General features: G+C 48.6%; 51 protein-coding genes and 1 pseudogene (2 of these 52 cut by a window edge). 9 read left to right on the forward strand and 43 right to left on the reverse strand.

Annotated elements, in window-relative coordinates:
• Positions 1-443, reverse strand: partial view of a Gfo/Idh/MocA family protein gene (locus AC50X8_RS09055; protein WP_494879411.1) — the beginning only. It extends 544 nt beyond the left edge of the window; the window shows 443 of its 987 coding nt (coding positions 1-443); it begins with the start codon at positions 441-443; its stop codon lies off the left edge, out of view.
• Positions 444-596: 153 nt separating this feature from the next.
• On the opposite strand from AC50X8_RS09055, the gene AC50X8_RS09060 reads away from it, so the two are divergent.
• A complete protein-coding gene (locus AC50X8_RS09060; RefSeq protein ID WP_056041373.1) occupies positions 597-1,394 on the forward strand; it encodes a Cof-type HAD-IIB family hydrolase in 798 nt (265 codons plus the stop codon).
• Between the two features lie 327 nt (positions 1,395-1,721).
• Here AC50X8_RS09060 and AC50X8_RS09065 read toward each other — a convergent pair whose 3' ends face one another.
• Genes AC50X8_RS09065 through cysT form a run of 4 tightly spaced genes read right to left on the reverse strand, consistent with a single transcriptional unit; the run spans position 1,722 to position 5,512 of the window.
• Positions 1,722-2,789: a sulfate ABC transporter substrate-binding protein gene (locus tag AC50X8_RS09065; RefSeq protein ID WP_494879413.1), complete on the reverse strand. Its 1,068-nt coding sequence runs from the start codon at positions 2,787-2,789 to the stop codon at positions 1,722-1,724.
• A gap of 45 nt (positions 2,790-2,834) precedes the next feature.
• On the reverse strand, positions 2,835-3,899 hold the full coding sequence (locus tag AC50X8_RS09070) for a sulfate/molybdate ABC transporter ATP-binding protein (RefSeq protein WP_494879414.1): 1,065 nt from the start codon (positions 3,897-3,899) through the stop codon (positions 2,835-2,837).
• A 3-nt stretch (positions 3,900-3,902) separates the two neighbouring features.
• Positions 3,903-4,700: a sulfate ABC transporter permease subunit gene (locus AC50X8_RS09075; protein WP_056041368.1), complete on the reverse strand. Its 798-nt coding sequence runs from the start codon at positions 4,698-4,700 to the stop codon at positions 3,903-3,905.
• Positions 4,697-5,512: a sulfate ABC transporter permease subunit CysT gene (gene cysT / locus AC50X8_RS09080; RefSeq protein ID WP_414811819.1), complete on the reverse strand. Its 816-nt coding sequence runs from the start codon at positions 5,510-5,512 to the stop codon at positions 4,697-4,699. Before cysT ends, AC50X8_RS09075 begins: the two co-directional genes overlap by 4 nt.
• Before the next feature lie 662 nt (positions 5,513-6,174).
• Here cysT and AC50X8_RS09085 point away from each other — a divergent pair.
• Positions 6,175-7,536 carry a DJ-1/PfpI family protein gene (locus AC50X8_RS09085; RefSeq protein ID WP_494879416.1) on the forward strand — a complete coding sequence of 454 codons (1,362 nt, stop codon included), beginning with the start codon at positions 6,175-6,177 and terminating at the stop codon, positions 7,534-7,536.
• Between the two features lie 199 nt (positions 7,537-7,735).
• On the opposite strand, the gene AC50X8_RS09090 is transcribed toward AC50X8_RS09085, so the two are convergent.
• Positions 7,736-8,371, reverse strand: a complete 636-nt coding sequence (locus AC50X8_RS09090) for a YigZ family protein (protein WP_056041365.1) — start codon at positions 8,369-8,371, stop codon at positions 7,736-7,738.
• Positions 8,372-8,395: 24 nt separating this feature from the next.
• A complete protein-coding gene (locus AC50X8_RS09095; RefSeq protein WP_056041363.1) occupies positions 8,396-9,745 on the reverse strand; it encodes a glucose-6-phosphate isomerase in 1,350 nt (449 codons plus the stop codon).
• A gap of 225 nt (positions 9,746-9,970) precedes the next feature.
• Between AC50X8_RS09095 and AC50X8_RS09100 the strand changes: the two genes are divergently transcribed.
• Positions 9,971-10,867, forward strand: a complete 897-nt coding sequence (locus tag AC50X8_RS09100) for an NAD(P)-dependent oxidoreductase (RefSeq protein WP_056041361.1) — start codon at positions 9,971-9,973, stop codon at positions 10,865-10,867.
• A 127-nt stretch (positions 10,868-10,994) separates the two neighbouring features.
• Here the strand turns inward: AC50X8_RS09100 and AC50X8_RS09105 are convergent, their stop codons facing one another.
• The 8 genes from AC50X8_RS09105 to tkt form a co-directional block, all read right to left on the reverse strand.
• Positions 10,995-11,552 (reverse strand): DUF420 domain-containing protein, encoded by a 558-nt coding sequence (locus AC50X8_RS09105; protein ID WP_056041359.1) that lies wholly within the window; start codon positions 11,550-11,552, stop codon positions 10,995-10,997.
• 368 nt (positions 11,553-11,920) lie between these two features.
• Entirely contained in the window at positions 11,921-13,549 is a 1,629-nt protein-coding gene (locus AC50X8_RS09110; protein ID WP_494879418.1) for a response regulator, read from the reverse strand.
• Between the two features lie 83 nt (positions 13,550-13,632).
• The gene (locus tag AC50X8_RS09115; RefSeq protein WP_494879420.1) at positions 13,633-15,381 is read right to left on the reverse strand and encodes a sensor histidine kinase; all 1,749 of its coding nucleotides are present in this window, start codon (positions 15,379-15,381) and stop codon (positions 13,633-13,635) included.
• A gap of 98 nt (positions 15,382-15,479) precedes the next feature.
• Positions 15,480-17,183 (reverse strand): extracellular solute-binding protein, encoded by a 1,704-nt coding sequence (locus AC50X8_RS09120; protein ID WP_494879422.1) that lies wholly within the window; start codon positions 17,181-17,183, stop codon positions 15,480-15,482.
• A gap of 24 nt (positions 17,184-17,207) precedes the next feature.
• Entirely contained in the window at positions 17,208-18,089 is an 882-nt protein-coding gene (locus AC50X8_RS09125; RefSeq protein WP_056041352.1) for a carbohydrate ABC transporter permease, read from the reverse strand.
• Between the two features lie 12 nt (positions 18,090-18,101).
• Positions 18,102-19,031, reverse strand: coding sequence for an ABC transporter permease (locus AC50X8_RS09130; protein WP_494879424.1), 930 nt, complete (start codon positions 19,029-19,031; stop codon positions 18,102-18,104).
• Positions 19,032-19,342: 311 nt separating this feature from the next.
• Positions 19,343-19,660, reverse strand: a complete 318-nt coding sequence (ppnP, locus tag AC50X8_RS09135) for a pyrimidine/purine nucleoside phosphorylase (RefSeq protein WP_046233271.1) — start codon at positions 19,658-19,660, stop codon at positions 19,343-19,345.
• A 30-nt stretch (positions 19,661-19,690) separates the two neighbouring features.
• Entirely contained in the window at positions 19,691-21,709 is a 2,019-nt protein-coding gene (gene tkt / locus AC50X8_RS09140; protein WP_056041349.1) for a transketolase, read from the reverse strand.
• Positions 21,710-21,783: 74 nt separating this feature from the next.
• Between tkt and AC50X8_RS09145 the strand changes: the two genes are divergently transcribed.
• Positions 21,784-22,014 (forward strand): hypothetical protein, encoded by a 231-nt coding sequence (locus tag AC50X8_RS09145; protein ID WP_494879426.1) that lies wholly within the window; start codon positions 21,784-21,786, stop codon positions 22,012-22,014.
• A gap of 11 nt (positions 22,015-22,025) precedes the next feature.
• Here the strand turns inward: AC50X8_RS09145 and purU are convergent, their stop codons facing one another.
• Complete coding sequence (purU, locus tag AC50X8_RS09150; RefSeq protein ID WP_056041348.1) at positions 22,026-22,916, reverse strand: formyltetrahydrofolate deformylase; 891 nt, start codon at positions 22,914-22,916, stop codon at positions 22,026-22,028.
• A 65-nt stretch (positions 22,917-22,981) separates the two neighbouring features.
• A complete protein-coding gene (locus AC50X8_RS09155) occupies positions 22,982-24,100 on the reverse strand; it encodes a deoxyribonuclease IV (protein WP_056041346.1) in 1,119 nt (372 codons plus the stop codon).
• A gap of 102 nt (positions 24,101-24,202) precedes the next feature.
• On the opposite strand from AC50X8_RS09155, the gene AC50X8_RS09160 reads away from it, so the two are divergent.
• From AC50X8_RS09160 to AC50X8_RS09170, 3 genes are all read left to right on the forward strand, one after another.
• The gene (locus AC50X8_RS09160; protein ID WP_494863082.1) at positions 24,203-24,640 is read left to right on the forward strand and encodes a DUF2621 family protein; all 438 of its coding nucleotides are present in this window, start codon (positions 24,203-24,205) and stop codon (positions 24,638-24,640) included.
• A 268-nt stretch (positions 24,641-24,908) separates the two neighbouring features.
• On the forward strand, positions 24,909-25,400 hold the full coding sequence (locus tag AC50X8_RS09165; RefSeq protein ID WP_494879428.1) for a LytA/YqiH family protein: 492 nt from the start codon (positions 24,909-24,911) through the stop codon (positions 25,398-25,400).
• Positions 25,401-25,418: 18 nt separating this feature from the next.
• Entirely contained in the window at positions 25,419-26,324 is a 906-nt protein-coding gene (locus AC50X8_RS09170) for a TIGR01777 family oxidoreductase (protein WP_056041340.1), read from the forward strand.
• A gap of 14 nt (positions 26,325-26,338) precedes the next feature.
• Here AC50X8_RS09170 and AC50X8_RS09175 read toward each other — a convergent pair whose 3' ends face one another.
• The 10 genes and pseudogenes from AC50X8_RS09175 to AC50X8_RS09220 form a co-directional block, all read right to left on the reverse strand.
• Positions 26,339-27,988, reverse strand: a complete 1,650-nt coding sequence (locus AC50X8_RS09175) for a DUF6382 and FHA domain-containing protein (RefSeq protein ID WP_494879430.1) — start codon at positions 27,986-27,988, stop codon at positions 26,339-26,341.
• Between the two features lie 75 nt (positions 27,989-28,063).
• On the reverse strand, positions 28,064-28,576 hold the full coding sequence (locus AC50X8_RS09180; RefSeq protein WP_494879432.1) for an A24 family peptidase: 513 nt from the start codon (positions 28,574-28,576) through the stop codon (positions 28,064-28,066).
• A gap of 48 nt (positions 28,577-28,624) precedes the next feature.
• The gene (locus AC50X8_RS09185; RefSeq protein WP_056041336.1) at positions 28,625-29,557 is read right to left on the reverse strand and encodes a TadE/TadG family type IV pilus assembly protein; all 933 of its coding nucleotides are present in this window, start codon (positions 29,555-29,557) and stop codon (positions 28,625-28,627) included.
• A complete protein-coding gene (locus AC50X8_RS09190; RefSeq protein ID WP_494879433.1) occupies positions 29,541-31,817 on the reverse strand; it encodes a TadE/TadG family type IV pilus assembly protein in 2,277 nt (758 codons plus the stop codon). The genes AC50X8_RS09185 and AC50X8_RS09190 overlap by 17 nt, the downstream gene beginning before the upstream one ends.
• Entirely contained in the window at positions 31,814-32,563 is a 750-nt protein-coding gene (locus AC50X8_RS09195; protein WP_056041333.1) for a TadE/TadG family type IV pilus assembly protein, read from the reverse strand. Before AC50X8_RS09195 ends, AC50X8_RS09190 begins: the two co-directional genes overlap by 4 nt.
• Entirely contained in the window at positions 32,535-32,720 is a 186-nt protein-coding gene (locus AC50X8_RS09200; protein ID WP_341279067.1) for a Flp1 family type IVb pilin, read from the reverse strand. Before AC50X8_RS09200 ends, AC50X8_RS09195 begins: the two co-directional genes overlap by 29 nt.
• 41 nt (positions 32,721-32,761) lie before the next feature.
• Positions 32,762-33,628, reverse strand: a complete 867-nt coding sequence (locus tag AC50X8_RS09205) for a type II secretion system F family protein (protein WP_494879436.1) — start codon at positions 33,626-33,628, stop codon at positions 32,762-32,764.
• Between the two features lie 12 nt (positions 33,629-33,640).
• Entirely contained in the window at positions 33,641-34,624 is a 984-nt protein-coding gene (locus tag AC50X8_RS09210; protein WP_494879437.1) for a type II secretion system F family protein, read from the reverse strand.
• Between the two features lie 10 nt (positions 34,625-34,634).
• Positions 34,635-35,857 (reverse strand): annotated as a pseudogene (locus AC50X8_RS09215) (TadA family conjugal transfer-associated ATPase); the annotation flags it as partial.
• Entirely contained in the window at positions 35,844-37,016 is a 1,173-nt protein-coding gene (locus AC50X8_RS09220) for a P-loop NTPase family protein (RefSeq protein WP_494879438.1), read from the reverse strand. The pseudogene AC50X8_RS09215 and the gene AC50X8_RS09220, both read right to left, overlap by 14 nt.
• A 515-nt stretch (positions 37,017-37,531) precedes the next feature.
• On the opposite strand from AC50X8_RS09220, the gene AC50X8_RS09225 reads away from it, so the two are divergent.
• A complete protein-coding gene (locus AC50X8_RS09225; protein WP_494863108.1) occupies positions 37,532-40,012 on the forward strand; it encodes a right-handed parallel beta-helix repeat-containing protein in 2,481 nt (826 codons plus the stop codon).
• Between the two features lie 131 nt (positions 40,013-40,143).
• Here the strand turns inward: AC50X8_RS09225 and AC50X8_RS09230 are convergent, their stop codons facing one another.
• The 6 genes from AC50X8_RS09230 to AC50X8_RS09255 form a co-directional block, all read right to left on the reverse strand.
• Entirely contained in the window at positions 40,144-41,814 is a 1,671-nt protein-coding gene (locus AC50X8_RS09230) for a hypothetical protein (protein ID WP_056041325.1), read from the reverse strand.
• A 293-nt stretch (positions 41,815-42,107) separates the two neighbouring features.
• Entirely contained in the window at positions 42,108-43,946 is a 1,839-nt protein-coding gene (locus tag AC50X8_RS09235; protein WP_056041322.1) for an ABC transporter ATP-binding protein, read from the reverse strand.
• A complete protein-coding gene (locus tag AC50X8_RS09240; protein ID WP_056041320.1) occupies positions 43,943-45,139 on the reverse strand; it encodes a nucleotidyltransferase domain-containing protein in 1,197 nt (398 codons plus the stop codon). The genes AC50X8_RS09235 and AC50X8_RS09240 overlap by 4 nt, the downstream gene beginning before the upstream one ends.
• Positions 45,123-45,608: a lasso peptide biosynthesis B2 protein gene (locus AC50X8_RS09245; protein ID WP_056041318.1), complete on the reverse strand. Its 486-nt coding sequence runs from the start codon at positions 45,606-45,608 to the stop codon at positions 45,123-45,125. Before AC50X8_RS09245 ends, AC50X8_RS09240 begins: the two co-directional genes overlap by 17 nt.
• Positions 45,609-45,635: 27 nt before the next feature.
• A complete protein-coding gene (locus tag AC50X8_RS09250; protein ID WP_063892665.1) occupies positions 45,636-45,977 on the reverse strand; it encodes a lasso peptide biosynthesis PqqD family chaperone in 342 nt (113 codons plus the stop codon).
• Positions 45,970-46,920 (reverse strand): aldolase, encoded by a 951-nt coding sequence (locus AC50X8_RS09255; RefSeq protein ID WP_494879441.1) that lies wholly within the window; start codon positions 46,918-46,920, stop codon positions 45,970-45,972. Before AC50X8_RS09255 ends, AC50X8_RS09250 begins: the two co-directional genes overlap by 8 nt.
• Before the next feature lie 15 nt (positions 46,921-46,935).
• On the opposite strand from AC50X8_RS09255, the gene AC50X8_RS09260 reads away from it, so the two are divergent.
• On the forward strand, positions 46,936-47,097 hold the full coding sequence (locus tag AC50X8_RS09260) for a hypothetical protein (protein ID WP_494879443.1): 162 nt from the start codon (positions 46,936-46,938) through the stop codon (positions 47,095-47,097).
• Positions 47,098-47,143: 46 nt separating this feature from the next.
• Here the strand turns inward: AC50X8_RS09260 and AC50X8_RS09265 are convergent, their stop codons facing one another.
• The 10 genes from AC50X8_RS09265 to AC50X8_RS09310 form a co-directional block, all read right to left on the reverse strand.
• Complete coding sequence (locus tag AC50X8_RS09265) at positions 47,144-47,308, reverse strand: paeninodin family lasso peptide (RefSeq protein ID WP_430161644.1); 165 nt, start codon at positions 47,306-47,308, stop codon at positions 47,144-47,146.
• Between the two features lie 2 nt (positions 47,309-47,310).
• Positions 47,311-49,266, reverse strand: coding sequence for an asparagine synthase-related protein (locus AC50X8_RS09270; protein WP_494879445.1), 1,956 nt, complete (start codon positions 49,264-49,266; stop codon positions 47,311-47,313).
• 114 nt (positions 49,267-49,380) lie between these two features.
• A complete protein-coding gene (locus tag AC50X8_RS09275; protein WP_494879446.1) occupies positions 49,381-50,718 on the reverse strand; it encodes a UDP-glucose dehydrogenase family protein in 1,338 nt (445 codons plus the stop codon).
• 127 nt (positions 50,719-50,845) lie between these two features.
• Positions 50,846-52,036 (reverse strand): hypothetical protein, encoded by a 1,191-nt coding sequence (locus tag AC50X8_RS09280; protein ID WP_494879448.1) that lies wholly within the window; start codon positions 52,034-52,036, stop codon positions 50,846-50,848.
• A 2-nt stretch (positions 52,037-52,038) separates the two neighbouring features.
• Positions 52,039-53,439, reverse strand: coding sequence for a sugar phosphate nucleotidyltransferase (locus tag AC50X8_RS09285; protein WP_056041308.1), 1,401 nt, complete (start codon positions 53,437-53,439; stop codon positions 52,039-52,041).
• An 18-nt stretch (positions 53,440-53,457) separates the two neighbouring features.
• Complete coding sequence (locus AC50X8_RS09290) at positions 53,458-54,702, reverse strand: glycosyltransferase family 4 protein (protein WP_056041305.1); 1,245 nt, start codon at positions 54,700-54,702, stop codon at positions 53,458-53,460.
• Complete coding sequence (locus AC50X8_RS09295) at positions 54,699-55,265, reverse strand: putative colanic acid biosynthesis acetyltransferase (protein ID WP_046233296.1); 567 nt, start codon at positions 55,263-55,265, stop codon at positions 54,699-54,701. The genes AC50X8_RS09290 and AC50X8_RS09295 overlap by 4 nt, the downstream gene beginning before the upstream one ends.
• Positions 55,262-56,431 carry a glycosyltransferase family 4 protein gene (locus AC50X8_RS09300; RefSeq protein WP_494879450.1) on the reverse strand — a complete coding sequence of 390 codons (1,170 nt, stop codon included), beginning with the start codon at positions 56,429-56,431 and terminating at the stop codon, positions 55,262-55,264. Before AC50X8_RS09300 ends, AC50X8_RS09295 begins: the two co-directional genes overlap by 4 nt.
• Before the next feature lie 3 nt (positions 56,432-56,434).
• Positions 56,435-57,571, reverse strand: a complete 1,137-nt coding sequence (locus AC50X8_RS09305; protein WP_056041302.1) for a glycosyltransferase family 4 protein — start codon at positions 57,569-57,571, stop codon at positions 56,435-56,437.
• A gap of 29 nt (positions 57,572-57,600) precedes the next feature.
• Positions 57,601-57,671, reverse strand: the 3' end of a protein-coding gene (locus AC50X8_RS09310) for an O-antigen polymerase (protein ID WP_056041299.1). 1,423 nt of this gene lie beyond the right edge of the window; 71 of the gene's 1,494 nt are visible here — the last part of the coding sequence; its start codon lies off the right edge, out of view; the stop codon is at positions 57,601-57,603.

Raw genomic sequence — 57,671 nt, forward strand, 5'->3', positions numbered from 1 at the left:
ACGCGAAGCTCGCCAATTTCGCCAGACGCGATAATCGCCTTAATCTGCTCATAGCGCGGATGATGGCGATACATGAAAGCTTCCGCCATAACGATGCCTGCCGTCTGGGCTGCCTCCGCCATTTCCCGGGCATCCGCTGCCGTGACCGCAAATGGCTTCTCGCAAAGCACATGCTTGCCAGCTCTAGCCGCTTTAATGGCCCATTCCTTATGTAAATGATTCGGCAGCGGAATGAAGACCGCATCGATATCTGGATCAGCGAGCAGCTCCTCGTAGGAGCCGTACGCTTTTTCAATGCCTAACCGCTCTGCTGCTTCAACAGCCCGTTCCAAGCTGCGGCTTGCAATCGCCACTGCCTCGCCTCGCTCCGCCTGCTGAATGGCTGGAATCATCGTATGTATAGCAATGCTCGCACCGCTTAAAATCCCCCATCTTAGCTTCATCCTTGCCCATCCTCTCCCTGTCCATTCTTTAACAGCCCTTTCTATTATACAAGAAAAGCGGTAGATCGCTTGTACGAATGGCGATTTTTCGCTACAATCAACCTAGCTTATGTACACGATAAAGAGGCTTGGAGAGGGGAACATATTGCCATTATGTATAAATTAATTGCAATTGATGTAGATGATACGCTGTTGAACGATGAACTCATTGTGACTGAAGGAACGAAACGCGCCATGGAGGAAGCTATCGCGAAAGGCGTAACGGTGACGCTGGCTACCGGAAGAATGTACGCTTCCGCCAGACAAATTGCTGAGCAAATCCAGCTCAATGTGCCCATCATTACGTATCAGGGGTCGCTTGTAAAAACGCTGCTGGACGGCAAGGTGCTGTATGAGCGCAGCGTGCCTACCGATGCAGCCAAGGAGCTGTATGCTTTTACTGAAAAACATGGCCTGCATTTGCAGCTTTATGTCGATGACCAGCTGTTTGTGAAGGAAGCAAATGAGAAGGCGCTAATGTATTCGCGCCTATCCAAAATCCCTTATACGGTAGCACCAGATTTCGAGGAGCTGCTGGAGCAGCCGAATACGAAAATGCTGATTATCGATGAGCCGGACTATCTCGATGAAATTGCTGAGCAGCTCAAGGCGCTTATCGGCGACCGCGTGCATATTACGAAATCCAAAGCTCATTATTTAGAGTTTATGCATAAAGAAGGAACAAAAGGACATGCGCTGCGCTTTATGGCTGAGCATCTTGGCTGCACGATGGATCAAACGATTGCAATCGGCGATGCGTGGAATGATCACGAGATGATCGAAGCGGCTGGACTTGGCGTAGCGATGGCTAATGCGATTCCGGCTCTGAAAGAGGTTGCGAATTATGTGACGCTTAGTAATAATGATGAGGGTGTTCGTCACGTATTTGAAAAATTCGTTTTAAACTCGTAAGGGATAGATATAGGTGAAATGGGATTCTTCGCTGCGTGAAAAGGTGGGGGTTACGATCGCCATTGCAGTTGAATTTCTTCGAATTAGCCGTGAACGGCTGAAATTCCACAGCAAAAGCGAGCACTCCGTTTCTCCACCCCCACCTTTTCACTCCGCTTCGACCCGCTCACCTATACAACCTTAAAGCGTTTACCGATTTTTTGGGGGCAATAAAACAAACCGTGAATCTGGCTCATTCAATAGCCAAATCCACGGTTTGTTTGTTGTTACAAGATTTATTACAATGTCTAATTACATTGTTAAGTGCAACTTAGCTTTTGATTGGAATTAAATACCCGCGAGCACTTGGTACCAGATGCCCTTTTTGGAATAGAGCGTCTTCTTTACCTCAGGCCAGCCGCCGAGGTAGCTGATGTCGAACAGCTGCTCAGGAACTACGTATTTACTCGCTGACTCCTTGGCTACCGTCTCATTTACGGGACGGAAGCCGTAATCGACAAGAACACGCTGGGCTTCATCGCTGTGCAAATAATGGATGAACGCTTCGGCCACCTCGCGAGTACCGTGCTTGTCTACATTTGTGTCTACAACCGTTGCCGGGTTTTCAATCAAGATTGTGCTTTTCGGCACAACGATATGATAGTCCTTGCCCTGCTTAATGCGGGCGAGCAGCTCGTTCTCATACGTCACGATAACGTCGCCTACGCCGTATTCGAACGCCGCCATAGAAGCACGGCCGCTTTTATCGAGCGATTCCACGTTGGCATGGACAGCCTTGAGGAAGTTTTTGGCATAGGCCGGGTCCTTGGTGCCTGTCTCTACCTCTGACTGCTTTAATCCCGCTCCATAAATCGCATTAATGTCCCATTGAGCGCCGCCAGATGTTTTCGGGTTCGGATAGACGACCTTCACTCCGCTGCGAGTGAGATCGGACCAATCCTGAATGTTCAGCGGATTGCCCTCACGTGTGCCAAGCACCACAATCGACTTGGTCACAAATTCGCCGTCCGCTTGCTCCTTCCAATTCGGGTTGATAAGTCCTGCATCGGCGATTTTGTTAACGTCGCCTTCCATCGCCAGCACGGCAACGTCAGCATTAAATCCGCCTATAATGGCCCGCGCTTGCGTTCCAGAGGCTTCATAGGATTCCTGAAATACAACCTTTTGTCCCGTTTGCTGCAGCCAGTAAGCCTGGAACTGCGGCAAAATTTCGGCGAAAGCATCCTTCACTATGGAGTATGCACCAATGACAAGCGTGACATCGCCGTTTGGAACGGAAGATTCCACCGCCGGGTCATTGTCTTGCGCTTCGCCGCAGCCCGCTGCAACAAGCAGCAGGGCGGTCGCAAGCAGCAGGGCAAGTATACGGCGGCTTGTTGTCTGAATAGCATTCATAATGGCATACAACTCTTTCTGCTCGATGTTTTCAAACCCAAGCTATTAGATATGAATTGGCATTGGATCTTCCTTCAGGCTGTTTTCCTGAATCCAGCTCTCTTGATCATTAAACAAATACGCCCGGTGCACCAGCACTTGAACGCGGTCGCCCGGCTGCAATACATCCTTCTCCAGCGAACGGTAGGTGACGAGCTTAACCGAGCCTACCTCTAGCTCGACCAGCCACTCGCTGCCGCGGAAATGAATATGCTTGACGCTTGCTTCCAGCGCGGCAGATGCAAGGCGAATCTCACCCGGCTTGCCGATTTCGATATATTCGGGACGGATAAGTGCCTTCGTACCAGGTTTGCCAGCAGCAGAGTCAAAGCCCTTCAGTGCGCCAACATCCTCGACAATCGTTGACTCCCCGATGAAGCTCGCTACGAATGGCGTCTGCGGGTCTTTATAAATCGCCCAAGGAGAGCCCTTCTGCTCCAGCTTTCCCTTGCTGATAATCATAATTTCATCGGCAACCTCAATCGCCTCATCCTGGTCATGCGTGACGAAAATCGATGTAATGCCGACGCGCTCTATCATTTCCTTGAGCCAAGTGCGCAGCTCTGTACGGATTTTTGCATCAATCGCCGCGAATGGCTCGTCGAGCAGCAGCAGCTGCGGCTCAGGCGCGAGCGCTCTAGCGAAGGCAACGCGCTGGCGCTGGCCTCCCGATAGCTGATGAGCATAACGGTGCTCAAAGCCCTTCAGCCCTGTAAGCTCAACAAGCGTCATGACACGCTCACGGATTTGTTCTTTGGTTTGCTTTTTGACTTTCAGCCCGAAAGCGATATTATCATAAACGGTCATATGCTTGAACAGCGCATAATTCTGGAATACAAAACCGATTCCGCGCTCCTGTGGCGGCAAATCATTGACGCGCTTGCCGTGGAACACAATATCGCCAGAGGAAGGCGACTCAAGCCCTGCCAGCATGCGGAGAATCGACGTTTTGCCACCGCCGCTCGGCCCTAGCAGGCCAATAAGCTGGCCTTTCTTAATATCGAAGCTGACATCCTGCACCGCATGAAAATCCCCGAAGCTTTTGTTTAAATTACGGACTTCAATATGCATGGCTTAATGCACTTCCTTTCGTTTCTTGGCCCATTCCATTAAGAGCAGCAATCCAACGGAGAACGCCGCAAGCACGAGTGCAACCCCGTTCGCAGCTACAACATTAAAGTTCTCCACATCTTGATACACGAGTGTCGTTGCCGTCTGCGTCTTATTCATAATATTGCCGGATACGACGAGCACGGCGCCAAATTCGCCAAGCGAGCGGGCAACCGTAAGCACAACACCGTAAATGACGCCCCAACGAATCGACGGCCACGTTACCTGCCAAAACGTATACCACGAGTATGCGCCAAGCGTAGACGCCGCTTCCTCCTGCTGGGCCCCGATTTCCTGCAAAACGGGCAGAACCTCGCGCACCATGAGCGGGAAGGTGACGAACAGCGTTGCGAGCACCATGCCTGGCAAGGCATAGACGATTTTAAAGCCCGACGCTTCAAAAAAAGTTCCAATAACTGTACTTGGTCCAAGAATAAGGACAATCATTAGACCGCCGATAACAGGCGATACCGCAAACGGTAGATCGACCAAGCTGTTCAGCAGGCGCTTGATACGCGGACCGATCCATTTTGCCCGTACCAGATAAAGCGCAAGCATAACGCCAAACAGCGTATTTAATGCGGTTACAATAACGACAATTAATGCAGTCATCTTAAGGGCATGAAGCGATTGCTGCCTTAGCAGCCCTTCAGTAAAGCCGCTCCAGCCCTCTGCCCAGGACCCGCGCACGATTTCGACAAGCGGTATGATGAGTAGAAGTATAAATACGACATAAGTGAGCGTAATCCATAGTTTTCTCATTGGCCCGGCCTCCTGGATTGAATCAGGTTAACCGTCCACAAAATGACGAAGGACAAGGTGAGCAAAATAACGGAAACCGCCGCCGCTCCTTGCGGATTATCGCTTTCGATTTCCCCAAAAATATAAACCGATGCAATGAGCGTTTTGCCAGGAATGTTGCCTGCTACAAGCACAACTGCCCCAAACTCGGCTATGCCGCGCGAGAACGCCAGCATCGCTCCGCTAATAATACCCGGAACCATCGACGGTAAAATAATGCGGAAAAACGTCAGCGCCTTCGATGCTCCCATCGTATAAGCCGCTTCTTCCTCCGAGCGATCCAGCTCCTCCAGCAAAGGCTGTACGGCGCGGATGACGAATGGGAAGGTGACGAACACCATCGCGATAATAATCGCTGGTTCATGAAAGACGATATCGAAGCCCAGCTTCGTCGCCAGTCCGCCAACAAAGCTGCGAGGGCCCAGCAGCAGCAAAATCATTAGCCCAGCAACCGCCGTCGGCAAAGCAAAAGGCAAATCGACGAGCGAGTTGAGAAATCTTTTCCCGGGAAATTTATAGCGAATAAGCACCCAGCCAATCATCGTTCCGAGAAAAATGTTGATTATCGTCGCAATAACGGCAAGCCTGACGGTAAGCAGCACCGCTTTCCACGCGAGAGGATCGCTTACGCTTTCCCAGAATGGCTGCCAGCCAAGCGACAGCGATTGCGTGTAAATGCCGAATATCGGAATAATAATCAGGATAATAAAATAAAGCATAACCGTACTTCGGAAGCCGAAGCTCCACCATTTGTTTCGAAACATAGCATTCACGTTGACATTACCCTCCAGACCATCGACTCGTGTCGTAGGTGAAACCACAGACGAAAAGCGAAAAGTAAAAATTGCAAGGTGAAACGGTTATCGCCATCCTTTGGTGGCGCGGCGCGTTTCATTCCGAGAAATATAGAGAAAGGATAGCGTTACGACACCCTTTCCTATATTTCAAGGTGAAACGGCTATCGCCATCCTTTGGCGGCAAAGCTACCGTTTCACGATGAAATATAAGCTCATTATAATTGTGAAACTTATAAATGCTTATATTTCAAAAAAAGATAATCCCTATTAACAAACTTGGTATTATCAATTTAGCAGATCATATTAGTCCAAGTCAATGCTAAATTGGCCTTTTGTTTGTGGAGTTCAATGGATTGCTGGAAATATAGTCTGCACTGCGTGAAAGGCTTGGCTTACGATCGCTGTTCCCTTTGATTTCTTCGATTCCGATGTCTCAAAAGGATTCCTCCGAAAATAGCTCCTTCGAGTTATTGCCAATTTTGATGTCTGGACTATAGGCTGGGAGCCATTTTGCCCCTAGTCTGGCTGCTCTCCCAACCCGGGACCGAATCCGAAGCAGCCGATTCCTGATATTCTACTGTAGGAGGAAAAAAACATTCGATTTCATCCAAATATCGTGAAACAAAGGAGAGTAAATAATGAAAGTCGTTCTGAGAATTATCGTTTGCTTGTGCTTGTTAGTTGTACCTGTAGGAGTTGCCGGTGCTGCCGGCTATGTGTATACAATGAATGATGTCATGTCGCTTTACGATAAAAATACTCCTTCTCTGCAAAATGTTCAGGCCCTCCCTTACGATTCGGGCAAGCCTACAGTAGCCGTTCTTCTCGCTGCGGAAGTTACCGAGGTTTTTGATTTCCTAGTGCCCTATGAAATGTTCGCGATGACGGAAGCCTATAACGTTTACGGAGTTGCACCCGACCGTGGTATCAAGTCATTAACAGGGGGCCTTGATGTTGTGCCGCATTATTCATTCGAAGAAATGGACCATTTGCTGAATGGGAGTCCGGATATCATTGTCATTCCATTCATGCCCATGTTGGACGAAAATAAATATGCCCCGGTTCGCGAATGGATAAAAAAGCATGCAAGCGACCAAACGATCTTGCTATCCATCTGCAATGGAGCGGAGAACTTGGCTGACACCGGCTTGCTGAGTGGCAAATCTGCTACGACACATTGGGGTGATATTGGCAGGCTGATTAAGACGTATCCCGATATTGACTGGAAGAAGGATCAGCGCTATGTCCCTGTCGATCATATCGTGTCCTCAGCAGGTCTTACATCCGGTATCGATGCAACGTTGTATGTGATCTCGCAGCAATTGGGAGAGCCCGCAGCCGCAAAGGTAGCTGCCGAAATGAATTATCCATCCTACACCTATGTGCAAAATCCGGAAATGGATCCTTTCTCAACAGGACTTAGTGATTTAACATATGTAGTTAACAATGCTTATCAGTGGAATAAAGTTAAAGCGGGCGTCCTATTATACAACGGTGTTGATGAATTAGCATTGTCAGCGGCATTCGACACTTATTCGGCATCCGGGACGACGAAGACGATAACGGTATCCAGCTTTAATGATCCAATCATCTCCAAGCATCATTTGACTCTGGTTGCCAGAAACGCAATAAATCGTGCGCCGAAGCTGGATAAAATGATCGTTGTCGGATCGGAAGCCCAATCTGAAGCGGAGCAGGACATCGAACGCTGGAGCTCCGGCAACAAGGACACGCCACTACTCATGCTGCATGAAGGCAAAGCTGAACAGTTTGCTATGGTGCCTGCCTTTGAAGACTTGGCAAAGCAAGAAGATGTGCGTACAGCCCAATTCGCCGCCAAACGTCTGGAATACCGCGCGACCGAGCATCTAAACCTGCAAGGGGCTTCCTTTTCGTTTGAGGCATTCGCCGTCCCTGCCTTCATTATGCTTCTTTCCTTGCTGGCAGCTTATTATATAGACAGACGATTTTTTGCAAAGAAAACAAGACAGCAGAAATAAGCCCACCCTATTGAAATAAATCTCATTAGCATGATTATTACAAAGCTTTGTGCCTTCGTTATATACTTCATTAAGCGCTAAAAATTTCGGCTTTGAACCGCTTCAGATAACGGCAAAAACGCCTTATTCATTATCCCCATCAGATGGGTTTATGAATAAGGCGCTTTTTTCAAAAATTTGAAAGCAAGGCGATTTTGTTTTATTCGCCCTCAATATAATAGACGCTATCGCCTGCTTCTATCTCGGCTTGGCCCTGCGTCAAATCCGTCATCCACGCGATAAAAGCTTCCGCCTCCGGCTCCACCGGCAAACAGCTGACGATGACGCGGTCGGTAAACGCCGTGCCGCCTACGCGTATGCCACGGCCGTGCAGCTCGTTCTCCAGCTTGCCATACCAAGTATAGTCAACGGAAACCCGCACCTCGCGGTGCAGGACGTTGACGATCTCATCGGCTGCTTCGATTCCGGCAACTGCGCCGTCCGTGTAAGCACGGACGAGTCCACCAGCGCCTAGCATCGTCCCGCCAAAATAGCGGGTGACGACGACGGCGATATTTTTGAGACCTTTGTGCTTAATGACCTCCAAAATCGGCTTGCCCGCCGTGCCGCTAGGCTCGCCGTCGTCAGACTGCTTCTGGAATTGGTCGCGCTCCCCCACCATATAGGCGGAGCAGTTATGCGTCGCGGTTTTGTGCAGCCGCTTGATTTCGTCAATAAACTGCACCGCTTCTTCCTCGGTCTCTACCGGCTTTGCATAGCCAATAAATCGCGAGCGCTTGATGACAATTTCGGCGTGGGCCTGCTGCCTAACCGTTCGGTAACGTTCAAGCTTCATCAGGAATGCTGCCTGAAACGACGCCTACAGGCGCGCTTCCAGCTCCGCTTTCTCCTTCTCGTAGCCCGGTTTGCCCAGCAGCGCGAACATGTTTTTCTTGTATGCTTCTACGCCCGGTTGGTCAAACGGATTTACGCCGAGCAGGTAGCCGCTGATGCCGCAAGCCTTCTCAAAGAAATAAACGAGGTAGCCGAAGGTGTATGGCGAGAAATCCGCAATGTTGACGATAAAGTTAGGAACTTGTCCGTCAGTATGCGCAAGCAGCGTGCCTTCAAATGCTTTTTTGTTGACGAAATCCATCGTTTTGCCCGTCAGGAAGTTCAGGCCGTCCAGATCTGCATCGTCATGGCCGATGGAAATGTGCTCGGACACTTCTTTCACTTGAATAACGGTTTCGAAAATGTTCCGGTTGCCCTCTTGGATGAACTGGCCCATCGAGTGAAGGTCTGTCGAGAAATCAACAGAGGAAGGGTAAATCCCTTTGTAGTCTTTACCTTCGCTCTCGCCAAACAGCTGCTTCCACCACTCCGATACGAAGTGAAGCGAAGGCTCGTAGTTCACGAGAATTTCAGTTGTTTTGCCTTTGCGATACAGCGAGTTGCGGGCAGCCGCGTATTGGTAGGCTTCATTTTCAGCCAGATTCGGGTTGCTGTATTCTTTGGCAGCGTCAGCCGCACCTTTCATGATTGCATCAATATCAACGCCAGCTGCTGCGATTGGCAGCAAGCCTACAGCTGTCAATACGGAATAACGGCCGCCAACGTCATCAGGAATGATGAACGACTCGTAGCCTTCTTCGGATGCGAGCTTCTTGAGCGCGCCTTGCTGTTTGTCCGTCGTTGCATAAATACGCTTGCGGGCAGCTTCCTTGCCGTATTTTTTCTCCAGCAGTTCACGGAACAGACGGAAAGCGATCGCTGGCTCAGTCGTTGTGCCGGATTTGGAAATAACGTTGATTGACCAGTCGCGGCCTTCAAGCAGCTGCGTCAAATGCGTCACGTAAGTGGAGCTGATGTTGTTGCCGGCAAAAAGCACTTGCGGCGTCTTGCGCTGCTCATGCGGCAGCAGGTTATAGAAGGAATGCGACAGCATTTCGATCGCTGCACGCGCGCCCAGGTAAGAACCGCCGATGCCGATGACGATCAGCACTTCGGAGTCCGATTTGATTTTTTCAGCCGCTTGCTTAATGCGGGCGAATTCTGCTTTGTCATAATTTTCAGGAAGGTCAATCCAGCCCAGGTAGTCAGAGCCTGTACCCGTGCCGTTATGTAGTTGGTCATGCGCAAGGCGAACTTGCTGCGTCAAGTTGTCGATCTCATTTTGCCCAATAAAAGTTAGTGCTTTGCTGTAATCGAAATGTACCGTTTTACTCATAAACAAATAAGCCTCCTTAGGAATATAAACAGCATCTCAGCCGTTTTCAAAATATTGTACGACTAACGGCGAGGCTCAAGCTCCCCCACTGATAATCAACATCATATATAGCGTCAAAATCTACAATATCGGATTTAAACTATAAAAACAAGCTTATAACAATGAAATCTTGGTGAAGAAACCGTATAATGAAAGGAAAACGCTAGCCATGGGAGGAACCTTTTGATGAAAACAGCAGCATTTATCGGACTTGGTGTAATGGGTATGGGAATGGCGGCGAACCTGCTGCGCAAAGGCTACAGTGTCACCGTGTACAACCGTACACCCGGAAAAGCGGCAGCGCTTATCGAGCTTGGCGCCACAGAAGCCTTGACTCCAGCTGAAGCAGCCGCTGGCAATGACGTTGTCATTACGATGATCAGCAATGATCAAGCAGTGCGGGACGTTTATTATGGTGAAAATGGGATTTTCAGCGCCGTCCGTTCCGGAACTGTACTTATCGACAGCAGCACTATCTCGCCAAGCCTGGCGCGCGAGCTAGCGGCAACCGCAGAACAGAAAGGAGCCTCGTTCCTTGATGCTCCGGTTACAGGCAGCAAGCCGGCAGCCGATGCGGGAACGCTTGTATTTATGATTGGCGGCAGCAAGGCGGTGCTCGACGCCAATGACGACATTTTGCTGGCAATGGGCGGCAAGCTCATCTATATGGGACTAAACGGCAGCGGCTCCATCGCCAAGCTGGCGCATAATACAATTGTCGGCATCAACGTTGTGGCCCTGACAGAAGGCATGGCGATTGCCGCAAGCGGCGGGCTCGACAGCAATGCGTTTCTAGAGCTGGTGCAGGCCGGCAGCGCATCGAGCAAATCCGCTGAGCTGAAAGGCCCTAAGCTGATCAATGCCAACTACGATGTGCAATTTTCACTGGAGCTGATGCTCAAGGATCTCAAGCTGTCCTCCGTGCTGTCAGACAGCCTGCGTGTGCCTACCCCGCTGCTTGAGTCGGCGAAGAGCATGTTCCAGGTCGGCGAGTCGATGGGGCTGAGCGAGCTGGATATGTGCGCCGTAGCGCAAGCTTACGAGCAGTATATCGGGCGCAAGCTCGGCGGCGGCAGCCTGTAGGCCTCTTGCGTGCCAGGCTTGCCTTATATATTCCTTTGATTATAAAACCGGGTACGGCTTGTCCTTCTAAAGAGACATGCCGTACCCGGTTTTATTTTTGCAAGGCGAAGCGGTCATTCGCTCCTCCTTAATAATATGGCGATATCATCAAATACACGACAACACCCGTAAAGCTGACGTAGAGCCAGATGGGCATCGTCCATCTCGCGATTTTGCGGTGGCGCTCCACCTGCATCGAGAGGCCTCTGGCTACAGATATGAGCGCCAGCGGCACAACGACGATTGCCAGTAAAATATGCGTGATCAGCACGAAGAAATAAATGTTTTTCAACGCCCCTTCACCGCCGTATTTCGTCGATTCCGTCAGGTAGTGGTAGGTCACATAGGACACCAGAAACAAGGTCGTCGAGACGAATGCCGCTCCAATAAAACGGCGATGCAGCTTGATGTTCTTTTTGATTATCGCAACTAAAGCGACGACCAGAGCAATAAACGTAAAGCAGTTAAAAATCGCATTGAGCAGCGGCAGCAGCTTCACATTGAAGCCAAGCTCCCCGTCATAGGCCGGCAGAAAAAACAGCACCGTCACAAGCCCTACGATCACAACGGTCAAAATCGCAATCAGCGGCGTATAGTTTTTGTCCGGCAGCAGTTTAAGCGACTGCTCCTGTTCCCTTTTATTCATCGCTTCTTCCTCCTACAAATATGCTTCATCTTCAAGGTGAAACGGCTATCGCCGTCCTCTGGCGGCGTAGCGCGCTTCAGTCCGAGAAATATAGAGAAAGGATGAAAAATCATATACTTTCCTATATTTCAAGGTGAAACGGCTATCGCTGTCCTCTGGCGGCGTGGCGCGTTTCAGTCCGCGAAATATAGAGAAAGTATGGTGAAATCATATACTTTCCTATATTTCAAGCGGAAAACAACAGCTTCCTTTCCGATTATGCCATGCCAAAGGAAGATTTTTCAGACGTTTATGTCACAAAAAATCGAATTCTGGGCATGAATTAGAAAAGTTGACACATATGAAGCTCGATCCGGGGACAATGCTGCTTATACCGAATGAAGCTCCCGATAATCCTGCGGGGTCAAGCCGTACACCTTCTTGAATACTTTGATAAAATAAGGCGCATTCTGGTAGCCGACTTTACTGCCGATTTCATAGATTTTCAGCTTTGAGTTGCGGAGCCAATAGGCTGATTTCTCCATGCGAATCCGCTGAATATAATCGCTCAAGCTTTCATCGGTTGCCGCCTTATACACTTGAGAGAGATACACGGGATGCAAAAAAACATGCTCTGCGATCATCGTCAGGGAAATCGTATGTGCAAGCTGCTCGTCAATGAATCGCTGCACCTTCTTAATGAGCCTGGATTGGCTGCCCATTGCCTCAGTCTCAAGCGCGCTGCGCATGTTTTCCGCCAATCTCAGCAGCTTATCCCGCAGCATCCGCTGCTGTCTTAAAGACTCGAATGCCATCATGTGCTGTTCCTCTATTTCCAAAAAGTCAAACAAGCCATACCCGCTTTTATGCGCAATAAAGCTAAGTGTGCCTGTAACGGCACAATAAACCTCCAATGAATGCTCCGCAGAGCCATCAAACTCGGTCTCAAGCTCATCGAAAATCAAGCCCAGCTTCTCCATAAAGGAATCCCATCTCCCCGACTCCAGCAGATCTGGCAGCAGCGGCGGCTCATACAAATGCTTGAATGTACGGACCGGCGCCAGCACACGCTGCTCGCCGAGCGAGAGAAACAATCCCCTGCCAGCGCCAATATGCTTGAGATAAGCCGTCAGCGCCAGATGATAGGAGGATGACAAATGCTCGGGAAACGGCCCCCAAGCACTAATGACAATCGAGATTGACCCCTTCAAATATCGCTGCACCTGCTCCTGTAAATATAGGCAGCGACGCATAAGCTCCTGCTCCGCCATTGCGCCAGCGATGCTGCTGCTTCCATCCAAAGCCTGCACCACGACGGCCAAATAGTCACGGGAATCGCTGCACATCCATATTTGATAAAAATCGCTGAGCACCTCCTCGGCAATATTGCCGACCGCATATTCGAGCAAAGCCCGATCATTGTGCCCATATTGGAAAAAAGGCTCCTCCAAACGGATGAGCAGCAAACTGGCAGCATGCTCCAGCGAGAAAGGAAGCGCGAGCTTCTGGAGCCTCTTTTCTAAAGCAGCTGGTGTGATCGCCCGATTTTCGAGCAAATCAATCAGCAAATTCCGCTGCAGCAGCGGCAAATTTTCCCGTAATGCCCGCTGTGTGTTATCACGCGAAATGGCTGCTTCCTTTTCCTTCTGTACAGCCAGCAGCACCTTCTTAACTGCGCTAATCAAATCCTCGTCATTGACCGGCTTGAGCAAATAATTAGAGGCGCCGCTAGTCAGCGCTTGCTTGGCATATTCAAATTCGGCATAGCCTGTCAGCAAAATGACAGCGGTCGAGCTTGACGATTTTCGCACGCGCTCCATTAGTTCTAAACCGGAAATGCCCGGCATCCGTATATCCGTAATCATCAGATCAATGGAGCATTTGCGCATAATGGCCAGCGCATCCGAAGCTGAAAAAGCTTTATGAATCTCAATGTCGGCCATACCGTATTCAAGCAGTGTTGCCGCAACTCCTTCAACTACGGAACGCTCATCATCAACGATCAAAAGCTGGTACATGGCCGAATCTCCTTTTTTCTCCCGACATACTTACAGCGTCCTGTGCAGCCTTCATTCGCTCACTCATACACTCCCGCTCGCTCTCACTCGCGTTCGCTTGGAAGGGCACTCCACCGTATCGTTGCGCGAAGGCCCCCTTCAGCGGACTGCTCCAGCGTGAGGCCAGACTTTCCGCCGTATTTATGAACAAGCCGCTGATGGACGTTGCGCAGGCCGCAGCTCTCGTCCAGCACCGCATTAGAGCTGATTTTCTGCCGCAGCAGCCGCAGCTCCTGCTCACTGAGACCCACACCATCATCTTCACATACGATTTCATATCCCTGCTCGCCAATTAAGCCAATAACCCTAATCATGCCTGCCCCTTCTCTTGGCTCTATGCCATGAATAATGGCGTTCTCAATAATCGGCTGCACGATCAGCCTCGGCAGCTTGAGCTCCAGCATCGCATCCGGAATATTAATTTGAAAGTGGATACGGTCCATTCTCATATTTTGAATCGACAAATAGTTGTGGATCAGCTTGATTTCCTCTCGCAGCGTCGTTTCCTGCTGATCTACATGCGTCGTGTAGCGGTAATAGTCGCCAAGCTTGACCGCCATCGCCATTACCGCGTCCCGCTCGCCAATGCGCGTCATATTTTTAATGAAAAATAAACAATTGTATAGGAAATGCGGATTAATTTGCGATTGCAGCTGCTTCAGCGTAGCTTCTCTGGCATGCAGCTTCTCGGCATAGATGCTGTTGATTAAATGCTGGATTTGCTCGCTCATCAAATTGAACTGCTCAAATAAATAACCGAATTCATCATGCTTGCGGCTGCCAACACGTACGGAATAATCGCCCCTGCGCAGTCGCTTGGCGGCCAAATACAGCTCCCGGATCGGAACCTGCACATTACGATAAAGCAAAAATGCGGATAACACGCTTATGAGCAAGATTAAACTCAGCGATAGCCAAAACCAATTTCGGCTAGAGGTTATCGGGGTTAGAATGTTCTCCAGCGGCATGTATTCGATTAAATACCAGCCTGTAGCCTCCGACTTGGCATAAAGAATCATATACTGTTCGTTTTGCAGCGAGGCTAGAAAAGTCCCTTGCTTGACATCCTCCTTATTTTTCTCAAACAGAGGCAGCAGTTCATTAATTCGCTTCATGTCCGCTGTACGCGCAACGATGGGCGCTTCATTTTCATGATATAAAAACGGGTCGCCGGGGCTGTCCGCCTTAAACCGGGTCAGCATATCCGTAATATCTCTCGTATCGACCCGAATCTCGCCTACCAGATCAGCTTGCTCCAAATCCTCATAAACGAACAGCGGCTCCACAATTCGATAAACGAAAGCGTTCGGTATTCGGCTATTATCCTCTGCGGAATAAGTCCAGATGAAAGGCTTGAGCCCGCCTCTGTGCACCATATTGACGAATTTTTGCTTGTAGGAAATCGAGTTATGCGTACTGACTACTTCTCCTGAAAGGGGCGCAAATAACGTATAAGCACGCTCCAGGATGCCTGCCTTCCCTTTAATCTCCAAATCCTCCTGCACGCTCAGCTTTGCCTCAAACAGCTCGGAATCCGTGCTGGAGGGGGTCAGCGATATAAAGGTCCGTACTAGCGGCTCAATTCCTAAGTTATTGACTGAGATCATATATTGATCGAATTCAGCATCAATCTGCTGTACAAAAAAAGAAAGCTTGTCCCCGCTGTTTTGCCTGATCTGCTCTTCTACAACATGAATGCTTATTTGGTTCGAATAGGAATACAAACCGACAATAGGGATGAGCAGCAGCCCCATAATGGCTAATATTTTTTTGAAAATATTTGATTTCTCCATTACGGAGCCTTCCTCCCTGAGCAAGAAAAGCGCCCTATTCCCCTCCTTAAGGGAACGGACGCTTTTGTTGTTTGCCTGATGTTAGATTGTTGGATGACTTATTTTTGAACAGCGGCATACCATTCATTAACCTCTTCGGTAATGGTGTCCCCAGCAGAAGCCTTCCACTGTGTGACGAACGTGTCAAAGGAATCAATCGGACTGCCGCCATAAATGATTTTATTAAACGTTTCCTTCTCGCTTTTGTTCAGGAAATCCCAACGCTTCTTGTAGGTTTTGGTCGGAGAGCCAATGTACAGATTAGGCATCGCATATTCCCGCTGGCTGTAGTTGACAGCACCCGCGGTAATGTTTTTATCCAGCCCTCTGGACTGCTTCTGCTCGAACGCTGTAACCGGCTCCTTGCCGCTTGCCAAATCGTTCATCGTCTCCATAACCAGAGAAGGGATGCGGGCCCCATCAAACAGCAGGGTATACTTTTCAACATTCATAAGCGGCTTGTCTGCCGGAAACTTAGCTTCATCCCAGACTGGCTGCCCATCCTGAAGCATAAAATCATAGCCTTCTTTAAAGCCGTATTCAAACGGACTTCCCGGCTGCGGATTGCCCTGCTGTTCATATAACAGATTGGCATACATAAAAAAAGCTTCCGGATGCTTGAAGTCCTTATTAATTAAAATAACGCCATTGCCCGTACCCGATTTGCTGCGGCCAATTTTCCCATCCGGTCCAGCAGGCAGCGGATATGCGCTGTAGTCGGCATTTTTATCCACCTCTTTAACCGCTGGCAGCGGCCAGCCTCCTGCCCAATACGGAGCAGCAACGATTCCCGCCTTGCCTGATGAAAATAATTCAGCCGCCTTGCCCTCATCGTGCAATCCCGCTTCCTTGTGGATGTAGCCCTTCTCCATCCACTCCTTCAGCTTCGCAAGCACCGTCTTCACTTCGGGCGCAATCGAGCCGTATGCAAGCTTGCCTGTCGCGGCGTCCAAATTCCACTGCCCCGGCATCGCACCGTAAGCTCCGAACAGGAAATCCGCATCAGCGAGTCCCCATGTGTTCATGCCATTTTTCAAGCCAACAGCCAGCCCTACGGTGTCCTTCTTGCCATTACCGTCTGGATCGGCATTCGTGAACAGCTCCATCATTTTTTCCATCTCTTCGATCGTTTGCGGCGCCTTCAAATTAAGCTTTTTCATCCAATCATCCCTGATCCATAAAACGGTATCATTATTGTTGGAGTAATCGAGAATCGGAATCGCGTACCGTTTGCCATCACGAACATAAGGATACCAGACTGTTTCGTCTTCCGCCATCGCTGATTTGTAGGCATCGCCCGCATACTTGTCAAACAGGTCTCCAACGTCAGCGAACTTGCCGGAATCAATTAAGGCATCAATAACATCCTGGGAGCCCCGGTATTGAATAATATCTGGAAGATCCTCGTTTGCGGACAAAATCAAGCGGATTTTCGTATCAATCGCACTGCTGTCAGCCGTCCATAAATAATTGAGATCGATATTGAACGTATCCTTGACCCACTGGATATGAGGATTATTGTTGATATCCTCCCCGGCGCGAAACTTCACATCAGTGGTCATCTGGCGAACGATATTGATTTTAAGCGGCTCCTCGTATTTGCCCGCTTTCATCGCTTCAGCTGCGGCTTCCACAGCTTGCGGCTGCGATGCGTTATTTGACGCTTCCTCATTTACTGCCGATGAGCAGGCGGTCAAAGCAGTCATACCCAGCATTAAAGCGCTCAATAAGGCGGTCGTTTTTCTCCAGCTTTTATTCATCATAGATACTCCCCCTATTTAATGGCTCTATTCCTTCACGGAACCGAGCACAATCCCTTTAACGAAAAATTTTTGCAGAAACGGATATACGATAATAATGGGCAGCGTAGCAATAAAAATTTGCGCCGTTTTCACCGTCCGGTTCGACAGCTCCTTCATTTCATCCGCATTGACACTCATGCTGCTTAAGTCCCGCTGGACTACAATCGTCTGCAAAAGCGTAGACATAGGATACTTTTCGGCATGAGTCATGTAAATAAGTCCATCAAACCAAGCATTCCAGTGACCGACCATTGTAAAGAGGCCAATCGTTGCCAGTGATGGGAGCGATATCGGCAAATAAATTTGCCATAATGCGCGAAAGTGGCCCGCTCCATCGATAAACGCCGCTTCCTCCAGCGCTTTCGGCACCGATGTGCGGAAAAAATTCATCAATAAAATCGTATTATAAACGCTAACGGCTCCCGGAAGCACAAGTGCCCATACCGTATTGAGCAGCCCCAGCTTTTGTACGACGATATAACCGGGAATCAATCCGCCGCTAAACAGCATTGTAAATACGAAAAACCAGGCATATATATTTCTGCCCCTGAATTCAGAGCTCTCTTTAGACAAGGCGTAGCCAATCAGAATCGACAAGGAGAGCGCAATCGCTGTGCCAAGCACCGTTCGGATGATTGAATTTCCAAAAGAGCCGATAAAAAAAACATTCGTCAATGTAGACTTATAAGCATCTAGGGAAAAACCGATCGGCCACAGTTTTACCAAATTGGCATCGGCTGCCGCCGCGGTACTGAACGATACCGCAAGCACATGAAGGAGCGGGGCTATACACATGAAGGACAACAGGGCTAGAAAAGCAACGTTGAATGTAGAGAAAACACGATACGAAATTGAACGATGAAACATGCCGCTCCCCCCTTAAAAAATACGATAATTGGCCAGCTTGTAGGCAAGCCTGTATGAAATAATAATCAAAATAAAACTCACTAGCGACTTGAACACGCCTACCGCTGTGCCGAAGCCAAAATCGCCGCCTAGCAAGCCTACTCTGTAAACATAGGTGTCGATAATATCTCCTTTTTCATAAACAAGCGGGTTGTATAGATTAAAAATCTGATCGAAGCCGGCATTCAAAATGTTGCCAAGCGATAAGATCCCAACCACAATCGTAATGGGCAAAATCGATGGTATCGTAATCGAAAGGGTCTGACGCCAGCGATTCGCTCCATCAATAAGCGCCGCTTCATAATATTCGGGATTAACACCCGCAAGCGCCGCCAAAAAGATAATGGTCGAGAAACCGAAATCCTTCCATACATCGCTGACAATGACCGTAAATCTAAACCAATTCCCATCGCCAAGAAAAAAAATCGGCTCGATTCCAAACACCGCAAGCAGCTGATTGACAAGCCCGCCATCTGTAGAGAGCATATCGAGCAAAATGCCCCCAAGAATGACCCAGGATAAAAAGTGGGGCAAATAGACGAGCGTTTGCACAAACCGTTTAAACAGCATTTTACGCACTTCATTGAGCAGCAGCGCAAAAACGAATGGAACAATGAGATGCGCTACAATTTTAATGCCCGCGATCAGCAGCGTATTCCATATCACTTGCCTTGCATCCGGATATTCAAACATCAGCTTGAAATTTTCCATGCCGATCCATTCGGAATCCAAAAATCCAAGCTGGGGCTTATAATCCTGAAAGGCCATAATGAGTCCGAGCATCGGCAAATAGGAAAAGATCAGAACAAGGACAATTCCCGGAATGAGCATGACGTGCAACGGCCAAACAAGCTTGAAATTCCACCTCCGCATCGCTCTTTGTTTCAATAGCTTCCCCTCCATTTAACCTTCTTCTTGTTTATTGTTAGCGGTTACAGAAGCTATTGTAGCTTTCTGGAGCAACGCGGAGATATAACAATGTTTTAGGATTCATGTTGCATAGTTAAGGAAACGTCCAGTGAGGATAATAATGAGGAGCAAGATGGAATGAAAAGGATGGAGGAACGGTGATGGACAATCATGAACGACGACGATGAATGTCCATGAAAGACGATAAATGACCTTGAACGACTATAAATGACTATAAAGAAAAATGTACGACGAAAAGGGCTGCTCCGCATATGCGAAGCAGCCCTTTCCTTGATTTGTGATTCTTATTCGTAAATGTACGAGCAGCAGTAGTCCGCTACCGTCGCAACTTGAAGCTTGAATTTCGTGTTGGCAGGCACAGTGAACTCGCCTTTGCCTTGAATGTGCAGCCACTCCGTCTCGCCTGGAAGCAGCACTTTCAAATCACCAGCAAGAATTTCCATAATTTCTACGCAGTCCGTACCGAACTCGTAGTCGCCTGGCAGCATAATACCGAGCGTTTTTTTCGTTCCGTCCGCGAACAATACAGCGCGGCTTGTTACTTTACCGTCAAAATAAACGTTAGCTTCTTTGACGACCGTTACATTTTCAAATTGAGACATGGCGGGTATAATCTCCTTCTATTTCGAAAATTAAAGTACGGATTTCACTTTGCTTACAACGTTCTCAACCGTGAAGCCATATTCAGCAATGACGCGGTCGCCAGGTGCCGAAGCGCCGAAACGGTCGATACCGATAATCGTGCCTTGATCGCCAACATAACGCTCCCAGCCGAATGGGGAAGCCATTTCGATAGCAACGCGAGCTTTAACTTCAGGAAGCAATACAGAATCTCTGTAAGCTTTGTCCTGCTTCTCGAACAGATCCCAGCTCGGAAGGCTGACAACGCGAACTTGAATGCCTTCTTCTGCAAGAGCTTTCTGAGCAGCAACAGCCAGTTGAACCTCGGAGCCTGTAGCAATGATTTGCGCTTGTGGCTTGCCGTCTTTTGCATCGGATACAACGTATCCGCCGCGGCGAATGCCATCGCGAGCGTTATCTACAGAACCTTCAAGAATCGGCAGGTTTTGGCGAGTCAGAACAAGCGCTACTGGATTGCTTGTGTTCTCCAGCGCATAAGCCCATGCTGCGGAAGTTTCGTTGCCGTCAGCTGGACGAATAACCGTCAGGTCAGGAATGATGCGGATCGAAGCAAGCTGCTCGATTGGCTCATGTGTAGGACCGTCTTCGCCGACAGCAATACTGTCATGCGTCAGTACGTATACAACAGGAAGCTTCATCAGAGCTGCCAGACGAATAGCTGGACGCAGGTAGTCGGTAAATACGAAGAACGTACCGCCGAATACTTTCAGACCTGTATGAAGGGCAATACCGTTCATTGCAGCAGCCATACCAAACTCACGAACGCCGAAATAAATATTGCGGCCATCGTAGCTGCCTGGCTTGAACACTGGCAAGCCTTTCAGGTGAGTCATTGTCGAGCTTTCAAGGTCAGCGGAGCCGCCAACAAGGCTAGGAACATTTTTCGCTAGGCCGTTCAGGGCATTACCAGAAGCTACGCGAGTCGATACAGGCTTGTCTTCTGTTGTGTAAACCGGAAGGTCTGCATCCCAGCCAGCTGGCAATGAACCGGAAGTTGCGATTTCGAATTGAGCAGCAAGCTCAGGATTCGCTTTTTTGTATTCAGCAAACAAAGCATCCCATTTTGCATTGGACTCTTCGCCTTGCTTCTTCACTTCTGCGAAGTGTGCGCGAACCTCGTCTGGTACGAAAAATTGATTGTCTTCTTCCCATCCGTAGAACTGCTTAGTCAGCTTCGTTTCTTCAGCACCCAGCGGCGATCCGTGAGGACCTGCGTGTCCGCCTTTGCCGCCTTTGTTCGGGCTGCCGTAACCGATAACGGTCTTAACTTCGATCAAAGTCGGTTTAGCATGGTCTGTTTGCGCTTCTGCAACCGCTTTGGACAATGCATCCAGATCGTTGCCGTCTTCTACGCGCAGCACTTGCCAGCCGTAACCTTCAAAACGCTTCTGAACGCTCTCCGAGAAGGACAGGCTCAGTTCGCCATCAAGGGAAATATCATTTGAATCATATAGGACAACCAGTTTGCCCAGCTGCATGTGACCAGCCATGGAAGCCGCTTCATGCGAAATACCTTCCATCAAATCGCCGTCGCCACAAATGGCATAAGTATAATGGTCGATTACGTTAAAGCCTTCTTTATTGTAAGTAGCAGCAAGCTGTGCTTCTGCAAGCGCCATACCAACGCCCATAGCCACGCCTTGTCCCAGTGGACCAGTCGTTGCGTCAACGCCAGCTGTGTGGCCAAACTCAGGGTGACCCGGAGTCAGGGAGCCCCATTGACGGAAGTTTTTCAGTTCCTCAATTGGAAGATCGTAGCCGGACAGGTGCAGCAGGCTGTAAAGCAGCATGGAGCCATGCCCTGCGGAAAGTACGAAACGGTCGCGGTTTACCCAAGTCGGGTTAGCCGGATTGTGAACCATGTTTTTAGCGAAAAGCTGATAACCCATTGGAGCTGCACCCATAGGCATGCCTGGGTGTCCAGATTTTGCTTTCTCAATCGCATCGATCGCAAGCGTACGGATCGTATCAATCGAAAGCTGGTCAACTGATTTTTGAGTAACTGTCATTAGCTTGTTTCCTCCTAAAATCCATTCTGGTCTTCTTGTTTTAAATGTTGCTCTCTCTTTAGAAGCATGGCAAGGTGAAACGGCTTTCGCCGTCCTTTGACGGTAAAGCTTCCGTTTCGAGGGTGCAATATAAGCCCATTTATAAGTGTGAAACTTATAAATTCTTATATTTTGAAAAAGAACTTTCCTGCGGAAAGCCTGCATTTTTCAACATGCTTATAGGTGGTGCGCAATTGAACACAATGGCTTTGAACATTGTAACACCCGCCAGAGCAGTTTGCCTATTAAAAAATATTGATAAATAACCGCGAAAAACCTAATTAAATACGACAGTCTTATTATGATGAACGATAATCCGGTCCTCAATATGCCATTTAACTGCACGGGCAAGAACGACACGCTCAATCGTGCGTCCAATCCGCTTCAAGTCGTCCACATTGTCCCTGTGGCTAACCCGCTGCACATCCTGCTCGATAATCGGACCGCCATCCAGCTCCTCTGTTACATAATGCGCCGTAGCGCCGATAATTTTCACGCCGCGCTGGTAAGCTTGCGCATACGGCTTGCCGCCAACGAAAGCAGGCAAAAAGGAATGATGGATATTAATAATGCGATTCGGAAATTGCTCGATAAATTTCGGTGAAATAATTTGCATGTAACGGGCAAGCACAATAATGTCTGCTTTATCCGCAACGACCTCCATCTGCTTGCGCTCCGCTTCGGCTTTCGTATCCGCAGTGACTGGGATGTGATGGTAAGGAATGCCGAAGCCTTCAACCATTTCGCGCATATCCGGATGATTGCTGACAACCATGGCAATATCGGCGTCAAGATCGCCGGCTTTCCACTGCCACAGCAGCTCCATTAGGCAATGATCTTCTTTGGAAACGAAAATCGCCAGGCGCTTTTTGCGGCTTGCACGGAAAGTATGCCATTTCATATCGAAACGGTCGGCAACGCGGGCAAAATCCTCTACTAATACGGGCAGCTCCTTGTCGAGGTCAGCCAAATCGAACTCAAAGCGGATAAAAAACATTCCGCCCTCCGGGTTCATTGTGTACTGGTCGGACTGCACAATATTCGCTCCATGCTCATATAGAAAATGGGAAACAGCTGCTACGATTCCGGAACGGTCTGGGCAGGAAATGAGCATGCGAGCCCGTCCGCTCTTGGCGGACGGCTGCTGCGATATAGATGGTGATGACATGTATTTCAAACTTCCTTCCTTCAACTATTATCTTCATACTATTCATCATTTATAAATCTTTATATTTAGAGCACAGCTTTGCCTGCAAACCATGCTGTAATCCGTTGATTTATTTGCTCTTCCGTCAGTGCTGACGACAATACGCCGCCTTCAATAATGAGGTCGTAAATCCGCTCCATTGGCTCGCGCGGATCAGCTTTTCTCGCTTTGGCATCCGCCTTGAGCAGTTCCCATGTCGATAGCACGAATGCACGGTCAATGCCTTGCGGAGCAAAAAACTGCTGGAGCTTCGCAACATCCTCCAGAAAACTGTCGCCAAACCGCTGCTGGACTTCTCCGCGCAGCAAGGCGATTTCTACTTCGTACATCGGACGCTCCGTTTTCGCATCCTTGCCAATCCATGGCGTCTCCAATACGAATGGAAGCCCTTTAAGTGCCTCATGATGGACAATGGATTGGATGGCATCATAGCCCAAATATCCCGAGCCTATCGGCGTATGGCGGTCCTTAGCCGCTCCACGCGGATTTTTGCTGTCATTCACGTGGACTACTGCAACTCGGTTAAGCCCTACCAGCTTGTCAAACTTGTCCAGCACGCCGTCCAAATCATCAACAAGATCGTAGCCCGCATCATGCATATGGCATGTATCCATACAAATGGTCAAGCGGTTGTTGCTTTGCACCTTATCAATAATCGCTGCCAGCTCTTCAAAGCTGCGGCCGATTTCCGTGCCTTTGCCGGCCATCGTCTCAAGCGCAATATTGACATTCGTTTCCTTCGTGCCTTCCAGCACCGCATTCAGCCCTTCGGCGATACGGCCAATGCCATATTCAGCATCCTTGTCGGTATAAGCGCCTGGGTGCAGCACGATGTTTTGCACACCAATGGCAGCGGTACGGCGGATTTCCTCCTGCAAAAATTCAACAGCCAGATTATAAGTGCTGTCCTTGTAGGAGCCGAGATTAACGATATACGGTGCATGAACAACAATCTCATCAATACCTGCTGTTTGCATCAAAGCTTTGCCTTCTTCAATATATAGCGTGTCAATCGGCTTTCTTCGCGTATTCTGCGGTGCGCCGGTATAAATCATGAATGTGCTGGAGCCATAAGAAATGGCCTCCGTTGCTGCGGTCTGCAGCCCTTTGTCCGAAAATGAAACATGGGAACCGATTTTCAACATCGTTATATAACGCCCCTTTCGGTTTATCACACCTATTTTACAAGGAATGTCGAAATAAATCTAGGAATACGCTATAATTCATCCATGAGGTGAAAATTGGATATGAAATCAGCTCCTGATTGGTTTATGTATTTCATCATTTTCTGGGCAATCGTCATGGTCGTATTCATGGCAATCGGCGGTTTCTTTATGTTCCGCAAGTTTTTGAAGGTGCTCCCTCAGCGGGATGGCAAGTCAAAGCTCGATTGGCAAAATTATTGGGTGGACAGAAGCCGCAGCATGTGGACCCAGGAGTCGAAGCTTTTTCTTGATGAGCTGGTCGCGCCTGTCCCATCTGCGTTTCGAGATATAGCGAAACACTCCATAGCTGCAAAAATCGGTCAAGTGGCTATTGAATATGACGCCAAAGAGGTCACAAGGGCACATTGTGTAGAAGGATACATACGAGCTACACCCAAAAGAGACTACAAAGTACTCGTTACCTTTCTCGAGAAGCAAGGCATTGATTACAGCCCTTTCAAGCATTTGCTCAACAAATAGCGTTTCTTAGGAGCTGCGGGGAAATTAGTACCCGCTTTTGTTGACAAAATCTCCACGGTTTTGGGAGTTTTGTCAACAAATTAGCGGTACTTTATTTCGTCGCAGTCTCTTAGTTCTATCATTAAACGATTAGCCTGGCGCTGGCTGTTTAACGAGTCTTTCGTCCGTGTAAGAACATGTACGAGCACGGCGACGGCTCGCTCTGATCTCTTTTTTTTGGAACCTATTGCGATCAGATTTCGTTTATATTGCCAGGAGGTGCTTCACAATGACAAAAAATAATAAAACAAAAAAAAGCAGCTTGATGGTGACGAGCTCCCTATTAGTAGCAATTATGCTCGCAACCGCCGCTTGCTCAAGCAATAGCAATAATGCTCCCGCTGCATCCAGCAGCCCGGTTGCCACAGACGAGCAGCCAGCTACTGTATCGCCAACACCAGAGGAAAGCGCGGCACCATCACCGAGTGATGGCGGTAGCGTAACAGAGCCTGGCGAAGCGTCGCCAGAAAGCAGCTCAGGTACAGACACACCAACCGCCAACCCGGATTTAAAAACTGGTGAAGGTGTATTCAATGGCATTATCGACACCCACTCCATTGAAGTAGATACGCCAAGCGGCACCATCGTTTTGCAAATTAATGATGAGCTGCTTGATGTCATTAATTCGCTGCCAGAGAAAAGTAAAATTAAATACCAATATGTTGAAAAAGATTTAGACGGCTTCACACAAATGTGGGCGGAGAAAATCGAGAAACAATAATCGAAAGCTGGTGGATGCATGCGGATCGCGGTAGCTGGTGGTACTGGTTTTGTCGGACAAGCATTGGTCAAGGCTCTTCTGGAGCGGCGTGATGAAGTATGGATCATTTCGCGCTCTGGACGAAGCCAAAACTCGCCTGTAGGAAAAGGCCTCCATTATGTAACATGGAGCGAGCTTGCCGAGCATCCTCAAAAGCTGGAGGGAATTGACGCCATCATTAACCTTGCTGGCGAATCCATTAATCAAAGATGGACCGCCCAGGCTAAGCAGCGGATTCTAAGCTCCAGACTAACTGCTACCGCACGCATCGCCCAAATCGTCCAAGCTCTAAAAGGCAAACCGAAGGTTGTCGTTAATGCTTCAGGCATTTCAGCCTATGGGCTGTCAACTACCGAAACCTTTGATGAGTACAGTCCGACTGCCGTAACAGACTTTTTGTCTGAAGTGGTCAAGCAATGGGAAAAAGCTGCTGATGCGATTAAGGTAGAACGTCTCATTAAGCTAAGAGTAGGCGTCGTCCTGAACAAAACCGGCGGTGCTTTCCCATTAATGGCACTGCCTTATAAGTTATTTGGCGGTGGACGAATGGGCAGCGGGCAGCAATGGATATCTTGGATTCATCTCGAGGACATTGTCCGCCTCATTATCTTTTGCGTAGATCAGCCAAATGTGAACGGCCCAGTTAATGCTTCTGCTCCAGAGCCTGTTACGAATGACAGCTTTGGAAGAGCGATTGGCAAAGCGATGCATCGGCCCCACTGGTTCCCGGTTCCCGCTTTCGTCATGAAGGCTGCGGTCGGCGAGCTTGCAACACTGCTCCTTGATGGACAGCGGGCACTTCCACGTGTCGCCTTGGACAATGGATTTGTTTTCCGTTATCCGACTGTTGAGAGCGCCATGGAGCATATGTATAAAAAGTCCTAAGCCTGCGCCTTCCATCAGTTGTCTTGCTTCAATTCATATTTAGGACCATTTACCCCAGCTAGCTGGACGATGTCCCCTACTGAAAAAGGATAGGTTTTGTAAGCAATCATCGTTTGTCCGTTCAGCATGCTTCCATTCCGAGAGCCAAGATCTTTGATGAAGCAGCCTTTGTTGTCTCTATAACATTCAAGGTGAAGCCGGGATATTCCCTGCGCTTCGTCACCATAGCTGACCTGTTCGCCAATTCGGCCAATAGTAAATCGGTCATTCTCCCAAATAAGCCTCTGCCCTTGCCCTTCCCACTCCCTCTGGAGTGAGAATCCGCTATCGGCAGTGGGCTTTTTGTTATGCTGCCCTAGAAGTACCGTCGCTTCCTCTCTTCTAGTTGATGCTTTTTGGGAGGAAACGCTCTTTTTAAACGGGGGCACAGCTTCCTTCAAATCAATTGATGATTTAGGATGTTGAACGTCGTCTTCCCCATTTTGAATGACTCCTCTAAAACGTGAACGGCTAAACTCTTCTTCGATTCTATCTTCCTTTAGGCTCTCTTCTTCTACTAATTCTGATTCGGCGACTTTGCTTTTATTGACCCATAGGGCTAGCAGTCCGGCAACACCAATAAGCGATAAACCCAGACATATGAACAGCAAGCTGCTGGAAGGGGCCGCTAAATAAACATAGCGCCATATACAAGCTACTGCTACAAAGATCATCGCGCTTATCAGCCATTTTCCTTTCCGAGCTGGCGCAGGCTCCTCCTGAGTAAAGTTATATTGAGGCAGAGGTTCGACTTCTATATCCCAATCTCCGGCGGCAAAAAAACGTTCATTTAGAGACTCTTGCTTATTCGTTTCGCTTTTTTTAATATTGTCTCTATCACGGCCGAACTCGCCAGCTTCTACATAATGACTAGAGCTGCTATAATCGCCCACCTTGTCCGGCCTCATATTGCCAGCAATATTAGCACTGCTAGCAATATTAGCAATATTAGCAATGTTAGCATTGATAGCATTACTAGAACTGCTAGCTGGATTTGGCCTACTTCTGCTTGACACAGATACAGGGAGGCGATATGTACCCTCATACATTATGCTAATGCGTTCCAGCAATTGAGAACGAATCGTGCTGACCGTGGCATCGTCTCTGCTTAACAAACGCAATAGATGCTGAAACTCCTCGCCATTTATTTCTTCTATATAAGAAGACCATCGTATTGCCAGTGCTAGCAGGGAGTGGATACAGTTTGGAGCAGCCTGGCCTGAATTTATCGATTTTAGAGGCATATAAACGAGAAAAATATCGCTTAGCTGCTCGCCAACAAATAGATATGACTCTTCCAGCAGGCAGCCTTCAGGACGAAGCATATAATGATGGCACTCATCGAGCGCTTCTATAATACCTAGCAGTACGGCATAAAACTTCTCCATCGTCAGCGATTGTATCTGCAAGCGATGAAGCAGCAATTTTTTGCCACTTATGCGATAGCTAAACGTAATAAGCCCATTCAGCTCGAACCATTCAATGGGCAGCAGATGTGGAATCGAGCTGCCTTGCAGCATTTGCAGCTCTACTTCTTCAAGCTCTTGTCTGCGTATGCCTCCCTCGCGATCCATAATTAGCTCATGTCCACGATTCATCGCATAATCTACAATAAAGTTCCCCATCGCTTCTCCCCCTTAGCTTGCAGCTCTCTTAATTTATGAACAGCTGAACTGAGTTAAACAAATACGCTGCTGGGCTTATGTAATCATGAGCCACGCAGTTAATGCCCCGGGTACGGCTGCAAGCATAAATGGGAAGGTGGTTCCCCCCGCTGCCCAGCCTCCAAGCTCCTTGCGTCTCGGTTCAGTGCTTCGGTGCAATAGCAGCAGCAAGCCACTCAACATCCTCCTGCTAAATGGCCTATTAAACAAAACTAGCAGCACGCCAATTAAGCCTGCATACAAAATGGCATACATCATCATTTGCAGCACCATACTTGTGCCAACCCACATACCCAGTGCAGCGAATAGCTTAACATCCCCTGCGCCAATTCCTCTCGCCAAATGCAAAATGAACAACGGGACAAACCCTGCAACAGCTCCGATTAACCCCGTCCACAATCCGCTCCAGCCGCCAGCGATTGTCTGATATAAGCAGCCTGCCCCAAAAAAAGACACGGTCAAGCGGTTAGGGATAAGCATGGAACGCAAATCTGTCAGTAATGCAGCGATGAGCAGCACGGCTGCTGCTGCAAACGGTAAGGTGAGCATAAAACTCTGCCCCTTTCTATTTGTAAGCCTATAGGCTTGCACACACTACTAATTTGATTTTTTCTCAACCTGAAAATGCATGGATGCTTGCTGATCGCCCACTCCTGCTGTCAGCTCCCACATGCCTGGCGTCGTATTGCCCGATACGAGCCAGGTCCACTGGACAAATCCGTCGCTGCCCGCTGTCGCCTCGCCAAGATGCTTGGCCTGGCTTTGCCCACTTTTGTACATCACCTTTAATGAAGCAGTCACTCCCGGCTTTGTAAGCACAATAGCGGTTGCTTTGTGGCCCGGCCTTAGCGGTACAGGCGATATCGATATAATCTGAATCGGAATATGATCGGGATCATTTTGCGCTGCTGTATCTTGCGCCGCCGCGGCGTCGCTGATCCATACCCGCTCTGAAGCCTGCTCTCTTAAAATAAGCTTCTGCTTCATGAAAGGAAGCTGCATTGGAAATTCATATTCCGCTTCAATAATCAAATAAGGCTGCTGCTTATTTTTCAAATCCGGCAGCGCCAGCCTTGAAAGCTTGATTCTAGCTGTCTCCAACACGGCCTCGTCTGCATTTTGACGGAGCAGCGGCTCTATCGCTCCTCGTCCAATTTCCGTTGCAGCCATATCTATAAGCGGCTTCCAATCGCCGCTTAATGCAGAGGATGCTAGTGCCCCTGCCGGATCAGGCAGCCACTTAGCAGCATTAGATGCCGCCGCGCTCCAATCTGCCAGCGGCATTTGTGCGGCACTAAATTCCGGTTTTGATGCGGAAACTCTCTGATAGGCTAACTCTACAGGATATATATGCGCGGCAATTTGCCGGGCGGATTGCGAGGCTGCTGCTTGAAGCGCTATTTGTAACGTACTCATGCGTATAAAAATAATGAATACCATCAGCACAAGCAGAAGCATTGGCATAACCAGCGCTGCCTCCATAACGATGCTGCCGCGCTCTCCCTCTCGGCAATCAGTATGACCAGCCAATCGTCTGCGTCGTTTCATAGCGGCCATTCGTCACCCTTCCCTGTAATAATCCGTAGCTTCCTAGCAGCTGCATAACGCCAGGCAAAAACCACAGCTGTGCAGATGTTCGTACCTCTCCTGTCACAGCTGTGGAAACGCCAGATAGAGTAACCCCGCTATTTTGCTCAATGACTGCAATCATTCTGGATACGGATGCTTCTTTATTGGCTCCGCCATGCAGAAGCATAAAAAGCCGTAAATAATCCGTGTACGAAATTTCCACATTTGCATATTTAGATAATGGGGCCGATCCCCGATCAGCAAAGGCGAGCATATCTTCCATCGTCTTCTCCAAGCCGTAAATAAGCGAACACGATAAAATCAAGAGGGGATGTCCAGCAGAGCGGCAAGTAGATAAGCCTTCCATAGTACGAATAGCCATGCGCACGCTAAACAGCTCGCCATAAGCTGCGGCCACATTGCCTATGCGATTATGAAAACCATAAATCACATATTCGGCTTCTTGATTATGAAAGGTCAGCGCCCGCGAAAGTTCAGCGGTATCCCCATTTTCAAGCATCATCTTCAATTGCTGCGGGGCAAAAACCGAATATCGCTGCAATACATATTCGCCCAAATATACGGTATCTCTAGCCTGCTCCAGCATATCGGCTACTCCGCCGAACAAGCCATTAGAAAGCTCCGCAGAAGCTTCAGCCTGCGAATGGGCATCCTCGCTGAATGCTTTTGTTTCAGCATTTGAACCTTGCGCTGCGACTGTATTAAATTGCAAATTTCCTTTGTAGCGCTCTTCCAGCTGATTAAATAATGCCTGCTGCTCTTCTGAACCAGCTACGCTTTGAAAGCCCCCCAGCATATTCCCGGCCTGTTTCCATAACGAACCTAGCTGCTTTTCTTGCTCTTTGCGCTGCTTCTCGAGCCCTCCATTGGCTAGCTCCTGCTGGCGCTTGGCAACGATGGAGCCTGGATGGACATACAGACCTGCATATTGTCCATATAACGCAATCATCTTCGTTGTTCCCGTACGGAGCATTGTTGTATAACGATCTACTGAGTCAAGCAGCAGCGTAAAAGCTGAGGTGAATCCACTCGCTTCATTATGAAATGCTGTATACAACTGTGCCTGATCGTCCAGTTCAGCACTATATTCAGTAAACCAAGCATCTGGTAAAATCAGCTGATCTGCTGTCTTTTGTATATCCTGCAATTCAGAGGCTGCTACAGAAGGCAAGGTGTAGGCATCAGAGCCTACTACTGGTTTGCCAGAAACGCGGTCATATCCGCTATAAGCAGGAGACTGTCTCTCCTTGCTTTCTATTAGCCGCATTTCCCCGTTCAACAGCCTTGCTTGCTCCAGCTGTTCCTTTGCCGTGCTCTGCAGCTTTATATGTTCGTTCATCACCTTGGCCGTTCGTTTCTTGAGCTCATTAATCAGCGCAATTGCTTCTGATTTATATTCCGCTCTTTCCTGCGTATATTTGGGTGCCTTGCCTGCGGCTATTAATTGCTCGTCAACGATAACCCAGCCAGCATATTCTTCATAACGCCCGGCAAGTGATGATGCTGTGCCCTCCTCTGCACTTGAGGAATCCAGCCCCCCATACGGCAGCAGCGCCTTCAAGCCACTTGTTCCTAGTTCCTCAGCTGCCTGCTTTTGCAAAGCTAATATACGGGCGAGGCTTGCTTGGCGCTTGTCATACAGCTTGCGCAGCTGCTCCAGCAAGTCCACTGTCACCGCAGACTCCTTCATCGCCCCCGCCATGGGAGCAAACTTTGAAGCCAGCTCCAGCGTAAAATCAATCGGTGCTTTATATTTCATCTCTTCCAGCACCTGTCTTTCAAATACCGTATGGCTGCCCAATACTGCAGCCTGATCCGTATGTGAATGGACTACTTTGGCATCAATTGGCCGAGAAAAGGCAGCGAATGACGCACTACGCTCCACATTCGTTTTCACAACCTCGCTGTAAATCGTATCTCCACTCGTACCGCCTCGCCCAAATAATCCGTATTGCTCATAAAGCTGACTGTCGAAGGCTGATAATACGGATCTTGCACCTGCTCTCGCTGCATCCTCGGTTATTTTATGGAGAGCCGCTATTCTGGCGTAGTCAATAAGGATCGACATGAACAGCAAAAGCGACGACAGTACCATAGCGGAAAATATAGTGACTGCACCGTCTCTCTGCAACAGCCATTTGCTTAAGCAGCTTTTCCTGGCTAAATGCTGACTCAATCTTTCAAATCGGCTTGCTTTCATTTTTCTCCTCCATTCAACAGGCCTTTGGCTTTGCTATTGCTGTTTTGTTTGCTGTAGGAGGATAGTACCTGACTAGCCTGCTCCTTCCCGCTGCCCTGAGGGCTTCCGGCGAATTTAGCCGTATAATATCTAGCTAAGTCAACGCCGCGGATAAAATCGACAGGATCGGTAACCGGACTCGAAGCAACCGTCTTAGGCTCTCGAATGCCTAATACACGCTCAAGCGGCTCCAGCGACACAGGCTGTATAAGCTTTGTCTCAATATGGCGCTGAATGACCGTACGATGGTAGCCAATGCTTCCCTCAAAAGGAAGCCCTCGCTCAGCATTCATCCACCCTGCGGCAGCTGCCATTTTTTGTTCAGGCAAGCTATCTCCTGCCGCCCCGTGCAAAGGCAAAGCAAGCTGCACATCCGCTGATTCGCCGCCTAAGCCAAACAAAGAGCTGAGCAATCGATCCTCATGCATTCGCCAGTATAGGCTGTCGTATTCCCCTTCAGGCAATAGGCCCGTCCGTGAATTTCGGAAGCTGTTGTCCCACCCGAAGGCCGTCCGCTCCGTTGTAACGGAAGCCGAATAATAAAGCACTGTCTTCTGGTACATGTACATCCCAAGCAGGAGAAACAATAAAATAACAGTGAGCAGCAGCGGGAACACAAGCGTTGATTCCAGCGTAAAGCTCCCCTGCTCCCCGAGCAGCCACTTGCGAAACAGCGGTCTAAGAGAAAATTTTGTCTGCTTGGTCATCAGCCTTGCCCATTAAACGCTCAATAAGTTCTATAATCCAATCCTTGAACAGCAATGCAATAATGATAACGACGGCAATAATTAAAATAATTTCCAGCGTGCCTAAGCCGCTTTCCGATTTCCAAAATCTTTTCCATGCTTTTTTTACTGTTGTCATCATTCCAGCTTCCTCTCTATTTTCAATTGCTCCGTTAACGCTTAAGACATTAACAGCATGGCAGGAGCAGCGATAAAAACCATCAACACGAGCAAAATGCCAACCAGCGGAAAAACGAGCTTGGAGGATGCCTCCTCGCCGCGTGCTCGCGCAACAGCCTTGCGCTTCTCCCATAGCGTATAAGACAGCTCCCGCAGCGCCAGCACAAAATGCTCCCCGCCCCGGCGATAATTCAGCAGCAGCACCGTCGTAAAAATCGAAACCTCCTGCACCGCGCAGCTGCGATTGAATTTTTCTGCCGCCGTACTAAACGACTCGCCATTGTGCAGTGAATATACGACTTTGTTCCATTCTTTATACAGCGGATGCTGAGCAGTATCCTTACCATCAAGACAGCGCCCCAGCGCCTGCAAGGCGGTTTCGCCTGCCCCAACCAAAAGCATCAGCTTGCTGATCATTTCCGGCAGCTCCAAAATAATTTCCTGCTTGCGCTGCTTGATCAGCTTCCCTGCTTCCAGCAGCTGGCGCACAGGCAGCAGCAATCCGAGCAGCGCACCCATTGCCAGCAGCAGCGGTTCGCCTGCTGCACAAGCCAGCCAAGCGCAGCCTATCATCGCGGCATATCCGTAACCAGCAGCGCCGCCGAGCAGTTCTTTCGTCTGCTGCAGCTGCCACCGGATTCCCCGTAAAATAACGAGCTTAGCGTGATAGCTGCTAAGTGAAAGTGCCATATACTCATACAAACGGCTTCTTTCCAATAGCTCGCTGAACGGCTCAATGAAAAGCAAATGCTTTAAAGCATCCTGCTTGAGTGTTAGTTGGCGGGATGCAGCCAGAATCATTCGGAGTCGCTTCCCACCGATAATAAATAGCCATGCCACCATGAGTACTATCGGAATTGCTGTCATTTGCGCCCGCTCCTATACTCGAATGCTCATTATTTTATGGATAGACCAAAAGCATACTAACAATGCACCAAGGCCAATCGTCAGCAGCAGATAGCCCATGCCTCCATATAGAGGCGCCATATAATCTGGAGCCATTAGGTTCAGAAACCCAAGAAATATAAAGGGAATCGCCATCATAATGCGTGCCTCAAAGCGTTTTTGTGCCAGCAGCACCATAATATCCTGCTGGATTTCCAGCTTTTCACCAATTGTCTGCGCCGTACGCTTCATCACCTCTACCAAATCGCCACCCGAACGCTTGCAGGCAGCAAATACATCAACGAATTGAACGATATCCTCTACATGGGAGCGGACCGCTAAACTCCGCAGTGCCTGTTCCAGCGGCTCCGCATGCTCAAGACGATGCTTCACGATTTGAAACTCCAGCAGCAGCTCAGTTCTTGGGTCAGGATATAGCAGCTTTAAATCATCCAGCGTCGCAATAAAGGCATTTTCCACCGATCTTCCTGCTGCAAGACAGGATGTCAGAGAATAAAGCGCCTCCTTGAATTGCAGCTTCAGCCTCTCCTTGCGACGCAAAATTAATGAAGCTTTGTAATAACGTGGTGTGCATAATCCCAATCCGGCTGCGATGAGACAAACCAGAAGGGAATGGTACACCGTATACAGAGCTGTAAAAACAGCTGCATAACCGATAATCGCTGCCACTGCGAACTCGCGATAAGACAGCACATACCTATCATAATTTGTTAAATATCCGGTCTTGGCTGGCTGCCTGCTCGCATTACTCCCGTTCCCTTCCTCACCTTTGCCGCTTTCGAGCTCAAGACCGCACCAGAAAAGCACTCTAGTAAGCAGCGATTGCCCGACCTTCCCTGTATTCTTGGCTTTCTCCGCTTTCTCCGCTTTCTCCACTTTCTCGGCTTTCTTGGCTTTCTTGGCTTTCTTGGTTTTCTTGGTTTTCTCGTCTTTCCCGGCATTCCCCGGTATCTCCATAACGGTCCCCCTCCAGTGTTAGACCTGCCATTTGCAGCTTGTCCCGGTGAAGGAGTGAATGGACGGTACGCTTTAAAGCTCCTAGCACCTTGCCGTCTTTCTCGCCCTCCTCTTCAAAACGGAACAAGGGGCGAATCTCGATTTCCCCGCCATCTATGCCGGCAATTTCAGCTATTTCCGTTACACGGCGCGTACGGTCGCGAAACCGCGATAGATGGATGACAATATCCAGGGCAGAAACGATTTGCTGCCGAATGACCTGAACGGGCAAATCGGCTGCCCCAAGCGCCATCGTCTCGAGCCTTGCCATCATGTCTCGAGCACTGTTGCTGTGACCTGTTGACATGCTGCCTGAATGCCCGGTATTCATCGCTTGCAGCATATCGAGCGTTTCCGCTCCCCTTACCTCGCCAACGATGATTCGATTCGGACGCATCCGCAGCGATGCGCGAATGAGATCACGAACCGTAATTTCACCTTTGCCCTCGGTGTTGGCATTGCGCGTCTCCAGCGATACCAGATTGGCAACGCTGCGAATTTGCAGCTCAGCAGAATCTTCAATCGTTACAACTCGCTCATCAGCAGGAATGAACTGCGACAACGCATTCAGAAAGGTCGTCTTGCCCGTCCCCGTCCCTCCGCTAATAAAAATATTGTATTGCGCTGCGGTCAGCTGCTGCAGGAAGCTTGCTGCTTCTGTGGTTAAAGCTCCCGCCGCAACAAGCAGCTCCATTGTCATCGGGCGCTCAGGGAATTTGCGAATCGTCATTGCTGGCCCGCGCAAAGCTACAGGCGCAGTACAACGTGGACACGAGAGCCATCCTTGAGACGGGCATCCACGATGGGAGAAGACTCGTTTACTACACGATTGACTCCTGCAACGACAGCCTGAATTAAGTCCTCCAGCCGCTCCTTGCTTTCAAAGGCAGCTGGCAGCTGCGTCATCGTTCCGCTTCGTTCAATAAAAATTTCGCCGTGATGATTGATCATAATTTCAGTAACTGACGGATCATCCATCAGCGGCTGCAATATGTCCAAGCCTCGAAAGGAATGAAACAGCCTGCGTACCAACTGGACCTTCTCCGCCGCCGTAAGCGGATGTCCGCTATTGCAATAGTCAAATACCGTCTGCTCCACGCTTCGCGTCAGCTCTGCATCCGTTACAGCACCGCTGAAATCAAGCTGCGACCTAATCTGGTTTCTTAATGCTAGCACCAACTCATCGGTTAGCAATCCGGATACCTCCCTCGCTTACCAATTGCTGAAACAACCGCTCCACGGCAGCTTTATACAATGGCGATGCAGCAACTGCCGCCGGCGATGGACGCCCTTCGGCAGCTTCGGGCAGCGCTGCGGCAATCGAACGGCTACCATTTCGCAGCTTAATCGTAAACATATCTGGAGGCCTCCCCTCTGCTTCATCACCTCCGGCTGGTACAATACGGCGGTTAACAACAAGTCGGATACGGCGGCTAAGCGACTGAAAATCTTCTTTCCACCTGCGTTCTGCGTAGCTAAACGCCAGCTCTGTCTTCCGCTGAATGGATGGGTCATCGGTAACCAGCCACAAAACCAAGCTGCTTTCCCTCCAAATCGACAGCTCGATCTCCCCCATCCCATCCTGCAAATCGATCAAAATGAGATCATATTGCCTTGAAGCTCGCAGCAGCTCCACCATCGCCGCTGCATCCGCTGGCAGCAAGCTGTAACGATCCTCCTCATTATCGCAGGGCAAAATAAAATCGGCTTTCAGCGCCGAGTGGCGCTTGCGATGCTGCGCAAGCCACGCTCCAGCCTTATCTGGCTCAGCCTTCAGATGATAAAGCAGCTGTGACATGCCTTCTCCCTCGGGGAGCACGAACTGGTCTCCCGCTCCCAGCCACACCTCAAGGGCGCTCCAGCGCTCCAGCGTCAAATAAAAGACGCGGCAGCCATGCTTGGCAGCTGTATTCGCCAGCTTGAGCGCAAGTGCAGTCTTGCCAACTCCCCCAGATGCCGAGCCGATAGCGATAACTGACGCGCCGCCCTCACTGCTTGCACGAACTGCACTCGACCGGACTGCGCCATGCAGAGCCACCAAGCTCTGCAATAGCTCCGGGAGCGGCTGATATTGCAGCAGCTCCGCATCATACTGGGCATATTGCCCCTTGGCAGCTACGAATGCCGCCACTGGCACACCAGCAGGCAGGTGTGGAGATGCAGCAGCCAGCATGGCAGGCTGGGCCGCAATCAAATCAACGGCATAACCTCCCTTGAGAAACTGGATGAGAGAGGCTGGATTCGTAAAAGCTGTAAGCTGCCACTGCTCGCCGAAGGGACTATCCCTCACATATTCTGCAAGCCTTATTGCATATTCCAGCTCACTTACTGCAACAGCTAATTGATAACGCACCATTCACCCTCCTTCCGAAGCAATGCTACAACCCGCAATCTGAGCTCAGACAACGCAAAAAAGCACCGTAAAGGCGCAGTTTACCTGCGATCCTTTACGGTGCTTCCGTAGTCATCCGATTTAAGATTGAGAAAAATTTATCACGTTTAAGTATGTACTGTCAACTGCTTTTTTCCACTGACTGATTCATATGTAAAATAAAATTACCATGCATCCTAAACAGGAGAATGAGTGATGCCTGACAAACATGAAGGTCTATTGTTCTCAGTCACTATCATCCTGATTACAAAAACAGCTACCTAGTTCCTTTATAGTTATTAAACTTATAATATGCTAAGATTTACTTGTATTTATTTTTTTCATAAAATAGAAATATAATACTTAATTTAATTTGCAGATGAGCCTTACTTTTCCTAGGTAATCACCTCATCCTTTAATCCAACCTTGCATTCGTGAACTTGCCTAGGCTGCTTGACAATGTCATTCCCATTATGAGTAAGGAGACAAATTAGCCTATGACATCTAATCACCTGAATTTTTCTGATTGTATTGGAACAGATACTTTAAATCTAAGCGAAATGAATAACAATTTTGCATTAATCGACAGCGAGTTTGCTCAGCGTGGAATAAATTTATTATGGAAAGGAGCAGATCCTACCGGGGCTACTGACAGTTCTGCTGCTCTGCTAAATGCCATTGCAGAAAACTCGGATACCATTTTCATCCCCAAAGGCGTTTATGCTCTCCACACAAACCTCACAGTCCCTACTGCAAAAAGACTTGTTTTTGATCAAAATGCCAGATTCCGACCTAATCGAAATATAACGCTAACCATTGATGGGATTGTAACCGCTAATGCCTTTGACTGGATTTTCGATTTAACAAATTCGGGTAAAATCGCTGGTTCCTTAAAAGTTGATAACATTTACCCACAATGGTTTGGTGCAAAAGCAGATAATATCACCAATGATTATTTAGCTATCCAACATGCAGAGGATTTAGCCAGTATCGGCAGTGCTACAGTTATTTTTTCAGGAACTTTCGCTATCAGTGCATCTATTGTCAAGAAGTCTAACTCCCATTGGTTTGGCTATAAATCAAAAATAAGAAGAATCGATAATGCAAATCCTAGCGGTTCTTCATTCAGCCTCGTATACGCTCCAGAGAATACAAAGTCATGGTCCATCAGAGGAATTGAGTTTGAAGCCATTGATTTAGGCACTAAACTGGCTAAAGGAATTACTTCCGGATTTGCTCCTTCAAGAAACAACTCCTGCATTGATGCCTATCGCAGCTACGATTGGGCCATTAAAGACTGTGTTTTCCGCAAGTTCTCACAAGCCATTCTTTATCGAGGTTGCAGCAATTTCTCTATTGTAGGCAACTCTTTCTTTTCTGATACTGGGAAAACACTTGCGTCCATGTTAGATGGAACATACCAACCTTATAACGATTATGGTTACACAGGAGCCATTATATTTGGACATTTGGGTAACCAACCCGATCCGCAAAAATCCAAAAATTTTATTATATCCAATAATTACATAGAAGCGATGGGTCTTGATATAGGCATTGACGCCCTTGCGCAAACTTATGATGAGAACCCTTGCATCATTTCAAATAATATTATTATAGGCGCGCAATGCTCTATTCAAGCATATCGTGGCAGTTACGATGATCTTGGATATGCGGAAACCTTTCGAGGCAATATTCAAATTGACTCTAATCGCCTCTATGTTGCATGGGAACAAGGGATATACATTAGACAAACGAATGGAATTGTTGTATCTAATAACCATATTGAATGCGCAGGACTGGCTCTTGCTGGCGCCAGCAACCCTGGAGGCTCGTCAGTTGGGGCCATCGTGACAAGAATAAATCCGTTTAGACTACCCAAACATTCTGCGCTTCCATCGGATCAGATAGGCATAGATATTATCAATAATCGCATTGTTAATCCTGGGAGAAATAACACAGCCATTGATGCGGCTATTCATGTGAAAATTCCCAATTGTCGGATCATTAATAATGATATTATTCGAGAAAAAGTAAACTTCCCCACGCTTGCTCAAGGCGCAGCCATCATAGTTGATAGCAGCGAATGGTTACTGAGTGCAGAAATTAGAGGCAATCGCATCGATTATTTTCAAACGGGGATTCAGTGGGCAGGCAGCCCGAGAGAGCATAGCGAGGTAGAACAATCAATAATCGAAGGAAATACTTTTAAAAATTGCGGAACCTATGGCATCCTTCTGGACACCTTTCGTGTAAATGGTACATTAATAAAATCAAATCAGTTTCACAATTGTACTCTTGCTATTGCTATGCGTAATACGCCTTATTCAACAATAGAAGACAATTATTTTAACCAGTGCATTAAAGGAATCCAACTTAGACCGGGGAATCTGGCAAGCGACTACGTCAAATTAAAAAGTGGAAACACTTATACCGGCATCGATAATGGACTTAAAGGAGGTGGGACACTTATAATCCGCAACAATGATTTTGTTGATGTTAAAGAAACTCATTCAGTAAGTCCTGATGGCGACACCTCCTTCCACGGACGCTGTGCCGTATGGGAAGGGGACCGTATTAATAATCGCCCAAAGCTTGCCAATTTATTCAATTCAGCTACTCCAGATGCCGCAAACACGGCTCGTGTGTGGAATCAGCATGATCGTGTTCAGAATAAAACCATTGTTAGCGGTCAAGTGTATGAGAAAATTTGCATTCAGGGTGGCATGTATGGAAGCCCACCTACAACACCAATCACTTGTACCGTTTCTGATAACTCAGCTGTAGCTACAAATGTTTCAAGTGTAATGAATATTGGCAGAGGCCAATATTTAATGGTTGGGACAAGTGTTAAATACGTCCTTGCCGTAAACTATTTAATAAACCAGGTTACTTTTGACAGCATTTTCACTTCTAATGCTATAGATGTTCCGATTTCTCTTAGCCCTCCTCAATTTGCGAATCTAATTGTATGTCCATAGCTTTCTCAAACTGCAGCTAGATAAACATAGTTAAAAACAATTACACCGTAAAAGACCATATTTACTTATGGCCTTTTACGGTTTTTGATGTCAGTAGATAAAAACTAAATTAGTATTTATCAAACCTACAGTTATCCGATATATTCAATTAAACATAGGGCAGACGGATTCGACTGTTTAACACTATTGCTTGATGAAATGATAATTTTGCATTTCTCATCGGTATCACATACGAAAAAAAGCTCGGCCGTAACATTAAAACCAAGTTTATGACGAGCTACATCTGCTACTGCTAATATAGTTGGATTGGCTTCCGCGGTTTTAAGTGTGAATGTGGCAGGGGTATCTTCCGTTACAGCGTTGGCAGGGGAATAGAGCCTTACTTGCGTAATAATAGAATTAATAGGCAATATAATTTCTAAATTTTGATTCCCCAAATAAGGAAATCTCCCGTTAGGTCCCTTTACAGATACAATCTTCTTTTGTACAATTCCAACATTTGCTCTCTCATATCCGAGCGTACACTCCCATATATTTTTAGGGCTGTCATTTAAACCACGACAATTTCTAAATTTAATTTGGGGTTGCCCTCCAAGATTCCCAAGCGAATTCGTATTTACATACGAAATAAAATCCTTCGGTCTAGTATGCTTGGCAATCTGGCAATTCTCATAAATGATATTATGAGGGAATGCCCATGAATTACCCGTGTAATAATATTGATGTTGCCCCATAAGCGTACAGCCATCAAATTTAATAATGGGCATTTTCACATTAGTTGATTTAAATAAGGCGGTAACCCACTGATGGCTCCCATCATTGTATTGCTGAGAATCACAATCGCAGCTTATGAATGAAACAGCACCATCAGCCCATTCACATTCAATTAGCTTCGCTAAACCATATTTTGTTTCAAATCTAGCCCCTATACATAAAAATCTCTGTACACCGCTTACATGTGAAGTTCCAAGCAATTTAAAAAAAGTAGTGTTACCAGCATTACTATCCGTGTTTATGAAGCTTCCCCCCCAGATATTGATATTTCCACCTTTTTCGAAATGCAGAAAATCTCCTCTAGAAGCCTCATATTGACAAGCAAAAAAATTATAATTTAGGAATTGGTCATTTGCTGTTGTACTTTCCGAAAATATCGTTTTATTCCATTTCCCATAAAAACCACAGTGAAACCACGTAAATTCACTATTTGTATTTAACCCTTCTAGCTTCCAACCATAATTAAAATTAATAAAATCGCATTTATCAAACGTATAGTTTTGAGCCCCGCCTTTTGAATACGAATACATAAAATTGGTTTGTTTTTCGTAATCACCGACAAATGTAATCCCTTCAAAATGAATGTGCAGCCATTTGTCATTATTGTAAAACAAATATCCGTTCGTACCTGAATTTGGTTTAAATAAAATCCTTGTAATTCCTCTTCCAGAGCCTCGGAAAGCTAAGCCACGAGCCCTCTTTATATTGGAATTCCCCAAAATTTTCGGATTACTGCTTGAAACGACATAGGTGCCAGCAGGCAAATCAATAACCGTATTTCCCTGTGGATTCGTTATTTCACTTACATTATTTGTAATGCGAGATTGAATGAAAGCTTCAAGATCAATAAATGCCTGATTCGAATTGGTCAATCCGGTATTATCAGCACTAAACCATTCTATATTGGAACCACGACTTTCAAATTCCTTATCAATTTTCTGAAAATTATTTTGTATTTCAATAATTTTCAAGCTTTCATCTCCAGCATTAACGCTCATTTTGAGATTATCTGTTTCATTAGATGCCACATGCCTCTCCTCCTATTGACTATAAATTTTTACTTCCTCTCTTTATCTAAATAGAGTATTATTTAAAAATTCATTTCATTAACCTGTTTACAGATGATTAAGAACTTCAATCAATGGAGGATAAAAGCTTTGATACAAGTAAAATATTCTTCTTGGCTCCATTGTGTGTTTAAGCTTTTGCAATGAGTATACATTCCTGCTTTAGTACATAAATAATCTCTATAAACTAAAAAAAAGCAAGAGAGTACAGGCAATTCCGCCGCACTCTCTTGCTTTTTTTACTATCCCGGTGCTTATCCCGGCCCGCCCGCCTGAAACTCCAGCAGCTTGCTGAACGTCCCCTTGGACTCGCGATAAAGCTGATTATAGCCGCCTTGCTGGATGATCCTACCCTCTTCCAAAACGATAACCTGATCGGCGTCACGAATCGTAGACAAACGATGAGCAATGACAATAATCGTTAGTTTGCCCTTCAGCTGCTCAAGCGCCTGCTGAATTTTTAGCTCATTTTCGCTGTCGAGCGAACTGGTCGCCTCATCCAATACAAGGATCGATGGCTGCCTGAGCATCGCCCGCGCCAATACGATGCGCTGCCGTTCACCGCCAGACAGCCGTACCCCGCGATCGCCCACGATCGTGTCCAGTCCCCGCGGCAGCGCGCGAACGAAGGCATCAGACGCCGAAAAAGCGAGCGCCTCCCACAATTGCTCCTCCGTTGCCTCCGGCAATACGAGCTTTAAATTTTCACGAATGCTGGCATTAAAAAGAAACGGATCCTGCGAGACATAGCTTACCGCACTGCGGTAAGCAAAGCGATTGCTATCGTCCAGCGGGGCACCGTCAAGCAGCACCGCTCCGTGCTGGGGTACGATCAGCCCGATCAACGTATCGATTAGCGTGCTTTTTCCCGCCCCAGACTTGCCGACAATTGCCGTCATGCTGTTCGCCGGGATACGCAAATTAATATGCTTCAGCGCATACGTCTCATCCTGCTCCCGATAGCGATAATACACATCTTGGCAGACCAGCTCATGCGCAAGCTTCAGCGCAGCAGGCTCTGTGCGCTCTGTCCGCTCATCTGTTCGCTCTGTCCGCGCAGCAGGCTGATTCAGCTGCATCTCCTCAGCAACGCCACATTCCTTCATCAAGTCATTCAGGCTCTTGAACGCCGGGAGCGTCAGCACAATTTGCTCCATAGAGGTTTGAATGAGCGTCAGCTTCGGCCACAGCCTTGTAAAAATCAGCACAATTAATGTGAGCTGGGCTACCCCAACCTGCAGAACCTGCACAGATAAAAATACGCAGCCCGCAATCATCAATGCTGAGATACTTTTAAATATGAGCTGGCTATTGGATTGCAGCTTCACAAACTGCACATTATTGTGCTCCATTTGCTGCGTCAGCTTGCTGAACCAGGACAGATGGCTTTCCTCCAGCCGATTGCTTTTGATCTCCTTAATGCCATTGAAATGATCCGTTATACCCGCCACATAGCTCTGCGACAGCTCCGTCAATCGGGTGCCAAGCGACCTTGCCCCTCGCGTATACTTACGTGAGAACAAGCTGAGCAGGCCGCCGCAAACTAAAATAAGCAGCGTTAGCTGATACGACAAATAAAACGCCAACCCGATTTGCACAAGGGTAAAAATCCCCGTCGTAACTAAACGCAGCGAGAGCTGCATGCCCTGATTAACCCGGGAAAGCTCGGAAGACAAAATATGATTGAAGTCCGACTTGCGCTTGCCGAGAAAAAAAGCCCAGTTCGATTGCAGCAGCGCCTGATAAATATCCATCCGCAATTTCGTTACAAAGCTTTGAAGCAGGGCAAAGCCCTGATTCGTCTGCTGTCTTTGCAGCAGGCCCTGCCCAACATTAATGCCAATAAAGATGGCCAGTACAGCGACAAGCAGCAGCTCCTGCGGCAGCTCGCCAAGCCAGTTACTGACCTGCGGCATGACCGGCAAGCTTGCGCTTTGCACATCAAATAAACCGATGATGCCCAGCAGCGGTATTAAGACGAGCAGCCCTACGCCCTCAAGCGAACTCACAATCATGATGCCCAGCATGTTCAGGTACAGCTTTTTCCCTGCAAACTGATGCAGCTTCTTCATATATAGCAAAATTGGTTTCATATGCTCACCCTTTTGCGAGGCTGCTTGAGCCTTCGATAAAAATACAGAAACGGCCGCAGCGGAAAATAAAGAAAATGCAATCCCTTAGGCAAAGGCAGCGTCTGCGCATCCCAGGCACTTGGATAAAGCTTGCCGATGAAATGGGTCAGCTTCTCCCGGCTTGTCAGCAGCATAAAGGTATAACGCTTATAAAGCAGCGCCATCTTTTTCTCCTCCGGAATCGGGCTGATCGTAACGGTCTCCTGAATAAATGGAAAAATGCAGCGGACAAGCCTATGCGCAAGCGGGCTGTCGGCCAACGGCAGCAGCTCCCGGGGAAGCCTCACCCCAAGCAGCTCCCGCGCCAAAACAAGCGCCTGCCCTACGGCCGCCGCCCCTCCGTTTCTACGCGTTTCCTCCATCAGCGATTCGCCGCCGTCCTCGCAGGCAGAAGCAAGCTGGGCAATATCATGCAGCCAGCGCAGCCGGAACCAGCCATGTCTTGCCCCATGGCTGACGAGATAATGAAACAGATGCTCCGGCCCCAAATAGGGGATCGAACTCCCCGTCTGCTCATAGATTCTGCGCTGCGCCCATAGCTGCTCGAAGGATACTTCCTTTACCGCATCGGGGCTTAGTCGCCAGTGCAGCTCAATTTGCGTATGATTGGCCGTATGTTCAAAGCAGCTATGATGCGTTTTCCACTTTAAATCATTAAACAAGCGCGGCGCTGGGTCCCGATCATAATAACCAAGCTCTTCAAGCACCGCCTCGGCCCGGTCAACATCCTCTATGGGTACTAAAATATCCAAGTCCTTGCTCGTGCGCTGGGAAATATCGCCGTACAGCTCATGAGCAATAACGGGCCCTTTCAATTGCAAGGAGCGAATGCCGTGCTCTGCCAAAGCCGCTACAACCCGCTGCATCTCGGCGCTGAGCCTCAGCATCATCAGCGTATTGGCGTAATAATCCTGCTGGAGCGTCTGCAGCACCGAATTCGGCAGCACCGGCTTCGCAAGCTGCTTCAGCTTTAAATAGAGGCTTGGATATACGCGATGATGTCGCGCCAAGTCGATAATCTTCTCTCCATTCAGCCTGCTGCCAGCCCAGCGGCGGCCAATGACTGCCGTATCGGCATTCGGCTGCAAGCACTCGAGAATAAATTGCAATTCAAGCGGAAGGTTAGCCACTTCCCATTCATACGTTTTGTCCATAGCGATGCTCCTTCTCCCGCTTAATCTGATTACCAAACAAGCCAACGACGGTGAAACGTCCCATTTCCTCCACGCCCGTTATGTAGTAGGGGCCGCTGCGAAGCCAAGCATGGGCAATTAGTTTGCCTGATGCGTCCTTGGCTGTGCCCAAATAGAGCGTGCTCGCTATTTTTCTGCGTTTCAGCAGCTTCATCGCGGCGATTCCCTTAACGAGACATTCGCTTTCCCACCAAGTATAGCGGCTCATCTGCCGTATCGCTTTCGCCACCTCACCGAGCATCTGCTCATGCTCCACAACCCGCTCATAGGGCGTCTCCTTCATCGGAACACCTAGCGTAGGGGCAACTTTAGCGAAAGGTATCAGTTTGAGAAGGCGCGCCCAGGCGAGCAGCATATAGGCTTCGAACAGAAGCAGCTTGCTGCGAAGCGGAATCGCGATGAAATGGCTCCATTTTTTAAGCAAAACGATCGAACCGCCCTTTCCTTGAACTATTCGCTAGCCTGCCGTATCCCCTGCTCCGCCACCCTGTGCGCCTGCATGTGTGACAGGCTCAAGCAGCCCTTCCGCGTACAGGTCCTGTAAAAAGTCCGCCACCTGCTGGTCGCATGCCGCTGGCTCCACTTCATACTCTTTGAGCAATTGGGCAACAATGTCGCGGCGTGTCACGGGTGTCGCCGTCCGCTCCCAAATGATGCCGCCCAGCTTGCCCATGTTATAATATTTGCCCGAAGACAGACTTAACAGCACTTTATCGCCATCCATATCAGTAGCCAAATGACCTTCTGTCCGCTGGATAACCTGTTCAGGCTGCAGAAGCGGTCTAGCTTGTTTAGACATTTGCCTCACGTCCTTTCTGAGTCGCTGCCAGTATTAGATCAACCATTTCATAAGCGGAAAATGCCCCTTCTGCGGGACGCTGCAATTGATAAGCCTGCACGGTTGCTGCAAGCCGAACAGTGGCAGCAAAATGCCAATTTTGAAGCTTTAAAGGTGCGATTAGAAAATGCCGGAAGGTGTGGTTCAGCAATACAGGCAGCTTTGCTAGCGAATGCAGCTGTGATAGCGATACCGCATTTGCTTCTGTGCGCGAAAGCTCAAATACGGCGGCGAGTGGAAGTGGATAGGATAGGAAGCTGGCAGATAACGGAACAGCGAATTTAGATACGGAATAGGCCAGCGGCTTGTAAAGCTGACTCGTTCTTCCGAGCTGCTCGACGCTTTGCTGCCACAGCTTTTGCTGCGGATAGGAGGGCATGACAATAGACGCGCCATTTGCGCCAGCCTCCGGTTCCTTTAAGGCAATTACATCATCACTAAGCAAGGGATAGCCACGGTCTATAAAAGCTGCGGCCAGCGTCGACTTTCCTGCCCCAGAGTCTCCAACGAAGGCATAGGCCTTGCCGTCTATGGCTATGGCGCTCCCATGCAGCGGCAGCTGCTTTCTTTGCAGGAGCAGCGCCCCTACGCATGTTCCGAGCAGGTAAAGCCGGAGCCTTCCCTCATCCATGTTTTCGCATGGCGCCACAATAATCCGTTTGCCCTCTTGAATGCAGAAGCTTGCGACCTCGTGAATATAAAAAAATAATTTTGCGCCGTGAACAGCGTAATGATCCTGCGTTTGATCCAAAATCGGCCACGTAAATTCTGGCTTGGCCAGCTCTATTTCAACATCTGCAAACGCTTCCGAATTTGCCGACGCAAGCAGCTCAGGAAGCTCGATTTCACTCCTGATGCGGAGGCCGAAAGCGTCGTAGATTGCTGTTTTCCCCGTTAATATCATCGCGTTCACCCTTATATGAATAAAATCGCGTTGCTTCAAGCCATCAATCAAAAACAAGGTGAAACGGCTGTCGCCATCCTTTGGCGGCAAAAGCAATCGTTTCGCGGTGAAACCTATACTTTCCTATTTTTGAACAAAATCAACAAAGTCCTTGTACAAGGATATCTTGCTGTATAAGGACCTTGTTGATCACTTTTACTGCATAAGTATAATGGATTTATTTCTAGGAAAAGGAAACGCCTGGATCGATAGGGAACGGAGTTGGGTCATCTGTAATATCGAAGTCCCCCGCTTTTACAAAATCAATGTAACGTGTACCTACACCAGCCATCGTCTCGCTCACTTGCAGCGTTTCGAGAACCGGAGCTTGCCATTGTTGTTTTTCCATGTTTATTCACCTCCTTTCAAATGAAACTGCTGCACAAATCGGCAGGCCACCAAGCAATGCAATAAATAACGGCTGTTTAAATCAACCGCGTATTCCGGCTTTGGTACTAAGCCCACCTGCTCCAACGAAGCCTTCATCTGCTCTACATTGAAAAACTGCGCAAGATACGGGTCCTCGCAATAGTGATGCAGCTCCTCTACAAATGTTGACCAAACCGGCGTCATTCGGTGAACCCAATCTGCCGCTTGAATGCCTCGCACCCGCTGGTTTAGCCGAATTTGATCGGGCAAATAGCTCGCCGTAGACTCGCGAATTAAAGCACGGTCGTAGCCATCATGAACGTATTGCTCAATTGGAACAGACAAGCAAAACTTCACAACCCGCGGATCGCTGGTCGGGTCCCGTTCCCACAGCGCGTAATTAAGCGATAGCTTCGTGCGCTGCGTACCGCTCATATTGGTCATCGCCATATCCTGAAATGGCCCCGGCTGCGCTTTAAGCGCATCCTTTTCAAAAACGCTGCCGGCTGCTGCCTGCCGCTCCTTCAATCTGGCAAAGACGTTCATCCGCTTGGCAAAAGCCGGATTGATCATGAGCGGCATCTCCTGCTGCCCATGATCCTGGTCCCGAGGAAACAGCTTCGGATAGGCGTTTTTCCCAACATAATACATAATCCGTTTGCGCCCGACTGCCTTGCGCTTGCCGAACATCGTCACTTCCCGGTACAGCCGCAGCCATTGCAGCCGCTTGAGAAGCAAGGAATAATAATCGATGGCAGGACCCCACGAGATCGAATGGTTCCCCATTGCTCCCGTGAGCAAAATGCCCATTCCCTGCTGATGCGACTGCTCGTAAACCCCTTTAATCCAAAATGAATTTTCTACAAATTTATAGGGAATCTCCAGCATTTCCAGCCATTCATCCGCTTCCGACAATGGACTGCGGCCCTGCATATCCAAATATTGATCGGCAATATTGCCGACAAACCCTACGGTTTCCTGGATAAAGGGACGTTCGTCTGCCATATGCCGCCTGGACGTCCAATCCTGAAAGTCCGGCTCTGGCACATAACTGAAGGTATGCAGCTGCTTTTGCTGCGCCTGCAGCGATTTCGCCGCGAAGCTGACGACCGAGCCGGAATCGAGGCCGCCGCTAAGCGTCGCGCCTACCTTCCGAAACGTCCTCATCCGGGCATTGACCGCTTCCTGGAAAACCTCCTGGAAAGCCTCCGTATACTCTTCGCGCCGCTTCAGCCGCAGCTGCTCTGGGGGCTCGATCTTGCTGTGCTGCCAAAAATCGAGCTGTCCGTCCTTTAGGCGAAAAGCATGACCCGGCGGCACCTGGCGAATATGCTCATAGGGCGTTGCGAACAGGTCGCTCGACTCATGAACAATAGCAACTGCCAAATAATCGGCCAGCCAGCTTTCATTCAGCTTTTTCTCTACATGATGGGCAGCAAGCAAGGGAGCAATAGTGGTGCAAAAGGAGCTTTGCTGAGCATCAGAGTGGACATACAGCGTACGGCTGCCGAATAGATCGGTCGCACCGAACAGCTCAGATTTGCGCTGATCCCAAATGATGAAGGCATAGTCGCCTATTAAATAACGCGGCGCTTCCTCTCCCCATTTGGCATAGGCCAGCATAATCAGTTCGCTATCCGGCATGCGGGCTCGCCGCTCGCGGTCGATGAGCAGGTGCTCCCACAGATATGGACGATTATCGATCATGGCATCAGCCGTAATCGTTAGTCCCAGCTCAGCTGCGTGAAAGGGCTGCGGCTGTCCGACCGATTCAGGCGTAATCCACTGGGCATGGCAGCCTAGGAAAACACGGCCGTCATGCCAAGTATCGACGGCATCCGCTGGATATTTTTGCAAGGCTTGCATTAGGCGCAACCCCGCTTCTATAGAAACGGGAGCTTCGGATTTCTTCTGATAAATAGCGGCGATTGCGCTCATGCGGTACCTCTCTTCTTTTTGATACTAACTGTATTTATTATAGCATATAAAGATACATTTTGTATCATTTTTATTAAAATAATTGTGCGTTTTTTTCCTATGCTTCACCATTTTTTACAGCGACAATAATGGTTTTTGTTCTTTTACTCCATGGTTCATATTGGGACGGCCCACCGAATAATAAATGAGCTGCGTATTGGCTAGTTCATGCTCACTATAAATGTTGCGGCCATCAATGAGATTAGGCGTTCTCAGCCAGGATTGGATACTTAGCGGTTTAATATCGCGAAATTCCTTCCATTCGGTCAAAATGCATAGAGCATCCGCCTGAATGGCCGCTTCCTCTGCCTCTGCGCAATATACGACGCCCGATTCGCCAAATTGCTGGCGAAAATTAGCCGTCGCTATCGGATCGTAGGCTTTGACATTTGCGCCTCGCTTTACCAGCGCATCAATAATTTCAAAGGCTGGGGCATCACGCACATCATCCGTTTCCGGCTTGAATGCCAAGCCCCAAATCGCAATGGTGCGGCCCGCCAAATCGCCAAGCGAGGCTTCCAGCTTGCGAATGACGTTAAAGCGCTGGTCGCGATTCACATCTACGACGGATTTAAGCAGCTTGAAGTCATAATCCATTTGTCCGGCAATTTGAATAAGCGCCTGCGTATCCTTAGGGAAACAGGAACCCCCGTAGCCTATTCCGGCTTTCAAGAATGAAGAACCAATTCGCTGATCATAACCCATTCCTTCCGCTACCTCGGTCACATCGGCGCCCACCTTCTCGCAAATGTTGGCAATTTCATTAATGAAGGAAATTTTGGCAGCGAGGAAAGCGTTGGAGGCATATTTAATCATTTCGGCGCTGCGAATATCGGTGCTCATAATGTGCTCGGTGAGCGGCCTGTGCAGCTCCGTTAAATATTTGCGCGCCGTCTCGCCTGATGTGCCAATGACAATGCGGTCCGGGTGCAGCGTATCTTGAACGGCTGTGCCTTCCCGGAGAAATTCAGGGACGGAAGCGACCTCGAACGGAAAAGCTGTCTGGCTGGCTATAATCGTCTGAATATGCTCATTCGTGCCGACTGGCACCGTGCTTTTGGTCGCAATAATTTTAAAGCCATTCATCGCCAGGCCGATTTCGCGGGCAGCCTGCTCAATGTAGTTCAAATTCGCTTTGCCGCTTGGGAGCGATGGCGTCCCTACCGCAATAATAATAATGTCGGATTTCCTCACCGCTTCTGGCAAATCCGTAGTAAATTGCAAGCGTCCCTCCGATTTATTGCTCGCTATGAGCTCTTTCAAGCCCGGCTCATAAATCGGCACCTCCCCTTTATTCAACAAGGCAACCTTCTCCTTCAGGTGGTCAACGCAGATGACATCGTTGCCCAGTTCCGAGAAGCATACGCCCGATACCAGTCCCACATAACCCGTTCCAATTACAGCAAGCTTCATGCTGCCCACTCCTCTCCATATGCAGCCTCGACGCTTGATCGCAGACTGCTGTTTTATATACTTTGGTACTAAGGAGCTTCCGTTTGCATCCTTACTTATACAAAGCCTTTATAACCAACTCTAAATGCTAAACCAAGGTGAGGTAGATACGAGTGGCATTCGTTTCATCGGCAATTTGCTCAATCCATTGGACAATCTGGTATTTACGCCGCTCATTCATGGCGATTGAAGCGCCGCGGCTCCATCCTTCCATTGTTAGCTGCGAGAAGCTTTGCTGTAGGTTAAGCTCTATTAGAGCCTCCCAAGTAACCAGCATATGCGGATGCTTGCCCTGCAATGCTAGAATCGTATTCCGATCCTCCGTCATGGATGTCCTGACCAGCACAATCAAAGGCTTCCCGAGCGTGACCGCCTCTCCGACTACACCCCAGCCTGGCTTCGAAATGATGAGATCCGCCGCCGCCGCGTAATTTTGCGATTCGGTGTAGCCTTGCGGAATTTGGACAATATTCGGCCCACTCACCCGCATATTTTCCGATACGATAAATACACAGGAGTGATCGTTCCACAGAGAAAGCGAGTCTAGCGCTTCTGTCTCTATTCCCATGCCTAGGGCAAAATAAACGATCGTTTTGCTGCCGTCCGGATTCAGCTCCCGCACGATCCGCTGCACCTCAGCAGCTTGCGGCGTTCGGCAATAAAAGCCTGTCTCCAGCCCGCTTCCCGCTGCCCATTTCCGTTCCTCCGTGCCCGATCCCGCTAGCGGAATAAAATAGTCCAGCTGTTCATAAGCCTGGCGCAGCGGAGCCAGCTGCTCCCGCTCCACAAAAGACGCATATGCGGTATGCCAGGTGAAGTTGGATATGCCCACCGATTTCACTCCCGCAAGCGCGGCTGCGGCAATCGAAATCGGAGAAATATCCGAAATGACCATATCCAGCCGCTCACTCATCATAAAATCTGCTTCCCGCCTTACCTCAGCTGAAAATGCCGCCATATATGGCTCGTAACCGAGCCTTAACCTTTCTTGATCGGGCTCAACCGAGCCTCTTCCTCCGCCAAGCACATAGCCAAGATCGGATGAACAGCTGCGGAACACTATCCGTTCCGGGCTATATTCAGTGCTGTATTCCGCTAATGAAGCCTGAATAAAGGGAAGCGTTTTGCCCGAGCAGATTATTAGCCGATAACGCCGCGGCGAATAAAGCAGCAGCGTTCGAATAAGCGCAATGCTGCGCGTTGCATGGCCATAGCCATAATCTGAAATATAGTACCCAAGCGTTATTAAACGGCCATTCGTGCCGCGAGCGCCAAGCATGGTTATACCTTAATGCAATGCTCGGACACTTCGTCCCAGGTATGATAAATTTCCACAACCTGATTGCGCTCCTCGGCCATGCCGCTTTGTACGACAATAATTTCAAGCTCTGTTAAAGCACGAATGCTGTGAAGCATCTTCATCGGAATATGCAGCACATTGCCAGCTCCGACGCGCATAAAATTGCCATTTTGAATAAACTCTCCGCTGCCTTTGACGATGGTCCATACTTCCTCGCGAGCCGAATGCAGGCGGTAGCTGAGGTTTTTGCCGAGCTGAATGCCTACGCGCTTCGTGGATACGCAGCGGCCATCCTCATAAGTGCGATCGTCAAGCACTCTGATCCATCCCCATTGGCGCTCAATATACATCGGCCCCTGGTCGGAGCTGATAAAATCTTTAATGCGCGGACTCGCGCTTTTATCCGTCACCAATATGCCATCGGGACTCACCGCGACTACGACATTTGACAAGCCGAGAATGGAAACGGGGATATCGATTTCATTAATAAGATGCGTGTTAATGCAATCCTCACTGATGATACCTCTGCCTATTTGCTTGTTCTGCATTTCCTCGGTCAGCGTATTCCACGTGCCAAGGTCTTTCCAGTAGCCCTCATAAGGCAGAACGACGATGCTCGACGCCTTCTCGACCACTTCGTAATCAAAGCTGATTTTCGGCAGCAGCTGGTATTGCTTCGCAAGCTCCTCATATTGAATAGGCAGCCCTCTGCTTGCCAGCAGCTCAATCACATAACCCAGCTTGAAGGCAAAAACGCCGCAATTCCAGAAGGCATTTTCTGCAATAAGCCGCTCAGCGATTTCCTCCGTCGGTTTTTCCCGAAAGTGGCTGACCGCAACATATTCACTGTCTGTCTTGCTTGCCATTACCGTACCCGCCACTGCTGAACTCGCCTTTTCCGGTATAATATAGCCGTATTTGGACGACGGATACGTTGGTTTCACTCCTATGAGTGCAATCTCGGCATCAGAGCGGTTCAGAACCTCCTCCAGTTGCTTTACCGCTTCAAAAAAATGGCTTTCCACATAGGGATCAACAGGCAAAATCGCCACTGCCTCATCCAGCCCTACTCCCGCATGGGAATATAGATAGGTGGCGGCAAGCGATATGGCCGCGAACGTATCCCGCCGATCCGGCTCGATAATGAGCGGAACGTCCAGTGAAATTTGGGTCTGCATCATTTCAATCTGGGCCTGGCTCGTCGCAATATAGCTGGAATCGCCCAAGCCATTTTCATTAATTTGGCCCCATACACGCTGCACCATGGAAACCATTTCCTGATTCTCATTTTCCAGCACCTTCAGAAATTGCTTCGATCTCGCATCATTCGATAACGGCCATAGCCGCTTGCCTGAACCTCCGGACAATAATACCAGCTTCATCATGGATTCCTCCCCTTCTTATATGGAAAGCAGCAGCTTGCGATACTTATTAAGCGATATTTCCTTGCGCAAATGCGCCTCCAAATAATCCCGGCCACTGAGGCCCAGCTCCTCCAGCTCCGCGCCGCCAAGCTCAATCATCGCATTCAGCTTTCGCGCAATCTCCGTATACTGCTGTGGCTCCGCCACGATGCCGCAGCCGCTCTCTTCAATAATCCGGCATGCCTCGCTGCCCTGCTCCAATACACCTAGAACCGGCTTTCCTGCTGCCATGACGCCATAAATTTTGCTCGGCACCGACACGCCCTTAATGCCCTTCTGGTTCACGACGAGGTGCACATCCGCCGCATTAAGTGAATACCTGAGCTGCTCCTTCGGCTGAAAAGGTAGAAAGGCTACGTTCGCCAGCCCCTCCCGCTGCACATAATCCTGCATCTGCTTCTTCACAGCGCCTTCGCCGATGAAAGCGAAAATCACATCCGGGTAATCACGAAATCGGCTCGCAAGCTCAACCAGATTTTCTAAGTCATAATACAGACCTAAATTTCCGGAATACATAATGACGAATTTATTTTGCCAATCATGCTCGCGAAGAAACGCTTGAACCTGTGGATGCTCCTTGGACAGCGGAATAATTTCCTCTTCATTCGTCCAGTTGTTAATGACCGTATTGTCCGTCACTCTCCGGCTGGCAAAACGTTTAAGAAGGGTATCCTGCATGTCATAGCCAACGGTAATAATATGATCAGCGTATTTGCAGTTCAGGGTGTCCACCCAGCGCGCCAGTTCGAGCACCGCTTTATTGTTCATATAACCTGCGGCTGCTGCCTGCTCAGGGTTGAAATCCTGAATGTTGTAAATATGCTTGGAGCGCTTAAGCGTCTTGCCAATGGTTCCGATCAATCCGCCCAAAATCGGCGGCTGCGATATCGTGTAAATAAAATGAACCTTTTTCTGCTTCAGCAGCTGAATATTGGCATGAAAAAAGTAGGATGCGATATAACGCAGCCTACTCAGCTTGTTACGCTTATCTACCTTAGGCAGACGAATGCGAATAATTTGAATGCCCTCTAACTGGTCATAGACGACCCGCCGTTTGTCACCCGCAGCTTCCGCTTCCTTCTCGCCCTGCTCGGACTGTGCTGCGATGACCGTAATGTTGAAATCATCCTGCAAATATAAGCACAGCTCCGTCAGCAGCTGCCCCGTTGAAGCGAAATCAGGATAAAAATAATTTATTACGAATACGATATTAGGCTTCATGCCATGACCTCTTTCGCGAATCGCTCTCTTAGATATTGCGCCGGATAACCGGCATGAATTTCATTGGCCGGGATGCTTTTCAGCACCGTGCTTCTTGCTGCCGCAACGGCCATTTCATGCAGAATGACACCGGGATAAACGAATACATCACTCGCCACCCAAGCGCCATCTTTAATGACAATCGGCCGGACTTCCAGCGAAAAAGCTGGATCATTGATTTTATGGCTGCCTGTGCATAAATAAGCATTTTGTGAAATGACGCAGTGGCTGCCCACTTCAATTTCATCCAAGCTATAAAACTGGACATGATCACCGATCCAGGAAAAATCGCCAATGCTGACCTTCCAAGGATACGTGAACTTTGCCGTTGATCGAATTAATACGTCCTTGCCGATATTCGCGCCAAACAGACGAAGCAGAAAGCTTCGCCACGCATACATATTGTGCAGGGAAAACCGGAACAGCGTGCCTTGAATGAGCCACCATAACAGAACATACGCGCCGCTTCTGCCCCTTGAATAACCAGCCTGCTCATACTGGTCCAAGCGAATGAGATTTTTCATCCGATTTTCAACAACTCCTCATAAACCTCCGTCGTTCGTTTCACATATTGCTCCCGGGTGAAGGATTGCTGGAGCAGCGAATAGCCTTCTTCTCCCATCAGCTTGTAATTTTGTTCAAAAATGCTCGTTATCGCCTTTTGAAGCGCCAGCTCATCCTGCGGCGGGACGAGCAGGCCGTTCGCCCCATTCAGCATTTCTGGCACGCCGCCAACATCGGTCGCTACTATTGGAAGCGAAGCCGCCATCGCTTCCAGCAGCACCGTCGGAAAAATATCATAGACCGACGGCAGCACGAATAAATCCGCCTGCTGCAGCAAATCGGCAACATCCCTGCGCATGCCGAGGAAATGCACATTGTCGAGCTTATATTGCTGGGCCATGGCAAGCAAGCCTTGCTTGTATTCCTGATCCGTATCGAAGGCAACATCGCCTACGATGACAAAATGCAGATTTTGCTCGACTTTCTTCCTCTTCATCAAGTGCGCAGCCTTGAGCAAATATTCAATGCCCTTCATCGGCGACAGCCTTGCCACCGTAATGACGATGCGGTCTGTCTCGGCCAGGTTCAGCTCCTCACGCAGCAAGCTATGGGCCGTTTCACTAGGCGCGTTGGTCGCGGAAGGCACGATCACCTCTATGCCATTATGAATTTTAACCAGCTTCTTTGACGTATGGCCGCCCCACTGAAACATGATTTTGCTGCGTTCGCACAAGACGATAATGCGATCATTAAACAGATGGTCCAAATAGCCGACAAATTTATAGGCGATCAGCGGCGTTCTTGGCAGCTCATGGACGGTTTGCAGCGTCGGAATACCGAGCATTTTACCGACAATATTGCCGCCAATGACTTCCATTTTATGCGAATGAATAAGCTTAATTTGATACTGCTTTACGATTTTTCGAAGTGCCCGCATCGATTTGACCAATTTAACCATATTGCGAAAATAATAAAGCGCATCGGTCGGCTTGCCGAAGACGGCAAGAGCTGCAAACAGCACCGTTGCTCCGCTCGCCTCATATTTTTCCACATAAGGGCTCCATTCCGGCAGCACCACATATGGCTTGTATTTCGCCTGATCCAGACCTTGAACCAGCTGCAGCAGCACCGTATCCACACCTCCAACATGGCTTGCATACGGCTGAATATAAAGAATATTTTCCACTTTCTATCCCTCCGTTGACAAAGCCCGGTTTACGGCAGATGTTACGGCTCTGGCATAATAATTCGGGTGCATTTTGCGCCAAAGTCCAAACTTCAGCTTCCAGCTCGACTGAATATACCGTTTGTTCACGAACACCCAGTCCATCGATTCCTTTAAGTTTTGCGGATCAAGCGGATCAATAATGAGGCCATTTTGCTTATCGACGATAATATCCTTCGTTGCTCCCGCGTATTTGGACGCCAGCACAAACGTATTCGTGCTTAACGCCTCGTTGACGACGAGACCCCACACCTCGATTAAGGAAGGAAAAATCAGGCAATCCGCTTCCACCAAATACCCAATCAGCTCATTCTTCTGCTTATAGCCTTCGAAGCTAATCTGCCCCGTTAGCCCATATTGCTCTACACGTGCCTTAAGCTTCTGCTCATCCGGGCCGGAGCCGACAATGGTCAGCTGCCAGGCCGCATCGCTATGCGTCTGCTGGATGGCGTCAATAATTTGCGCGAGACCTTTGCGTTCAATCAATTGTCCGATGAAAAGCAGCTTGATCGGCCCCTCATCGCTGCGTTGCTTGCTCTGCTTATGCTCGGTATATTTTTTATGGAAAAATCGAATGTCCACCGTATTGTAGCCAATGACGATTTTATCCTTGCTGACGCCGTAATACTCTAGGCATTCCGCTGACTGTGTCCCGTATGTAATAAAGGAATCCGTTAGCTTGAAAAACACTTTGCGCACCGTGTTCACCAGTTTATTCTGTACCCGGCTGCTTTCCAGCGTGCTCCCCCACCAAATGATAAATTTTTTCCGAAACAGCTTGCTGTACAGCAGTGCCGACCAATAACCAAGCGAATCGTAGCCTGAGGTAATGACCACATCGGGATTATGCTTCATCAGCCGCAAAAAAATGCCGGGATTAAGATGAACGCCCATATCCAGTTTTTGAATAAAAGCATGCACGCCCGGCAGACATTTGTATGCATATTCGATTTCGCCATAATCAATATCCCACTTGCGATTCTGCTCCTTCTCCTCCAAATACCAGACCGTCAGGCTCGTATTGTCATCATGATGCAGCTTGTTTAATACGGGTATGCGATAGGGCGCAATCGTATTGGTTAGAAGAAGTACCTTGTTCATAGGCTTGCTCCAATCATTTTTATATTCATTTAACTCGAGACACTTTTAAAGTCTGGATATGCCTGATTTAACGGCTCCTGTTTTTGCTTAAAAAACCAAT

This window comes from Paenibacillus sp. JT22N15 (assembly GCF_059383755.1).

What these genes read in the sequence shown, in the direction of transcription:
- AC50X8_RS09060 (WP_056041373.1), top strand. Translation starts at nt 597, where the DNA reads ATGTATAAATTAATTGCAATTGATGTAGATGATACGCTGTTGAACGAT.
- AC50X8_RS09065 (WP_494879413.1), bottom strand. Translation starts at nt 2,789, where the DNA reads ATGAATGCTATTCAGACAACAAGCCGCCGTATACTTGCCCTGCTGCTT.
- AC50X8_RS09070 (WP_494879414.1), bottom strand. Translation starts at nt 3,899, where the DNA reads ATGCATATTGAAGTCCGTAATTTAAACAAAAGCTTCGGGGATTTTCAT.
- AC50X8_RS09075 (WP_056041368.1), bottom strand. Translation starts at nt 4,700, where the DNA reads ATGAGAAAACTATGGATTACGCTCACTTATGTCGTATTTATACTTCTA.
- AC50X8_RS09085 (WP_494879416.1), top strand. Translation starts at nt 6,175, where the DNA reads ATGAAAGTCGTTCTGAGAATTATCGTTTGCTTGTGCTTGTTAGTTGTA.
- AC50X8_RS09090 (WP_056041365.1), bottom strand. Translation starts at nt 8,371, where the DNA reads ATGAAGCTTGAACGTTACCGAACGGTTAGGCAGCAGGCCCACGCCGAA.
- AC50X8_RS09095 (WP_056041363.1), bottom strand. Translation starts at nt 9,745, where the DNA reads ATGAGTAAAACGGTACATTTCGATTACAGCAAAGCACTAACTTTTATT.
- AC50X8_RS09100 (WP_056041361.1), top strand. Translation starts at nt 9,971, where the DNA reads ATGAAAACAGCAGCATTTATCGGACTTGGTGTAATGGGTATGGGAATG.
- AC50X8_RS09105 (WP_056041359.1), bottom strand. Translation starts at nt 11,552, where the DNA reads ATGAATAAAAGGGAACAGGAGCAGTCGCTTAAACTGCTGCCGGACAAA.
- AC50X8_RS09110 (WP_494879418.1), bottom strand. Translation starts at nt 13,549, where the DNA reads ATGTACCAGCTTTTGATCGTTGATGATGAGCGTTCCGTAGTTGAAGGA.
- AC50X8_RS09115 (WP_494879420.1), bottom strand. Translation starts at nt 15,381, where the DNA reads ATGGAGAAATCAAATATTTTCAAAAAAATATTAGCCATTATGGGGCTG.
- AC50X8_RS09120 (WP_494879422.1), bottom strand. Translation starts at nt 17,183, where the DNA reads ATGATGAATAAAAGCTGGAGAAAAACGACCGCCTTATTGAGCGCTTTA.
- AC50X8_RS09125 (WP_056041352.1), bottom strand. Translation starts at nt 18,089, where the DNA reads ATGTTTCATCGTTCAATTTCGTATCGTGTTTTCTCTACATTCAACGTT.
- AC50X8_RS09130 (WP_494879424.1), bottom strand. Translation starts at nt 19,031, where the DNA reads ATGGAGGGGAAGCTATTGAAACAAAGAGCGATGCGGAGGTGGAATTTC.
- ppnP (WP_046233271.1), bottom strand. Translation starts at nt 19,660, where the DNA reads ATGTCTCAATTTGAAAATGTAACGGTCGTCAAAGAAGCTAACGTTTAT.
- tkt (WP_056041349.1), bottom strand. Translation starts at nt 21,709, where the DNA reads ATGACAGTTACTCAAAAATCAGTTGACCAGCTTTCGATTGATACGATC.
- purU (WP_056041348.1), bottom strand. Translation starts at nt 22,916, where the DNA reads ATGTCATCACCATCTATATCGCAGCAGCCGTCCGCCAAGAGCGGACGG.
- AC50X8_RS09155 (WP_056041346.1), bottom strand. Translation starts at nt 24,100, where the DNA reads ATGTTGAAAATCGGTTCCCATGTTTCATTTTCGGACAAAGGGCTGCAG.
- AC50X8_RS09160 (WP_494863082.1), top strand. Translation starts at nt 24,203, where the DNA reads ATGAAATCAGCTCCTGATTGGTTTATGTATTTCATCATTTTCTGGGCA.
- AC50X8_RS09165 (WP_494879428.1), top strand. Translation starts at nt 24,909, where the DNA reads ATGACAAAAAATAATAAAACAAAAAAAAGCAGCTTGATGGTGACGAGC.
- AC50X8_RS09170 (WP_056041340.1), top strand. Translation starts at nt 25,419, where the DNA reads ATGCGGATCGCGGTAGCTGGTGGTACTGGTTTTGTCGGACAAGCATTG.
- AC50X8_RS09175 (WP_494879430.1), bottom strand. Translation starts at nt 27,988, where the DNA reads ATGGGGAACTTTATTGTAGATTATGCGATGAATCGTGGACATGAGCTA.
- AC50X8_RS09180 (WP_494879432.1), bottom strand. Translation starts at nt 28,576, where the DNA reads ATGCTCACCTTACCGTTTGCAGCAGCAGCCGTGCTGCTCATCGCTGCA.
- AC50X8_RS09190 (WP_494879433.1), bottom strand. Translation starts at nt 31,817, where the DNA reads ATGAAAGCAAGCCGATTTGAAAGATTGAGTCAGCATTTAGCCAGGAAA.
- AC50X8_RS09195 (WP_056041333.1), bottom strand. Translation starts at nt 32,563, where the DNA reads ATGACCAAGCAGACAAAATTTTCTCTTAGACCGCTGTTTCGCAAGTGG.
- AC50X8_RS09200 (WP_341279067.1), bottom strand. Translation starts at nt 32,720, where the DNA reads ATGACAACAGTAAAAAAAGCATGGAAAAGATTTTGGAAATCGGAAAGC.
- AC50X8_RS09205 (WP_494879436.1), bottom strand. Translation starts at nt 33,628, where the DNA reads ATGACAGCAATTCCGATAGTACTCATGGTGGCATGGCTATTTATTATC.
- AC50X8_RS09210 (WP_494879437.1), bottom strand. Translation starts at nt 34,624, where the DNA reads ATGGAGATACCGGGGAATGCCGGGAAAGACGAGAAAACCAAGAAAACC.
- AC50X8_RS09225 (WP_494863108.1), top strand. Translation starts at nt 37,532, where the DNA reads ATGACATCTAATCACCTGAATTTTTCTGATTGTATTGGAACAGATACT.
- AC50X8_RS09235 (WP_056041322.1), bottom strand. Translation starts at nt 43,946, where the DNA reads ATGAAACCAATTTTGCTATATATGAAGAAGCTGCATCAGTTTGCAGGG.
- AC50X8_RS09240 (WP_056041320.1), bottom strand. Translation starts at nt 45,139, where the DNA reads ATGGACAAAACGTATGAATGGGAAGTGGCTAACCTTCCGCTTGAATTG.
- AC50X8_RS09250 (WP_063892665.1), bottom strand. Translation starts at nt 45,977, where the DNA reads ATGTCTAAACAAGCTAGACCGCTTCTGCAGCCTGAACAGGTTATCCAG.
- AC50X8_RS09255 (WP_494879441.1), bottom strand. Translation starts at nt 46,920, where the DNA reads ATGATATTAACGGGGAAAACAGCAATCTACGACGCTTTCGGCCTCCGC.
- AC50X8_RS09260 (WP_494879443.1), top strand. Translation starts at nt 46,936, where the DNA reads ATGAATAAAATCGCGTTGCTTCAAGCCATCAATCAAAAACAAGGTGAA.
- AC50X8_RS09265 (WP_430161644.1), bottom strand. Translation starts at nt 47,308, where the DNA reads ATGGAAAAACAACAATGGCAAGCTCCGGTTCTCGAAACGCTGCAAGTG.
- AC50X8_RS09270 (WP_494879445.1), bottom strand. Translation starts at nt 49,266, where the DNA reads ATGAGCGCAATCGCCGCTATTTATCAGAAGAAATCCGAAGCTCCCGTT.
- AC50X8_RS09275 (WP_494879446.1), bottom strand. Translation starts at nt 50,718, where the DNA reads ATGAAGCTTGCTGTAATTGGAACGGGTTATGTGGGACTGGTATCGGGC.
- AC50X8_RS09280 (WP_494879448.1), bottom strand. Translation starts at nt 52,036, where the DNA reads ATGCTTGGCGCTCGCGGCACGAATGGCCGTTTAATAACGCTTGGGTAC.
- AC50X8_RS09285 (WP_056041308.1), bottom strand. Translation starts at nt 53,439, where the DNA reads ATGAAGCTGGTATTATTGTCCGGAGGTTCAGGCAAGCGGCTATGGCCG.
- AC50X8_RS09290 (WP_056041305.1), bottom strand. Translation starts at nt 54,702, where the DNA reads ATGAAGCCTAATATCGTATTCGTAATAAATTATTTTTATCCTGATTTC.
- AC50X8_RS09295 (WP_046233296.1), bottom strand. Translation starts at nt 55,265, where the DNA reads ATGAAAAATCTCATTCGCTTGGACCAGTATGAGCAGGCTGGTTATTCA.
- AC50X8_RS09305 (WP_056041302.1), bottom strand. Translation starts at nt 57,571, where the DNA reads ATGAACAAGGTACTTCTTCTAACCAATACGATTGCGCCCTATCGCATA.